A 56255-nucleotide genomic window follows, 5' to 3' on the forward strand; every position below is an offset into this window, starting at 1 on the left:
TCGGCTACTACAACACCGGTAGCAACGCCACGACCTACGGAACGCTCACGCCGCGGGGGAGGCTCGCCAAGGCGCTGGACCAGGGCGCGGCCATCCACGGCGACGTCTACAAGCAGGACCTGCGGTCGTCGTTCTCCGTCGACTGGGCGTCGACGAAGTACAGCGAGGGCGCGTGGGTGGGCTGGCCGTCACGGACCGACGGGAACTACGACAGGCTGCTCGAGCCCTCCGGCAACGTCTACTTCGCCGGCGACCACCTCTCGTACACGATCGCCTGGCAGCACGGCGCGATGGTGTCCGCGCGTGCGGCCGTGGAGTCCCTGCACACCCGGGTGGTGTCGGCATGAGCGCCCGTCGCCATACGGCGGTCGCCGTCGCCGCGACCGCGCTCGTGTGCCTCCCGGCCAGCGCGATCGCGCACGGCACCTTCGCCAAGCCGCCGAAGCCCGGCACCGCGGTGCCCGCGCTTCCTGTCGGCCAGGACAACCCGATGATCGCCGAGGGTGTCGCGATCGGCGCGAGCACGCCGGTCTACAAGTCCAGCGGGCTCGGCCCGTCGGCGTTGAACGCCGCGGCACCCGCGGGATCCGAGCAGCGCTATGTCGACACGGCAGTCTTCCCCGACGGCGTGCTCCCGCCGGGGGTGACGATCACGGAGGCGCAGGGCATCAACGTGCTGCGCCGCATCGGCGAGAACCTCGCTCGGCAGGGGCTCTCGTACGACGACGTCATCACGATGCGGGTGTTCCTCCAGAACCCGGCGGGGGCCGCCACGGCCGACTTCGCCGGGTGGAACCGGGCGTACCGGCAGTACTTCGCCAACACCAGTCTGTCGACGGGGAAGCCGATCGACGTGCCCCTCGGGACGGCGGCGCCCGCGCAGCCGTTCGTCGTCAACCCGGCACGGCCGTCGCGGTTCGCGCTGGAGATCGAGAACCTCCCGGTCGCCGGCTGGCTCGTCGAGGTCGAGGTGGACGCGGTCTATCCGTCCAAGGGACGAAAGCACTGAGAGGCGCCACATGGGCACGCCTCAGACCAGGCCAGAGCGCCGATCGTGACCGGCTGACCTGGTCGACCGACGCGTCTCCCGCTGCAGCGGGGCGGACCCGGCTCAGGCCGTGTCCGCCCCGCCGCCTCGGAGCGAGCGGACGGCGAGCGACGCGACGCCGAAACCGGCGATCGCAGCAGCGACGAAGATGATGATGCGGCGGCGCCGCGCGGGGCCTGAGAACACGTGGGGGCCTTTCGTTTCCCGAGAGAGCTGGCGCGAACGCCGTCGACGAGCCTAGCGCGCGCGAACGAGCCCCCTGAGCGCTCAGCTCCCGAGCCGCGAGACCAGCTCCGACTTCGACATGCCCGAGTAGCCCTTCACGCCCTTCTCCCGAGCAGCCTTGCGGAGCTCGGCGACGGTCATGGAGGCGTACGGCCCGCGGGCGCTCGAGCCGCCGGACGTGGTCTTCTTCGCGGTGGTCTTCTTTGCCGTGGTCTTCCTGGCGGCGGTCTTCTTCGCGGTGGTCGTGCTCGCGCTGCTCTTCTTCGCAGCGGTCTTGCCCGTCGTCCTCGTGGCACCGGTGCGTGACGCCGACGTGTTCGTGTCGTCACGCGGTGCGACCCGGCGCTGCGAGGTGTCGGGTGCCTTCGGCGGGCTCGAGATCTCAGACGGCGCCGCTGAGACGTTCGTCGATGCCTCTTCGGGTGAGCCGCCGAACGGTCCGGGGACGACGGTCTTGCCGAGCCGGGCGAGCTCGTCGCGTGCGGAGTCGACGGTCTCGGCGATCTTGCGCTGCGCCGACTTCGACGCCTTGCGGATCGCCTTCTCCGCGTCGGCGCGCGACCTGTCGGTGTCCTTGCGCGCTCGCTTGAGTCGGTTCGTCGCGTCGTCGAGCGCTCGCTCGAGGTCGGCAACGCGCTTGCGCAGCTCGTTCTCTGCCTTGCTGGGCTTGCTGTTCTTCGCCACGGGTCCTCCTTGCTCCACTGCTCGTGAACGTCACGGCACGGTCAGCGTAGGCGCGATCGCGCGCGTGCGCGCTCTCGCGCGGGACGCGCCGCCGAGGGTTCGCGTGGCGAGGCCGTAGCCACGAGAGGGGCCGCTCTCGCCGGGGGAGACATGAGCGGCGCCCTTCGTGGCGATCCACCGGATCGGGCAGGGGGTCGACATCCCGACCCTGTCACTCTGAATAACGCACGAGGGTGGCCGAGATATCGCACGACGGAGCGTGGTTTCGGTCACGTGTCCAAGAGGAGCGTCACCGACTGCTCGGCGGTCACTCGATGTACAGGTCGAGAACCTCTCCGAGGTGGTCGCGCTGCGCACTTCGGCGGCCGGCGCCCTTGGCGCTCGCCGCCGTCAGCGACGCGATGACGCTGATCACGAGGCTGAGGCTGGAGGGTGACTGGCCGAAGGAGACGCCGGGCGGTGGGACGAGGACGACGTCGGCGCCGAGCTGGGCCAGAGGTGCGTCGGGCGAGTCGGTGATCACCAGCAGGCGGCCGCCGGCGTCGCGGAACGCCGCCGCGATGTCGATCGTGTACTTGCGATAGCGCTGCACCGAGAACGCCACCATCGCGTCCGAGCTCCGCACGTCGCTCAGCACGTCGATCGGCCGGATGATGGTGCCGTCGACCAGGTGGACGTTGGCGAGGCTGGCGCTCAGGTCGAGCGCCAGCAGCGACGCGTACGAGAACGACTGGGTGGCGCCGATGACGAATCGTCGTCGGGCGCCGACGATCTGCGCGGCCATCTCTTCGAGCGTCGGGTCGGTGAGGATCCAGTCGAGCATCGCGTCGAGCTGCGTCCGCTGCTCGTCCACGAGCCGGCGTTTGAGCAGCGCGGCGGATCGTCGCTGCGGACGGGCAGGCGTGCCGTCGCTCATCCGTACTCCTGACGTGAGAGGTCAGTGGATCGTAGCCGTGTCGACGATCGTGAGCGATGGAATAGACGCATCCAGGACCGCACTCACCCCGAGCGGGACGCTCTCCGCCGCGGCGGCGTGGCCGAAGCCGAGCTCCCAGGCGACAGGGATCCCGAGCGGTGCGAGCAGCTCTGCACAGACGGCACGGACCTCCTCGGGCTGGCCGCAGTCGAGCCAGCTGCCGAGGACGACGCCCGTCACGCCGTCGAACCAGCCGGAACGGAGAAGTGACACGAGGAGCCCGTCGATGCGGTACGGCTTCTCGTCCACGTCCTCGAGAAGGGCGACGAACGGCCCCGGCGCGCGGGGCGGTGCGGACCGCGTTCCCGCCGTCATCGCCAACATCGTGAGGGTGCCTCCGATCAGCGTGCCGGAGGCGGTGCCGGGGATCAGCGTCTCCGCGCCCTCGGAGGAGTAGACGCGGGCGCGGAAGGGCTCGACCACCGCGCGTCGCAGGCTCGCCGTGGCCGCCGGGTCGTCGAGCAACGACAGCGTGCCGACCATGGGGGTGAACCAGGTGGGAACACCGACGACCTCGCGCCAGTACTCGTGGAGCGCGGTGACGTCGGAGCTGCCGTAGAGCGGCTTCGGCCGCGCCGACCGCAGCGCGGTGGCGTCGAGGTGGTCGAGGAGACGGACGGAGCCGTAGCCGCCGCGGACGCAGAAGATGCCCTCGATCGAGGGATCGCACCACGCCTCGACCAGATCGGCGGCACGGCCCTCGTCTGTCCCGGCCAGATAGGACGCTCGCGGATGCACGCCGCGCAGATGCCTGCCTTCGACGGGTTCGAGACCCCACGAGCGGAGCAGCGTCGAGGCACGGTCGACAAGTTCCGGCACGACAGGGCCGGCCGGAGCGACCAGGGCGACGCGAGCACCGGTCGGCAACGGACCGAGCGGACGGGCGCAGCTGGTCACGTCGAGCCTCCTACCTGGGGACGACCGTCACGCGAGGGCGCGGCTGTGGACGACCGGACTCCGGCGCTGCTCGCCACCCTAGGTTCGTGGTTCCGACCGACACCGGGAGACCTCCATGGAGACCGTACTCGTCCAGCACCGCCGCCGTGCCCGCCGCACCGACGTGCCCGACGGCCCCGACTCCGATCCCGGTGTCCGCGGCCGCGCCTATTGGAGCCTGTGGCGGCACCGTCACTTCCCGTGGGCCGCGCTCGACGACGGCGTCCGGGTGCTCCTCCTCGAGTCGTGGTCGAGTGGCGGACGCCTGACGTGGTTGGTGGAGGCCCGTGACGTCCTCCGGGCCACGGTCAGCTCTCAGGACGAGGTGGTCGACACGGTCGCGGCGTGGGCGGGGGAGTCGGCCGACGACGTGGCACGGTCCGACTACCTCGTGGCCAGCTCGGTCGAGTCGGGTCTCGTCCTGGGCTTCCGGTCGGAGCCTGTCACGTGGCTGGGTCTCGAGCGACCCGCCGACCTGCGTCTGGACCGCAACGGTTGGGCTCTCGCGCGGGTCGACGAGCTCGCGGAGTGGGGCGTCGAGCTCCCCGAGCGAGACGCGACGACCCTGGACACGTGACCGTGTCGGTGAGATAGAAACGGCGCATGGACTCTGCGCCCTCGTCGACTCCCCTCTCATCCGCCACGGGACGCGGGTACGCCCTGGGGTCGGTGGCGACGGGCACCTTCGCCACCGTCCCCGGTCTGCTCCTCCTGCCGTACCTCACCGACACGCTCGGTGTCGCCGCGGGCATCGCCGGGCTGATGGTGCTCCTCCCCAAGGCCTGGGACGTCGTTCTCAACCCGATCGCGGGCCGCATCAGCGACCGCTCGACGAGCTCCCGGGGACGTCGCCGTCCCTTCCTCCTGCGCGCCGGCGTCCTCCTCGCCGTGACGTTCGCGCTCATCTTCGCCGGCCCGGCCGAGCCGACCTGGCTCGCCGGCACCTGGGTCGTGGTGCTGTTCCTCGCGTGCGCGAGCGCGTACGCGTTCTTCCAGGTCCCCTACGTCGCGATGCCTGCCGAGATGACTCTCGACTACGACGAACGCACGCGGTTGATGACGTGGCGCGTCGTCGTGCTCGCGCTGGCCATCCTCCTCTCAGGGGCGACAGCGCCGTTGGTGGTCGATGTCGTGGGCGACGCGTCCTCGGAGACGACGGGCTACCGGGTGATGGGCGCCTACATCGGGGTGATCCTGCTCCTCGGTGCGCTGGGCGCCTACCGGGGCACACGTGATGCGCCGGACCACGGTGTCGCGACGGCCGGCGGCTCGATGCGTGACCAGCTGCGGCTCGTCGCGCAGTCGCCGGACTTCCGCCACCTCCTGACCACCTTCGTTCTCCAGGCGCTGGGCATCGGCGCGATGCTCGCAGGGGTGGCGTACGTCGCCGACCACCTTCTCGACAGCGGCAGCGCGACGACGCTCCTCTTCGTCGCGTTCGTCGGGCCGGCGCTGCTCGTCACGCCGCTGTGGGAGCGGGTCGCCGCGCGCCGGGGCAAACGCTACGGCTACACCGCCGCGACCGGCATCCTCGTCCTCGGGGCGCTGGGGCTGCTGGTGGCGTCGACCGGCCAGGCCCTGGCCGCGTACGCAGCGGCGGCGGTCGTAGGCATCGGCTACGCCGGCGCGCAGGTCTTCCCGATGGCGATGATCCCCGACGTGGCCGCGGACCACGCGGCGCGTACGGGCGCGAACCGCATCGGCGTCTTCACCGGCGTCTGGACGGCCGGCGAGACGTTGGGTCTGGCGCTCGGTCCGGGTCTCTTCGCGGCCGTGCTGTCGCTCGGCGGCTATGTCTCGTCCCGCGAGGGCGAGGACGTCACGCAGCCTGACTCGGCCCTCGACGCGATCGTGGTCGGCGTCTCTGTCGTCCCGGCGCTACTCATCATCGTCAGCCTCCTGTCGCTGCGCCGATACCGGCTCGACGAGCGACTCCACCGCAACGGCGCCCACGACGCGGACGCCGACCCCACCGCGACGCCGCAGGAGCCCACCCCATGACTGTCCCGCACCGCGATGCCGACGAGATCAGAGCGAGCCTCCTGACCCTGCGCGACGGCGACCTCCCGACGCACGGGGGGAGGACCCTGGCATACGTCTACGACTCGGGGATCGCGGAGGCCGACGACCTCGGCCGGGAGGCGCTCGCCGCCTACGGCTCGACCAACGGGCTCGACCCGACAGCCTTCCCCAGCCTCCTCACGATGGAGCGCGACCTCGTCGCGTTCGCCAAGCCGCTGTTCCACGCACCCCGCGAAGCCGTCGGGACGGTGACGTCGGGAGGTACGGAGTCTGTGCTGCTCGCCGTCCAGACCGCCCGGGACGCACGGCCTGACGTGGCTCGACCGGTGATGGTGGTGCCCAGCACGGCGCACGCCGCCTTCCACAAGGCGGCCCACTACTTCGGCGTCGAGCGGGTGACCGTGCCCGTCGACCCGTCGACGATGCGGGCCGACGTGCCGGCGACGGCGGCCGCGCTGGACGAGTACGGCGACCGCGTCGTGCTGGTCGTAGCGAGCACTCCCTCGTACGCGCACGGCGTGCTCGACCCCGTGCCCGAGCTCGCAGGGCTCGCGCTGCGCCACGGCACCCGTCTGCACGTCGACGCCTGCATCGGTGGGTGGGTGCTGCCGTGGCTCGAGCGCGATGGACGGGTCCGCCATGCCTGGGACTTCGCCGTCGAGGGCGTTACGAGCATCTCGGCCGATCTTCACAAATACGCGTACGCCCCGAAGGGCGTCTCGCTGCTGCTCCACCGCACGCCCGAGCTTCGCCGTCCCCAGTTCTTCGCCAGCGCTGACTGGCCCGGCTACACGATGCTCAATGCCACCCTCCAGTCCACGAAGTCAGGGGGCCCGCTGGCTGCCGCATGGGCGGTGGTCTCATACTTCGGCGACGACGGCTACCACGCACTGACGCGCGCAGCGTCCACCGCCACGACGGCTCTCGCGGCGGGCGTCGAGGCGACCGAGCACCTCTCGCTCGCCGCCGAGCCCGACACCACGCTGGTCGCCGTGACGACCGACGACGCGTGCGACGTCTTCACGATCAGCGACGCCATGCTCGCGCGCGGGTGGTTCGTCCAGCCGCAGATGGCGTATGGCGACCTTCCCGCGACGCTCCACCTCACCGTGTCGGCGGCGACAGCCCCTCTCGTGGACGAGCTCCTCGACGATCTCAGGGACTCCGTCGGCGAGGCGGTCGCCGCAGGTCCGATTGCCGTCGACCCTCAGCTCCGGGCGGCAGCGAGCGCGATCGACCCTGACACCTTGGACGACGCGGCGTTCGACGGGCTCCTGGCGCTGGCGGGTCTGGCGAGCGCGGAGGACGGCGGGGGAGTGGCGCCGCCTGCGCAGATGGCACCGGTCAACGCGCTGCTCGACGTCGCCCCGCCGGCGCTCCGGGAGGCGCTCCTCGTCGCGTTCCTCGACCGACTGACCCGCACCGACCAGCGCGCGTCCGATCGCTGACCCTCAGTAGGCGCGGTGCCGGCCGGCGGGCGTGCCACCGCCGCCGCTGCGGATCTCGGCTGCCAGGTCCTCGCGAGTCCGGACGACCACCGGCGCCGCCGATCCCGGCAGCAGCCGCGCGGCGTCGTCCGGCAGCACGACATCGGTCTTCACCGCCTCGCTGATCCGGTACGGCATCGCGCCGAGCACCCCTCCGAGGGTCCGGCGCAGACGGGACATCTCGGCCCGGACGGTCACCGTTCGTGACGGGTCCGCGAAGAGGTCGTCCGACAGCTCGGAGGCCGAACGGCCCTCGGGGTGACGCACGAGCGATAGCAGGATCTCGGAGTGGCGGGGCGACAGCGCATGGGTCCACGAGCCGCTCGAGCTGGTCACCTCGACGACGGTCGGCGTGGAGGTGAGGTCGAGACGCACGAGCGTCATGGGGTCTCGGTCGGAACCGTCCTCGGAGAGGCGGAGCAGCCAGCCGTCCGGCACCGGTTCGGCGACGACGTTCCCGAGCTGAGGGAGCCACAGCGCGCCAGGTGTCATGTCGGACGGCAGCAGCACCCGCGCGGGAGGCTCGGTGCCGACTGTGGCGGCGGAGATGCCGTCCCGCGTGACTGCGATGGCGGGGCCGCCGAGGCGTGCGAGCATCGGCCCTGCGTGCGTCCGGAGGCGGTCGGCGTTGTCGTGGTAGACCTGCCGCAGCTGAGCCTGGGCCAGCTGCGACGCCATCACCACGTGCGGGAGCGCGAGCGGGTTGACCGCGCGCTGGCGATAGCTCAGGTCGACGACGCCCACCTGCTCTCCGGTCAGCGGGTCACGGACCGGGGATGCGGCGCACGACCAGGGGAGGTGTTCCTCGGCGAAGTGCTCGGCGGCGTGGATGCCGACCGGCGCACCCTCGACGAGCGCCGTGCCGATCGCGTTGGTGCCGACGTTGCCCTCGGCCCACGTCGCTCCCGGGACCATGCCGAGCTCGTCGGCGTGGTGGCGCAGGGGGGCGTTGCCGGCTCGCCACAGGATCGTCGCGTCGGGCGAGGTGATCGCGAGGAGCATGCCCGCCGAGTCGAGCGCGTCGCGCAGCAGCTCAGCGAGCTGGTCGACCAGCGGGCGCATCGCGCTTGCGGAGCGCCCGGCCTCGACCTCTCCCGGTGCAGCCGGCGGTGTGGGGGGAACCCCGTCAGGGCTCAGCCCGTGAGTCCGGGAGCGGTCCCACGAGGCACGGACGACGGCCCGGGGCTGGACCGCGGAGGACCGCCCGGCGAGGACGTCGGAGCGCACGCGGTACAGGCTGCGCAGGTCCACCGACGTCGTCGACGGACGCCTTGTCGCCCCTGATCCCGCCATGCCCCCCGGCCTTCCGGTCCCCGTCGCCCGCGGCGGGATGTCGTTTCCTGCGCCCCACCGTAGACCCGGCGAACCGGTCAGCCCAGGTTTTCTCGCGGCTTTCTCGTCCCTTGTGCGCGCTCACGTGTGCGCTCTCACGGCCGACGATCGTGCCCGGGCGAGCGTTGCAACCCCGTGCAACCCTTGCGCCCGCTGACCCGGCAGGGCTGGGATGGGGATGCGTTCAGGTCGAGCGGGCTCCGCTGCGGGGGTACGGAGCGCGCTCGACCTGGACGGACGGACAAGACATCGTCCGCCAGACGTACGAAGGCCCCGACACCGGTTCCGGTGTCGGGGCCTTCGTCAGAAGTCTCGGGGACGAGACGCCTTCTCAGATAGCGCGAACGTTCTCCGCCTGGGGGCCCTTCTGGCCCTGGGTGACGTCGAACTCGACGCGCTGGTTCTCGGCCAGGGTGCGGAAGCCGTTCCCGGTGATCGCGGTGTAGTGGACGAACACGTCGTCACCGCCACCATCCTGCGCGATGAAGCCGAAGCCCTTCTCGTCGTTGAACCACTTCACGGTGCCTTGCGACATTTCTTGCTCTTTCGTCGAACTGTGGAGCCGACCGTTGTCGACCCCCGTGCAGCGTTGCTCCACCCACACGATGGTCGCGGGGGCGCTTCGGCCCAGATAAGACAAAGGCACCAACGTTGAAACCGTTGGCGCCGACGTACCCACCTGCGCTGAACCGAACAACTACTGCTGGAAGCCTAGCAGGTCCGGGGGCAGTCTCGAGGGTGCGCGGGGCCCGGCGCGTGGCGGCGCTCCGAGGGCCGTGAGGCTCGTCTCGTTCCGCGCCTTCGTCGCCCCGCAGACGGCCGCTGACCGCTCAACGGCGCTTGGCCGGACGGCTGCGAACCGTGACAGCTCGCGAGCGTGACCGGTCGTGGTACGCGTTGCGGACCGCCTTCACACGGACCTTGCGGGGCGCCGTCCACCGCCAGCGCACACGGAACGTCGCGGTGCCGTCCGCACGGGTGGTCCGCACCGGCCCGACGCGTCGCCACGCTCCCCGGTGCCGGACGTAGGCCTTCACCCGGACCCCAGCCTCGGGGAAGAACCCGTACGGCCGGGCGACCCGCACGCTCGTCCCCACCCGCAGCACGGAGCCGACGCGTGGCCTGCGAGGGCGCACCGACACCGACGTCGCTGTCCGCGGCCGCCGCAGGGTCAGCCGCGTCGAGGCGAGCACGAGGGGTGCTCGGCCGGTCGCCGACGACCAGGTGACGCGAGACCGGACCGTGAACGTGCCCGGCCTCACCGCGCCCGCGCAGATCCGGAAGGCACCTCGGCCGGCCGCTCCGGCGGTGCTGGGGACGGTCGTCCGGTCGACCACCCGGCCGCTCCCGGCGACGAGGTCGACGGTCAGAGTCCAACCCGGGGCGACACCGCTCAGGGCGTACGAGAAGGGGTGTCCGAAGCAGTTCCGGTAGAGGGTGGCGCTGGTGCTCGTGACCCGTCCCGAGGCGGCATGGGCAGGCGAGGTCAGCCCGGAGGTCACCAGGCACCCGCCGAGGACGGCGACGACGATGGCCAGCAGACGACGGAGGGTCACGGTCCGACCTTAGGCGACCTCGAGGTCTGCGCCACCGCACGCGTGGTTCGGAGGTTGGTACAACGCTGGTACGGTCACCGCCATGGCTCCTCAGCAAGGCCCCGACCGTGACCGTTCGACAGTGCCGCTGAGGGCGCACAACGCGATCCCGCGTGATCGCGTGCTCGACGCGGCGCGCGACATCGTCGAGGAGGTGGGCCTGCGCGGCTTCACCATGGCGGACCTCGCCCGCCGGGCCGACGTGTCACGGGCGACGCTCTACCGCACCTGGCCCAACGGCGCCGGTGTCGTGGCCGACCTCTTCACCCGCGAGTTCCGCAACGTCATGCAGCTCGCGATGGGGCAGGTCTCGGCACACGACGCCCGGTCGGTGCTCGTCCGCGGTTCGGTCGCGATCGTGCAGCACACCCGGCGACTGCCGTTCTTGCGGCGCGTGATCGAGCTCGACCCGGAGTTCATCGCGACCTACCTCCTCCACCGACGGGGGAGCAGCACCAACGAGCAGACCCAGCTCCTCGAGGACCTGATCCGCGACGGGCAGAGCGACGGGTCGATCCGAGCCGGAGACGCCTCGATCATGGCGGCGGCGGTCCTGCTCGACGCCTGGTCGTTCGTCATCACCGGGCCGGTCTTCGTCGGAGACGACCGTCTCGACCCGTTGGACGAAGAGCTCCTGCTGATGCTGGACCGCTATCTCAGCCCCTGACGAGTCGACGTGCTCAGAGGTGCTTGTCGATCTCGGACCAGAACGCCTCTCGCAGCTGCCAGCGGGTCTCGGTCTGGAGCACGCGGTAGCGGTCGTCGCTGTGCGCGACGAGGTCGTTCAGGAGGGTCGAGTCGACGTCTCCGGGGATCGTCGGGCGGGTGGCGACGAGGTCGCGGAGGTCGGCCTGGTTCGCCGAGTCCAGCCAGTTGCGGACGACGGTGCGGACGACCTCGGGGATCACCGCGCGCAGGTCCGCGTCAGGGTCGCCACGATTGGCGCCACCTTGTCCTGTGGTGCTGCTGTAGGCCAACGACACCGCGGGCTCCAGGCGCTCGGGCTGGCCCAACGGTGGGGCCGGGTGCAGCCGTGCGACGTCCGAGGGCGTCGGGATCCTCAACCGCGGCGTCACGGTCGCGGCCGCTTCACCCACCGCGGCGGCGGGGGCCGGCTCGTCAGCGGGGACCTCGCGCGGTCGCGGTGACGGCGTGATCGCGGTGCGCAGCAGCTCGACGGGGATGCGCTGTCGTCCGTCGACCACCCTGGCGAGGTTCATCGCGGTCGCGTGGATGCCGATGCGTGAGTCGTCGTTGGGCACGTTGAAGAGCGTCACGCGCACGCCGTAGTCCTGCGCCATGTCGACCGCCTCGGTCAGGTCGTCGTCGCCGGAGACGAGGAAGATCTCCGAGACCGCTCCCTGGAGCGCGAGGTTGACGAGATCGAGCGCGATCCTCGTGTCGACGCCCTTCTGGGCGCCTTCGTTGTTGACCCGCCCGAGCCGCAACTTGACGTCGGGCAGCAGCGAGATGAGGTTGTGCTCCTCCGACAGAGCCCGTGCCGCCTGCGCGTTGGCGGCGTCGTACCAGAACACCCGGAGCAGCCGGGTGTCGGTGTTCTCGGCGACCGACGTCTTGATGCCCGTCACCAGCCGTTCCCAGCTCACCGCCACCGCCCGGCGCAGCGAGGTGCCCACGAGTACCTGCGCCGACGAAGCGAGGAGGTATCCGGCGTCGACGAGGATGGCGTGCCGGTCTGATCGCGCGAGCCGACTCATCTGGCCAGGCTAGCCCGACCGTGGGCGAGCCCGCCGACCTCGACGCGCGCCGGGCTCACCCGAGATCAGCTGAGGTAGCCCTCGACCTCGTCGGGCGGACGGACCTTGGCCGTCGAGGGGTCGTCGCCGAACTCCTTCTTGGCCCGTCGCTGCCTCAGGAGGTCCCAGCACTGGTCGAGCTGTGTCTCGAGCTCGCGCAGCCGGGCGAGCTCGGTCTCGGGGTCGGTGTCGCCGCGCTCGCGGCGCTCGCGCAAGTCCTTCTCCTCAGCCACCAGCGAAGAGATCGAGCTGAGGATGTCCTGGTCGGTCGTCATGGAGCCTCCCGTGTCGTCGTGCCCACGGTAGTCCGCCGGGACCTCGGCCGGCGACCGCTAAGGTGTGGGCAGCCAAGGACGAAGGAGCGCACCAGACGTGACCGAGGGACCCACCTCCGGGAATCCGGACGACCCGACGCCGGAGCACACGACGCCGGACCACGAGATCCCGGAGGCGACGCCGCAGCAGAGCCCTGAGGACGAGCACGACACCCCGACGGCCGAGCAGCCGTCGGTGCCCGCGCAGGGTGACGAGCCTCCGCCGCCGTACGACCCGCCGGCTCCCGGCGACAGCCCGACGGCCGAGCAGCCGTCGGTGCCCGCGCAGGGTGACGAGCCTCCGCCGCCGCCGTACGATCCGCCGGCTCCCGGCGACAGCCCGACGGCCGAGCAGCCGTCGGTGCCCGCGCAGGGTGACGAGCCTCCGCCGCCGCCGTACGATCCGCCGGCTCCCGGCCCGGGGGAGGCGCCGTACGCCCCGCCGGCCGGCCCCGGTCAGCCGCCGTACGGACCGCCGCCCGGCTACGGACCGCCGTACGGACCGCCGCAGGGAGCGCCGCAGCAGCAACCGCCCTACGGCGCTCCGTACGGCTACGCGCCGGAGGCCAAGAGCAAGCTGGTGGCCGGTCTGCTCGGCATCCTGCTCGGTGGCTTCGGTATCCACCGCTTCTATCTCGGCTTCACGACCATCGGCGTGGTCCAGATCGTGGTCACCATCATCACGTGTGGCCTCGGCGCGATCTGGGGCTTCGTCGAAGGCATCTTGTACCTCGTCGGTGCCAACGGCTGGACGACGGACGCCTCCGGGCGCCCGCTCAAGGAGTGAGGGTGAGAGGCCGATCCATCGGGCGTCGGGCGACGGGCGCATTCGGCGCGCTCGTCCTCGGTGCCGTCCTCGTCGCGTGCGGCGGCGAGGACGACGGTGACCCGAGCGGGTGCCTCGGTTCCGCCAACGGCGGCACGGTCGTCGTGCAGGGGACCAACACGCCCTTGGTCGACGGCGTGAGTGCGGGCGTGGGCTCGATCGACGTCGACCCGGACGAGGCGACGGCGATCCTTACGGTGTCGGAGAGCCAGGAGCCGGCTGGTGTGCGGTCGGTTCCGGTGACCGTCGGCACCACGTTCACGGCCGCCGGCAAGCAGCTCGCCGTCGTGCAGATCTGTCGCGGCTCGGTCACGGTGGACATCACCGCCTGACCCGTGCCGCACCGCTGACAGCGACGTGCGCCCCGACCTCGTGAGAGGGCGGGGCGCACGTGCGTGTGGTCTCGGGCGACGTCAGGCCTTGTCGCCGAACATGATCTCGTCCCACGACGGGACGCGACGTCGTTCGCGTCGCCGGGGTGCGCGCTTGCGCGGCTGCTCACCTGCCGGGTCGTCGTCCGGCGCGCCGGCCTCGGGGACCTCTCCGTCGGGTACGGCCGTCTGCCCGGCCGCGCGCTCGACCTCGGGCTCGCTCTCCCTCGGCGCCGCGTCGGGGGCGTCGCGCTCTCGGGTCGCGTCCTGGCGCGCGGCCACCGCGGCGGCGTCGCGCTCCTCGGCGGCGTCGAGCTCGAGCGTGGGCTCTCCGTCGTCGACGCCCGGGATGTCGCTGAGACTCAGCTGCTCGTCGGCCCGCTCGCTCGCCGCTGCGGCGCGCCGTGCGCGAGCCTGCCGCAACGACGTGACGCGCGGGTCCGACTCGAGCTCCACCACGTCGACCTGACGCGTGACGGCGTCGGCGATCGCGGTGTCGCTGGCGTCGGGGACGTCCCCGACCAGCTCGCGCCCGCCCGCATCCTCCGCGAACGTGTAGCGCCCCGCGGGGTCGAAGACGTAGTCGGCGGTGATCCCGCCCGCTCGTACGGTGACCGTCCAGCGGGCGTCGTCGCGCCGGTAGGAGTCCCACGCCGCCGACTCGGGGTCGAGCCCGCGTCCGCGCAGCGTCGTGTCCACCGACTCGCCGAGGGTCAGTGCGTTCGACTGGGCGTGCTTTCGACGGACCGTCGCCTTGCGGGCGCGCTCGGCCATGTGCTCTCGCTCCGCGAGCACGGGGTGGGCATAACCCATGATCCGGTCGACGGGGAGCTCTGCTGCTGCTGCCACCTCCTCCGGCGACTCGCCCCGGCGGATCCGGGCCTGGATGTCTCGCGGACGCAGTGCACTGTCCATCGCTATCTCCAACTGGCCGAGTCGTGCCCGGTCGTTCCTGAGGGTGGCGCGCAACCGGTCGTCGGCAGGGATGCGGAACAGCTCACCGACCGGGCCGCGAAGAACCACGTACCTCTGGTCCTCGCTCAGCCCCACCACGGTGAGGTCTCGCATGTCGTTGCCTCCGCCCTTCGCGCCTCGTACCAGCCCCAGTGTCGACTGCTTGCCCGGTCAATCCAAGCAAGCGCGCCGAGCGCGCGGTCGACCGCACCCCGCTAACGTCGTCTCGTGGCCACCAACTACGTCGTCGTCGATCTCGTCGGGATCGCCGCATTCGCCCTCTCGGGAGCGCTGGTGGCGGTCCGCAAGCCGCTGGACATCTTCGGGGTCCTCGTCCTGGCGGGGGCGACGGGACTCGGCGGCGGCTTCCTCCGTGACGTCCTCATCGGGGCCACCCCACCGGCCTCCCTCATGGACTGGCGCTACCTCATGGTCCCGGTCGTGGCGGGACTCATTGCGTTCCGGTTCCATCCCGTGCTCGGTCGGCTCGAGAGCAAGATCGCCGTCTTCGACGCCGCCGGCATGGGGCTGTTCTGCGTCACCGGTGCGGTGAAGTCGCTCGACTACGGTCTCGAGCCGGTGGCGGCGTGCCTGATGGGCATGGTCACCGCGATCGGGGGCGGTGTGATCCGTGACCTGCTCGCGGGACGCGTCCCCGTCGTCCTCCGCGAGGAGCTGTACGCGTTCCCGGCCTTGCTGGGCGCGGCGATCGCGGTCACCGCGGTCCAGCTCGACCTGCCGTACGCCTGGGTCGTCCTCCCGGGCGCGCTCTTCGCCTTCGGCTACCGGATGATCGCCCTGCGTCGCGGGTGGCAGGCGCCGCTCCCGTCCGGGATGGACGGCTACTGAGCCGAGCAGAACGGTGCGGTGGCGTCAGCGCGCCGTTCCTGCGGCATCCGCGGGAGCGCCTGCAGCAGGGGCAGGGGGGCGGACGCGTACGCTCCAGGCCCCGCCCACGGCGAGGAAGCCGGCGAGCAGGCACACCAGGTAGCCCCATGAGGGCGCCGTGCTGTCCACCACCCAGCCGGACAGCGCCGCGCCCGGCGCGACACCGGTCGCGAGACCGGTGGTGAACCATGCGATCCCCTCGGTGAGCCGCTCGCGAGGGACGCCCTGCTCGACGAGACGGGTGCAGGCGACCATGCTGGGCGCGATCGCGAACCCCGAGACGAACAGGGCGACGGCGACCAGCGGGAGCGCCGAGGTCAGCAGCAGCGGGACGAAGCTCACGGTCAGGACCACCGTGGCGATGCGCAGCTGCGCCAGGGAGGACATCCGCGGGGGACGCGCACCGACCAGCAGACCCGCGATCAGGCTTCCCGCGGCCCAGATCGCGAGCAGGACGCCGGACAGCTCCTTGTGGCCCTGGTCCTCGGCCACCGCGACGGTCACCAGCTCGGCGCCTCCGAAGAGCACGCCGAACCCGACGCCGGCGAGCATCAGGGGTGCGAGCAGCCCGAACGGCAGACGTTCGCGCCCGCCCGAAGGATCGTCCCGACGCCGTCGGGACGGAGGCTCGGTACGGCGCTGCACCGCGAGGAGCAGTGACCCTGCCACTCCTGCCACGCCGGCGACCGCCAACCCGACGTAGGGGTTGATGAGGGTGGCGAGGAACGTGACGACGACCGGACCGACGATGAAGACCACCTCGTCGAGCACCGCCTCCAGGGCGAACGCGGTCGGGATCATCGACGGCTCGGCGTTGTGGGTCCACCGCGCCCGGACCATCGAGCCGGCCTGGGGGAGGGCGAAGCCGGCGAGGGCGGCGCACAGGTGGGGGAGCGGCGTGGGCGCCTGGGCGTGGACGGCGAGGAGCCCGAGGGCGAGCCCGAGACCGAAGAGCGCGCTGGTCGCCGGGAGCACACGGTGCTGGCCGAACCGATCGGTGAGCCGTCCTTGCACCGGGGCGCCGATCGCGTTGGCGATGACGGAGGCGGCCGAGATGGCGCCCGCCTTCGCGTACGACCCGGTCTGCTCCTGCACGAGGAGGACGAGTCCGAGCCCGAGCATGGAGATCGGCAGGCGTGCGAGGAGGGCGGCTGTGCTGAAGGCCGGGGCGCCAGGGACCGCGAGGATCCGGCGGTACGAGTCGAGCACGGTCTTCCTTGGGAGACGTCGTCGAGGTGACGGTGTGGCGGAGGAGATGCCCTCGGGCGCCCCGACCGGGGTCGCACCTGCAGCCTAACCGTCGACTTGGAAGGATGGCGGCATGGATGGACCCGCGCCCGACACCCGCCCGTACGATGCGTTCCTGCTCGTCTCGTTCGGAGGGCCCGAGAAGCCCGACGACGTCGTCCCGTTCCTCGAGAACGTCACTCGCGGGCGGGGGATCCCGCGCGAGCGGCTGGTCGAGGTCGGTGAGCACTACTTCTCGTTCGGTGGCCGATCGCCGATCAACGACCAGAATCGAGACCTGGTCGCGGTTCTGCAGCTCGAGCTGCGCTCGCACGGCATCGAGCTCCCCGTCTACTGGGGCAACCGCAACTGGGACCCGTACCTCACCGACACGCTCACCCAGATGCGTGACGACGGTGTCGAACGCGCGGTGTGCCTGTTCACCAGCGCCTACACCTCGTACTCCGGCTGCCGTCAGTACCGCGAGAACCTGTACGACGCGACCGTCGCGGTCGGTGACGGCGCCCCCCGGCTCGACCGGGTCCGGCACTACTTCAACCACCCGGGCTTCGTGGCTCCGTTCGTCGGCGGCGCGGTGGGCGCGATCGATCAGCTCGGTCGTGAGGGGTTCGACACCGCGGCGACCCGGCTGGTCTTCGTCACTCACTCGATCCCGGACGCCATGAACGCGGCGAGCGGTCGCTTCGTCTGCGACGGGGAGACACGTGGGGGAGAGGCGTACGTGCGCGAGCACCGGGACGTCGCCGCCCAGGTGGCAGCCGGCGTGGCGGAGAGCACTGGCGTCGAGCGGGCGTACGACCTCGTCTACTGCTCGCGGTCGGGCTCCCCCGAGGTGCCGTGGCTGGAGCCGGACGTCAACGACCACCTCCGGGCTCTGGCGGCCGACGGGGTGGCGTCGGTCGTCCTGGTGCCCATCGGCTTCGTCTCCGACCACATGGAGGTCGTCTACGACCTCGACACCGAGGCCAGGGAGACCGCCGAGGAGCTCGGTCTGGGCTTCGCGCGGGTTCCGACGCCGGGCGTCGACGCCCGGTTCGTCACCGCGATCCGCGAGCTGATCGTCGAGCGGGCGGCCCTGGCGCGCGACGAGGAGCCCGAGCAGAGCGTGGTGGGTGAGCTGCCGCCGAGCTGGACGGTCTGCCCCGCCGGCTGCTGTGCGAACCTCCGCGACCCGCAGCGTCCGGCCCTGCTCGGCACGGACTCGTGACGCGCCCGTCCGGAGAGGTCCTTGCCACGCTGGCCCTGACCGCCTCGCGCGCCGCGGCGGCGTACGCCCGCACCGCCCGTCCGGCGGGACGGGTCGAGGTCGCCGCGACCAAGTCGAGCCCGACCGATCCCGTCACGGAGATCGATCGCGCGACCGAGCGACTCATCCGTGACCACATCGCGGCCGACCGGCCTGGCGACACCATCCTGGGCGAGGAGGGCGGGGAGGCCCTCGCTGGCGAGACGGGCCCGGCAGGAGACACCGGAGTGCGGTGGATCGTCGACCCGATCGACGGCACGGTCAACTTCGTCTACGGCCTGCCCCAGTCCGCCGTCGCGGTCGCAGCGGAGATCGACGGGGTCGTCGAGGCGGCCTGCGTGATCGACATCACCACCGGGCACGAGTACACCGCCGTGCGGGGCGAGGGTGCCTACCTCCGGGAGAGCCCGGCGCGGCCTTCGGTCCGACTGAGGTCGGTGGCCCCTCCTTCGGCGTCCCAGGCGCTCGTGGCGACCGGGTTCAACTACGTCCCGGAGGTCCGGGCCCGTCAGGCGAGCGCGGTGGCGCGGATGCTGCTGGAGATCCGTGACATCCGTCGCATGGGATCGGCCGCGCTCGACCTGTGCGCGCTCGCTGCCGGACGGTTCGACGCCTACGTCGAGCAGGGTCTGGCTCCCTGGGACATCGCCGCGGGTGGCCTGATCGCCCGGGAATCCGGGGTTGTCGTCTCCGGGCTCGACGGGCCGCCGGACGCGCGGCTCGTCGTGGCCGCACCGGAAGCCTTCGCTGAGGAATTTATGCGGCTCGTCCGCGCTTGTGGCTTTTGAGTTGGGTCGCGCTGATCCGTGTGGCACAATCTGCGCGGCCTGCACGTTATCGAAATGGGATGAATCCGGCCGCTCGGAGGCCCGGATGTGAGAGTCGAAGAGGAGGGTTCATGGCGACTGATTACGACGCTCCTCGGAAGACCGAAGAAGAGCAGTCGGAAGACAGCATCGAAGAGCTCAAGGCCCGCCGCCACGAGAAGAACTCGGGCAAGGTGGACGAGGACGAGGTCGAGGCCGCGGAGTCGTTCGAGCTCCCCGGTGCAGATCTGTCCCACGAGGAGCTCTCGGTCCAGGTTCTTCCGAAGCAGTCGGACGAGTTCACCTGCAGCTCGTGCTTCCTGGTGCACCACCGCAGCCAGCTCGCCCGCGAGAAGGGCAAGCAGCTGATCTGCGTCGACTGCGCCTGAGGCAGTCGCTCGCCGGCATCACGACAGGCTGCCGGCAGCGTCGATGCATGCGAACGACAACGCCCCCGCACCGCACCAGCGGTCGGGGGCGTCGCCGTGCCCAGGGGACTGTGCTGCCTCAGGACCTCAGGCCTTGGGGCGCTTCACACCGGGCGGGAGATCTCCGGTCGAGCGCACCCAGTAGTTGACCGCCTGGCGGTTGAGGACCACCTTGATGAGGCCGGCACTCGCCCCTGCCAGGACCGCCCAGGCCACGGCCTCGCGGGTCGCCATCGCCGGATCACGCGACATGTCGTCGGTGGGAGGCTTGCGACCGGTCGCGGCACGCCAGACGAGGGCGGCCGCCTGGGTGGCGATGACACCGGCGGCCACGGTCGCCGTGCGGTCCAGCAGCTTCCAGGCCGCCTTGCCCGACCCCTTCTTGGACTTCTTGCCCTTGGCGGTCGGGGCCTTCTTCGTGCTGCGCGCCACGGTCTTCCTTCCCTTCGTCACGGTCGTACGGAGCCGTCTGGCCCACACGTTATCCGTTCGTCACGGGTCGCAGGTCCGGGCGTGGCGGGTCCGCGCGTCAGCCGCGGGCGCGACGTGCGCTGAGCGCGTCGGCGAGCTCGTGAGGGTGGCGGGTGCCGATCAACCAGTACGGAGTGGGGTCGCGCGAGTCGGTCACCTGGACCTGGACTGCGGTGGCGATGTAGGGCCGGAGGAGGAAGAACGCGCGGGCGTCGGCCTGAGGGCCGTGCAGCGCGCGGGTCTGGGCGGCGTCGAGGGCGGTGACCTCGCCGCAGTAGACCAGCGGCAGGCGAGCCGCCCCGGCGCGCAGGTGGACGTTGGAGACCTCGACGACGGCCCGGCCGTACTGGACGAGACCCGCCGCGACGGCGGCCCCGGCGACCGCGCCCGCGCCGAGCGCCACCCACATCGGCGTGGCGAGCACGAAGATCCACCAGACGATCACGGTGAGGCCGGCACCGGCCAGCCACCACGAGACCGGGACGCTGAGATGCTCGCGGTACGACGGCGCGTCGGCCTCACGGGTCATGCCCCCAGGTTGCCATGCCCGCACGCACGGTCCGCCCGGTAGGGTCCTCGTTCATGCTCGAGGTGATGCTGACCCGTCTGGACCCGTCGATCCCGCTGCCGTCCTACGCCCATCCCGGGGACGCGGGGGCAGACCTCTGCACGACCGTCGACCTGACGCTCCAGCCGGGAGAACGCGCGCTCGTCCCGACGGGGATCGCGGTCGCTGTCCCGGTCGGGTACGTGGCGCTCGTGCATCCTCGCTCGGGACTCGCCGCCCGGGCAGGACTGTCCATCGTGAACGCTCCGGGGACCGTCGACGCGGGGTACCGTGGCGAGATCAAGGTGTGCCTGGTCAACCTCGACCAGAGCGAGGCCATCGTGCTCGCGCGGGGCGACCGGATCGCCCAGCTGGTGCTCCAGAAGGTCGAGCAGGCGGAGTTCCGTGTCGTCGACGCCCTCCCCGAGTCGGCACGGGGTGACGGGGGGTACGGTTCGACGGGCGGGTTCGCCGTGGCCTCGGGGTCGTGACGACGACCGGGCACGTGAGGACCCGACCAAGAAGACAGACGAGAGGAGCGCGGTGATGTTCGGTCGTCGCAAGAAGGCGCACAGCGACGCCGCCGCGGAGTCCGCCGAGGTTTCCGAGGCGACCGCGCAGCCGCAGGAGCCCACGTCCGAGACGCCGGAGGAACCGGAGACGGCCGTTCCGGCCTACGACCGGTCGTCCGGACCATGGGACGCCTCCGAGCGGGAGGTCCTCGAGGACGACCCCACCTACGTCGATGTCGGCGCGATGATCGTGCACGGCCGCGTGGGGCTCGACATCCAGATTCCGACCGACCCCGAGTCCGGTGTCGCCACGTCCGTCGTGGCGATGGGGGAGGGCAGCGCGGTCGAGCTGCGGGCCTTCGCCGCGCCCCGCCACGCGGGACTCTGGGACGAGATCCGCCCCGAGATCGTCGCCGAGGTCGAGCGTGTCGGCGGCAAGGTCGAGGAGGTCGACTCGTCGTTCGGTCGCGAGCTGCGGGTCGAGGTGCCGGTGCAGGCGCCCGACGGCCGCCAAGGCGTCCAGGCCAGCCGCATCATCGGTGTGGACGGTCCGCGATGGCTGCTGCGCGCCACCTTCATGGGCACGTTGGGCGAGACGTCCGATCCGGACAGCCTCCTCGAGCAGACCGTCCGTGACCTGATCATCGTCCGGGGTGACGTCCCGATGCCCCCTCGTGAGCAGATCCCCGTGGTCGTCCCCGCGGGTGCCGTCCGTGCCGAGTCGCCGACCCGCGAGGCCTGAGGCGAGGCGGCGCGACCGCGCGCGGCCTACGCTGGGACCATGACGAGCACCACCGGCACACTGTGGAGCCGCGCGCGTGAGCGCATGAGCGGCTTCGCCGAGCGCGCGGACGACGCCGAGCTGCGCGTGGAGGCCGTCGAGGCGGGGTGCCTGCCCCTGTGCGACCAGCGCGCGGGCGATGTCGTCACCGCCCACGGCGAGCTGCGTACGGTCACCTTCCGTCCCCAGTCGGAGTCCCGGGCGCTCGAGGCGGTGCTCTACGACGGCTCCGGCTCCCTGACCCTCGTCTGGCTCGGCCGCAAGCGGGTGCCCGGCATCGAGGTCGGGCGCGTGCTGACGGCGACCGGACGGTTAGGTCTGCGCGAGGGTGGCCGTGTCATCTACAACCCCCGATACGAGCTGAGTCGATGACCGGTCAGACCGCGGGACCCGCCGAGCGTCCCGATGCCCACGTCACCGTCGAGCAGGTCGTGCGGGCGCAGCTCGCCAAGGCGCTCGGTGGCGTCCGAGGCATGCTCGAGGCCGCGGTGCCGACCATCGGCTTCACGGCGAGCTGGCTCATCACCCGCGACCTCAAGCTGGCGCTCGGGATCAGTGTCGGCCTCGCGGTCGTGCTGCTGGTCGCCCGCGTGGTCCAGCGCAGCACCACGCAGTTCGTCCTCAACTCGCTGTTCGGGATCGGCATCGCCGCGATCTTCGCGCTCCGCTCCGGCGAGGCGCGAGACGCCTTCCTGCCGGGCGTCATCTACAACGGCGCGTACGGCGCGGTGCTCCTGCTCACCGTCGTCGTCGGGTGGCCGCTGGTCGGCTTCCTCGTCGGCAGCGTCACGGGCGATCCCACCGCCTGGCACCGCGACCGTGCGCTGACGCGGCTCTGCTCGCGTCTCACGCTGATCCTCGCGATCCCGTGCCTCTTGCGCGTCGCGGTGCAGTACCCGCTGTGGGTCGGCGACCACGTGGCGCTGCTCGGCACCGCCAAGATCGTGATGGGGTGGCCGCTCCAGCTCGCTGCGCTCGGCGCGATGGCGTACCTGCTCGGCCGCAACCACACGCCCACCGCCGATCCCGAGGCGGCCGGCAAGCTCTTGTCGCGCGAGGCGCTCGAGATCCAGCCGAAGCTCCAGCCGCGCGACTGACCGTCACCCCTCGCCCGGGTCGCCCTGGTGCTCGCTGGGCGCGAGCAGGTGCTCGAGCGCGCGCTCGGAGTCGATCGCCGCGACGAACAGCAGCTCGTCGCCGGTCTCGAGGCTGCGGTCGGGCTCGGGCACCTGCACGCTCTTGCTCCGAAGGATCGCCACCAGCACCGCGTCGCGCGGCCACGGGACGTCGCCGACCCGGACCCCGACGTACGGGGAGTCCTCGGGCATGGTCAGCTCGACGAGGCTGGCGTTGGACCCGCGCAGGGAGAACAGACGCACGAGGTCGCCGACGGTCACCGCCTCTTCGACCAGGGCGGACATCATCCGCGGCGTCGAGACCGCGATGTCGACTCCCCACGACCCGCTGAAGAGCCACTCGTTGTCGGGGTGGTTCACGCGGGCGACCGTGCGGTCCACGCCGAACTCCGTCTTGGCGAGCAGGGACACGACGAGGTTGGCCTTGTCGTCGCCCGTCGCGGCGATGACCACGTCGAACTGCTCGAGCTGCGCGGTCTCCAGCGCCGAGAGCTCGCACGCGTCGGCGAGGATCCACTCGGCCTCGGGGACCGCGTGCGAGCGGATCGCTCGCGGGTTGCGGTCGATGAGGAGGATCTCGTGCCCGTTCTCCAGGAGCTCGGTGGCGACCGAGCGTCCGACGGCACCGGCACCGGCGATGGCGACCTTCATGACTCGTCCTCTCGGGGGCCCAGCTCGAGGGCGCTGAAGACGTCCGCAGAGTCGGGGATGGCAGAGAACAGCTGGACGACGTCACCGTCCTGGAGGACCGTGGCGCCGGTCGGGATCAGCCCTTTGCCGAAGCGCGCGAGACTCGCGACCCGCCCTCCGGTGGCCTTCTCGAGGGCGTCGACGGTCCGGCCGACCCACTTCGCCTGCACGGGGACCTGGTCGGCGCGCACCTCGCCGCTGGGGTCGCGGTAGACGGGGTCGTGGCCCGCAGGCAGCAGGCGACGGAGCACCTGGTCGGCGGCCCAGGTGACGGTTGCGACCGTGGGGACGCCGAGGCGCTCGTAGACCTCGGCGCGTCCGGGGTCGTAGATGCGGGCGACGATGGTGTCGACGCCGAACTGCTCGCGGGCGACGCGTGCCGAGATGATGTTGGAGTTGTCGCCGGACGACACGGCGGCGAAGGCGTGCGCCCGCTCGATCCCGGCTCGTTGCAGGACGTCGCGGTCGAAGCCGAGGCCCGTCACGGTCAGACCCGAGAACGAGGGCCCGAGGCGGCGGAACGCGTCGGCGTCGCTGTCGATGACGGCCAGCGAGTGACCGCGCTCTTCGAGGCGCTGCGCGAGGGTCGAGCCGACGCGGCCGCACCCCATGATGACGATGTGCACGCGACGACGCTACACCGCGCGGGCGGGGCCGAGCGCAGGCCGGGAGGGACAGGTCTACGATCCTCAGAGTGGGGATGGCCGAGCTGGGCAAGCGCATGTTCCTCGGGCGCAAGCTGCGCAGTACGCAGCTCGACGAGACGTTGCTTCCAAAGCGCATCGCGCTGCCCGTCTTCGCGAGCGACGCGCTGTCCTCGGTGGCGTACGCGCCGGACGAGATCTTCCTCGTCCTGTCGATGGGCGGGCTGTCTGCGTACGCGTTCAACTGGAAGATCGGCCTCGCCGTCGCGGTGGTGATGCTGACGGTGGTCGCGTCCTATCGGCAGAACGTCCGTGCCTACCCCAGCGGGGGCGGCGACTACGAGGTGGCGACGGTCAACCTGGGGCCGCGCGCGGGCGTGACGGTGGCCTCGGCGCTGATGGTGGACTACGTCCTCACCGTGGCGGTCTCGATCTCCTCGGGCGTCCAGAACGCCACCGCGGCGCTGCCCTGGCTCAACGGGCACGAGGCGCTGGCGGCGTCGGTGCTGGTGCTCCTCCTCATCGCGGTCAACCTGCGCGGACTGCGCGAGTCGGGGGCCGCCTTCGCGATCCCGTCCTACCTCTTCATGGCCTCGATCATCGGCATGGCGCTGTGGGGCTTCGCCCGCTACGCCCTCGGTGACCTCCCCAAGGTCGCGAGCGCAGACCTCGAGCTCGCCGCGGAGGAGCCGTACCTCGGGGCGGTCTCGGCGGTCGCGATGACGTTCCTGGTCGCCCGTGCGTTCTCGTCGGGCTGCGCGGCGCTGACCGGTGTCGAGGCGATCAGCAACGGCGTCCCCGCGTTCCGCCGACCGAAGAGCAAGAACGCCGCCACCACCCTCGCGCTGCTCGGCGTCATCTCGGTCACGATGCTGATGAGCATCGTCGTGCTCGCCGACCTGACCCATCTGCGATTCGCCGAGGACCCCGCGACGCAGCTGACCCGCGACGGCGTGCCGGTCGGCGACTCCTACGTCCAGGACACGGTGATCGGTCAGCTGGCGGCGGCGGTGTACGACAACGCGCAGCCGCTCTTCTACCTCACGGTCGCCACGACCGGCATCATCCTGGTCCTCGCCGCGAACACGGCGTTCAACGGGTTCCCCGTGCTCGGCTCGGTGCTCGCGCGCGACGGACACCTCCCGCGGCAGCTCGACACCCGTGGCGACCGGCTCTCGTTCAGCAACGGCATCGTGCTCCTGGGGCTCGCCGCGATCGTCCTGATCCTGGCCTTCGACGCCCAGGTGACCCGCCTGATCCAGCTCTACATCGTCGGCGTCTTCGTCTCGTTCACCCTCAGCCAGCTGGGCATGCTCCGGCACTGGGGCCGGCATCTCCGGACCGAGACCGATCCCGCCGAGCGGCGCCGGATGAAGCGGTCGCGCTCGGTCAACATGTTCGGGCTGGCGATGACGGCCACCGTGCTCGTGATCGTCCTCGTCACCAAGTTCTTCGCTGGAGCGTGGATCGCGATCTCGGCGATGGTGGTGCTCTACGTCCTCATGCGCGGCATCCGGCGCCACTACGACGAGGTGGCCGACGAGCTCGCGATCGAGGAGTCCGACGTGACCCTGCCGTCGCGCGTGCACGCGATCGTGCTCGTGGGTCGCCTCCACAAGCCGGTCATGCGTGCGCTCGCCTACGCGCGGGTCTCACGGCCCGACGCGCTGGAGGCGATCACCGTCGACCTGGACCCTGCTGCGACCACGCGGCTCACCGAGCAGTGGGACGCCCTTGACATCCCCGTGCCGCTGGTCGTCATCGGGTCGCCGTACCGCGAGCTGGTCCGGCCGGTGATCAAGTACGTCAAGGAGCTGCGCCGGGCGAGCCCGCGCGACATCGTCATGGTCTACGTCCCCGAGTACGTGGTCGGCCGGTGGTACGAGCAGATCCTCCACAACCAGACCGCGCTCCGGCTCAAGAGCCGCCTGCTGTTCACCCCCGGCGTGGTCGTGACGAGCGTGCCCTACCTCCTGCAGTCGGCCAAGCAGCGCGGTCCGGAGCGCGTACGCCCCGTGCCGGGCGAGGTGCGCCAGGGACGGACCTTCAACGAGCGCCGGAAGCCGTGACCTGGGCGGCATGCGTCACCCTGGAGGCATGAGCACCCAGGCAGACGCGACCGACGACCTGACCGGGACCCGGGTGGAGCTCGACATCGGGGCGATCGCTCACGGCGGGCACTGCGTCGCCCGGTGGGACGGCCGCGTGGTGTTCGTCCGGCACACCCTGCCCGGCGAGAGGGTGGTCGCAGAGATCACCGAGGGCGCCGCGGGCGCGAGATTCCTCCGCGCGGACGCGGTGGAGGTCCTCGAGGCGGCGCCGGGGCGGGTCGAGCCCAGGTGCCCGGTGTCCGGGCCGGGCCTGTGCGGTGGGTGCGACTTCCAGCACGTGGACCTCGGTGTCCAGCGCGATTTGCTGGGCGCCGTCGTGAGCGAGCAGCTGAGCCGGCTGGCCGGCATCCAGCGGGAGGTCGTGGTCCGTCCGCCGTTGTCCGACACCGCCGCCGACGGACTCGGGTGGCGGACTCGCGTGACGTTCGCCGCCGATCCTCACGGGCACCTCGGACTGCGCAAGCACCGCTCGCACGAGGTGATCCCGCTCGATGACTGCCCGATCGCGTCTCCTGCCCTGCCGCGGGTGCTCGACACCCCGTGGCCGGCGTCGCGGGTGACAGCGGTGGCCGGGTCCACTGGCGACAGGTTCGTGGCGGCGTACGACGTCACGGGGGAGCTGCCTGACGTCGACGCCGTCGGCCTGATGGCCGACGGCCACCGGGTCCGTGGACGGGGATGGGTCCGCGAGGAGGTCGACGGCCACGAGTTCCGGGTCGGCGGTGCCGGTTTCTGGCAGGTGCACCCGCAGGCGGCCGCCACACTGGTCGACGCCGTCCGGCGAGCGGTGGAGGCCAGGCCGGGGGAGACGATGGCCGATCTGTACGCGGGCGTCGGCCTCTTCACCGCGTTCCTCGCCGAGGAGGTGGGGTCGTCGGGCACTGTGATCAGCGTCGAGGGAGACCCGCGGGCGTCACGCGACGCACGCCGCAACCTGCACGGGCTACCGCAGGCCAGGGTCGTCAACGGCGACGTCGAGCAGGCGCTTCGGCGTGGCGAGGTGGGGGCGCGGGCGGACGTGGTGGTGCTCGACCCGCCGCGGACCGGTGCCCGTGCCCGCGTCGTCCGTCGGATCGCGGCACTCGGCCCGAGGCGGGTCGTCTACGTCGCCTGCGACCCGGCGGCGTTGGCCCGTGACGTCAAGACGTTCGGCGAGGAGGGCTACGTGCTCGGGTCGCTCGAGGCGTACGCGTTGTTCCCGATGACTCACCATGTGGAGTGTGTCGCGGTCCTCGACCGCGCGTCGTGAGGAGTGTCCTGAGGAGGGTGCCCCCCGCGCACGAGAGACTTCGCGGGTGACCTACGCCGACCCCAGTCGTTGCCCGAGCTGCGGCACCGTTGCGAGCGGCTCGCCGCGATGCCCCCGTTGCTCTCTCCAGCTCCGCGGCGAGCGCCCGCTCGCCCTCCTCCGCCTGCTGAGCGAGGCCGACACGGTGCTCCGAGAGCTGCAGGACGAGGCGGCCGTCTGGCGAGCTCAGCAGGCTGCCGCCCGACCGCCGGTGGAGCCACCGAGGCCTGCCCCCGCCGGGGGACCGCCGGTAGCGACGCCCGGCCGTCCGCCAGCGGGCGCGTCCCGACGCTGGACGGTGGGCGGCACCCTTCTCGCCCTGGGCGCGCTGTGCCTTGTCGTGGCGGCGTTCGTGTTCATCGCCGTGACGTGGGGACGGGTCGGCCTCACCGGTCGCACCCTGATCCTGCTGGCGTTCACCGCGGCCGCCTGCGGGTCGGCGGTGTGGCTGACGACTCGCCGGCTCCGCGCCTCGGCCGAGACGATGTGGACGGTCACGGGAGTCCTCGCGGCCGTCGACGCCGGTGCAGCGATGTCGGCCGGCCTGCTCGGTCTCGACGAGCTGGACGGCGCCGCGGTGGTCGTCGGGTTCGGGGCCGTCCTGGCCGGTGTCGGTGCCGTGGTGGCCGTCTGGTCGCGCCGATGGATGCCGACCCTCGTCTCGGCCCAGCTGGGTGTGGCGATCGGTGCCGTCTCGGCGGCAGTCGCGCTGGTGCTGCTGATGGAGGTGGACCTGCGCTGGACGCTGACCCCGGTGGCCGCCCTCGTGATCCTGCTCGCGGTGGTGTGCTGGCGCGGCGCACTCCTGGTGGCGGCCTGGGTGACCGCGCTCGGGGGAGCGTCGATGCTGGGGCTCGCCGCGCTGTGGATCGTGACAGGCGTCGCCCTCTCCCCGACCTTCTCCACCCGCTGGTCCGAGGGAGATGCTCCTGCCGCGCTGCTGCACGGCGTCCTCGTGGTGGCCCTCTCGGTCGTGGTCTCGCACGCGTTCTCCGGGCACGTCGCTCGGCTGGCCGTCTCCTTGGTCCGCGGCGTCGCAGGGTTCGACCTCGCGGTGTGCGTCGCCGCTGTCTTCCTCCTCGTCGGCGAGCAGGTGCCGCCCGAGGTGGCGTCCACGACCTGGATCGCGGTGCCCCTGGTGCTGGCCGGCGCGGGCCTCCTGCACGCGCGCTGGTCGCGAGGATGGGAGACCGGCGTCCGCGCCGCACTGGCGGTCGGCGTGCTTCCCCTGCTCATCGGGGTCGTCGTCGCAGGAGTGGGTGCGCTGTCCGCGGTGAGCGACTCGTGGTTGCCGGGGTGGTCCACCGACGTTGGTCTTCGCCTGACGGCCGACTCCGGGCTGTCGCCCGGGCGGGCGTTCGCGCTGTGGCTCGGAGCCGCGGGCGTCGCCTGTGTCGTGGCGTGGTGGCCGCAGCCGTCGTCGACGCGGCCCCAGCGCGTCGCGCTGCGGGCGACCGCCGCACTGCTGGCGGTGGCAGGAGCCGCGGTGCTGGTCGTCCTGCTGGACGCGCCGGTCGTCGTTCTGGCTCTCGGGCAGCTCGTCGTCGCCGGGGGAGCGGCGGTCTTGTGGATGCTCCTCCGGGAGGACTCGGGCGCATCGGTCGTGGCTGCCGCGACGGGCCTGCTCTGGACTGCCGCGGCCGCGCTGGCGCCGATCGGATCGGCTCCGGCCGCGACGCTCACGTGGACGGTCGGTGCCGCGGCCGCGATCGTCGTCGCCGCGACGGCGTTGGCTCTGCGACCGCGCAGTGCTCAACGGGACGCAGGTGTGGCGGCGGCCGTTGGTGTCGCCGGAGTGCTCGGTGTCGCGGCCGCCGTCGGCTGGGCGGACGTCGCCGGCGCCGATGCGAGGGTGCTGGCGCTGGTCGCCGCGGGCCTCGCGGCGGTGCTTCTCCTCGGCAGCGCCGTACCCCGCCTCCCTGCGCCGGTACGCCTGGCGGTCGAGGTGGTGGCGCCGATGGCCGGGCTGGTCTCCGTGGGTTTCGCCGCGTGGGTCGGGACGGCGTGGTCCAGCCTCGTCCTCACCATCGTGGGGGTGGCCATGACGACGGTCGGCCTGCTGCGTGCGGACCGGCGGGTCTACGCACCGACGGGTGCCGCTCTGCTCGGCCTGGCCTACGTCCTTCGGCTGGTCGCCTCCGACATCGGGGTCGTCGAGGCCTACACGCTGCCGTTCGGGATCGTCCTGCTCGCGGTCGGTGCCGTTCTCGTCGTACGCGACGCCGCGCGCTCGAGCGACGTCCTCTGGCCGGGGCTGACGCTCGCCCTGCTGCCGAGCCTTCCCCAGGCACTGGGCGATCCCGCCTCGCTGCGAGGGCTGCTTCTGGCCCTGGCCGCGGTGGGGGTCCTCGCCGCCGGAGCGTCGCTGCGGTGGCGTGCACCGTTCGTGATCGGCGGCGCGCTGACGACGGTGCTTGTGGTCCGTTGGGCCGGGCCGTTCGTCGGTGACCTCCCGCGGTGGCTTCCGCCCGGTGTGGTGGGAGTCGGCCTGGTCCTCGCCGGGGCGACGTGGGAGGCCCGGGTCCGCGACGCGCGGGCCGTGGTGGCATACGTCCAGCGACTTCGGTGACGGGAGGCATTGCCCGTGAGCGTCGTCACATGCTTGGATACGGGCACCTGCACCGAGCACGGAGCAGGCTGGCGGCGTCGGGTGACCCGGCGACGAGCGGGGGGCGGACGGATGCAGATCGTCGAGCTGACACGTGAGCACGCCGACGACGTCGCGACCTGGAGCTACCTCGAGCCACAGGGTTGCTACGACCTGACCGGCATGCACCCTCGACGCTTCGCCGATCTCTCGCAGGGGTTCTGGGCCCTCCTGCACGAGGGACGGTTCATCGGCTACCGGTGCTACGGCGCCCAGGCGCGGGTCCCGGGTTACGACTACGACGACGACGCCCTCGACACCGCCGGTGGGCTGCGCCCCGAGCTGACGGGCCAGGGGCTCGGACAGGCGGCGATGGCGGTCGGCCTGGAGTTCGCCCGAGAGCGCTTCGCGCCCGCCGCCTTCCGGGTGACGGTGACCGAGTTCAACGTCCGAGCGCTCAAGGTGGTCGACGCTCTCGGGTTCGTGCCGATCGACAAGTTCGAGTCTCCTGACGACGGGCACACCTACGTCGTTCTCGTCTGTCGAGACTGACGCGCCGGCCCGGGCGCTGAGGGCACGCTCGTCTCGTTCGCCCTGCGTGGCCGACGTTTGATACCGTGTATCTTGACATCGAGATAAATGACGAGCGGCGACCAGGCTGTCCTCATTGCGCGCCGCGTTGCTGCGCGCGCGACGATGGACGGCGACGCCGCTCGAGGGCCCGCTTCGCGACCGCGGGTTCCGGCAGGACGGAAGAGGAGAGGCGATGGCCAGCGTCAACAGCTTCAACGCGAAGGAAACCCTGAACGTCGGGGAGACCGCGTACGAGATCTATCGGCTGGGAGCGGTGACGGGCGAGGGCCTGGACGTCGACTCGCTGCCGTTCAGCCTGAAGGTGCTCCTGGAGAACCTCCTCCGCACCGAGGACGGCGCCGACATCACGGCGGACGACATCAAGGCACTCGCCGGATGGGACGCCGACGCGGACCCGAGCAAAGAGATCCAGTTCACGCCTGCGCGCGTGATCATGCAGGACTTCACGGGCGTCCCGTGCGTCGTCGACCTTGCCACCATGCGTGAGGCGATGGCTGATCTCGGCGGCGACCCCAGCAAGATCAACCCGCTCGCGCCCGCCGAGATGGTCATCGACCACTCGGTGATCGCCGACGTCTTCGGCACGCCGGACGCGTTCGAGCGCAACGTCGAGATCGAGTACGAGCGCAACCGCGAGCGCTACCAGTTTCTCCGCTGGGGCCAGACCGCGTTCGACGACTTCAAGGTCGTCCCGCCCGGCACCGGCATCGTGCACCAGGTCAACATCGAGCACCTCGCCCGTACGGTCTTCACCCGCACCGTCGACGGCGTCCTCCAGGCCTACCCCGACACCTGCGTCGGCACCGACTCGCACACGACCATGGTCAACGGCCTCGGCGTCGTCGGCTGGGGCGTCGGTGGCATCGAGGCCGAGGCTGCGATGCTCGGCCAGCCGGTCTCGATGCTCATCCCGCGCGTCGTCGGCTTCAAGCTCTCGGGCGAGCTCCCGGAGGGCTCCACCGCCACCGACCTCGTGCTCACGATCACGGAGATGCTGCGTGAGCACGGCGTCGTCGGCAAGTTCGTCGAGTTCTACGGCTCCGGTGTCGGTGCCGTGCCGCTGGCCAACCGCGCCACCATCGGCAACATGAGCCCGGAGTACGGCTCGACCATCGCGGTCTTCCCGATCGACGACGAGACGACGAAGTACCTCCGCCTGACCGGGCGGTCCGAGGAGCAGATCGCCCTCGTCGAGGCTTACGCCAAGGCCCAGGGCCTGTGGCACGACGCCGACCGGGAGCCGCGCTACTCCGAGTACCTCGAGCTCGACCTCTCGACGATCGTCCCGTCCATCGCCGGCCCGAAGCGTCCTCAGGACCGTATCGTCGTCTCCGACGCCAAGGAGGCGTTCCGCACCGTCCTCGTTAACTACGTCGAGGACGACCAGACCGGCGGCGACGACCGCAAGCCCGGTGTCCCGCAGCAGGAGAAGCCGTACGGCGTCACCGTCGGCGCCGACGAGGCGTCGGCCGAGTCGTTCCCCGCGAGCGATGCGCCGGCGACGAACGGGAACGGCAACGGTCACGACGACGCCGCCGCGCCGGCCGACTGGCACTCCGCGGCTCCCAAGGACGGGGGTCGCCCGAGCAACCCGCAGCGCGTGACCACCGCGGACGGCACGACGTACGAGCTGGACCACGGCGCGGTCACGATCGCCGCCATCACGTCCTGCACCAACACGTCCAACCCGTCGGTCATGATCGGCGCGGCGCTGCTGGCCAAGAACGCCGTCGAGAAGGGCCTGGAGCGCAAGCCGTGGGTCAAGACCACCCTGGCCCCCGGGTCGAAGGTCGTCTCCGACTACTACGCGCGCGCAGGCCTCACCCCGTACCTCGACAAGCTCGGCTTCAACCTCGTCGGCTACGGCTGCACCACGTGCATCGGCAACTCCGGCCCGCTGATCCCCGAGGTGTCGCAGGCGGTCAACGACGGTGATCTCGCCGTCACGTCCGTGCTGTCGGGCAACCGCAACTTCGAGGGTCGCATCAACCCCGACGTCAAGATGAACTACCTGGCGTCCCCGCCGCTGGTCGTCGCGTACGCGCTGGCCGGCACGATGGACACCGACCTGTTCAACGAGCCGCTCGGCCAGGACCAGGAAGGCAACGACGTCTTCCTGCGCGACATCTGGCCGGCGCCCTCGGAGGTCGAGGAGGTCGTCGCCGGTGCCATGTCGGCCGACACCTTCAAGAGCGAGTACGCCGACGTGTTCGCCGGTGACGAGCGCTGGCAGTCGCTGCCGACACCGGAGGGCGACGTCTTCGAGTGGGACGCCGACTCGACGTACGTCCGCAAGGCGCCGTACTTCGACGGGATGGAGCACGAGCCCTCGCCGGTCACCGACATCGAGGGCGCCCGCGTGCTCCTCAAGCTCGGCGACTCCGTCACGACGGACCACATCTCGCCTGCGGGTGCGATCAAGAAGGACAGCCCGGCCGGCAAGTACCTCGCCGAGCACGGTGTGGAGCCGCGCAACTTCAACTCGTACGGCTCGCGTCGCGGCAACCACGAGGTCATGATCCGCGGAACGTTCGCCAACATCCGGCTCCGCAACCAGATGGCGCCGGGGACCGAGGGCGGCTTCACCCGTCAGCTGAACGAGAACGGTGAGGTCACGACCGTCTTCGAGGCGTCGGAGAAGTACCAGGCGGCGGGCATCCCGCTCGTGGTGCTGGCCGGCAAGGAGTACGGGTCCGGCAGCTCCCGCGACTGGGCAGCCAAGGGCACGGCCCTGCTGGGCGTCAAGGCCGTCATCGCCGAGTCGTACGAGCGGATCCACCGCTCCAACCTGATCGGCATGGGCGTCCTGCCGCTGCAGTTCCCCGCGGGTCAGAACGCGGAGTCGCTCGGCCTCACCGGTGAGGAGACGTTCTCGTTCACCGGCGTCACCGGGCTCAACGAGGGTCGTACGCCCAAGACGGTCAAGGTCACCGCGGCCCGCGCCGACGGTGAGAGCGTCGAGTTCGACGCGATCGTCCGCATCGACACGCCGGGTGAGGCGAACTACTACCGCAACGGCGGCATCATGCCGTACGTGCTCCGGTCGCTCCTCGCCTGAGTGCTCCGATCCTGCGCTAGCCACGCCCGGGCCGATTTTGTTGCAGCGACGACAAAATTGGACCCGGGCGTGCTAGTTTCGCCTCGCTCGGACACCACAGGGAGAGGTACGACGCGGTGCCACTGCAGCAGCAGCGACCGACCGGCAAGGGTGCCAACCAGGAGGCGGTACGCCGCCACAACCTGGGCACCCTGCTCGGCCACGTCCACCGTGACGGGGATGTGTCCCGGGCCGATCTCACCACCCGGATGGGGCTCAACAGGTCGACGATCGCCGCACTTGTCGGCGAGCTGGAGCGCCTCGGCGTCGTCGCCCAGGCGACGCCTGGGGGCGACCGCCAGGGCGCGGGGCGGCCGTCGCTGCACGTACGCCCGGGGGAGCGGCAGGTCTGCGTGGTCGCCGTCGAGCTGCGGGTGGAGAGCATCGAGCTCGCCCGGGTCGGCCTCGGCGGGGCCGTACTCGATCGCGCGTCGTCACCCCTCGCGCCGCAGGTGACGCCGGAGGCGGTGGCCGAGCAGGTCGCGCGCACGACGGCCGAGCTGCTCGTGGACGTCCCGGACGACGCCCTCCTGGTCGGTGTGGGCGTCGGGATCCCCGGCATCGTCTCGACCGAGGACGGACGCATCCACTATGCGCCCAACCTGCAGTGGAGAGATGTGCCCTTCGGAGACCTGCTCCAGCAGCGGATCGGCGGCCGGGTCCCGGTGGTGATCGGCAACGACGCCAACCTCGGTGTGCTCGCCGAGCACACCCGCGGCGTGGCGCGAGGCATGTCGGACGTGGTCTACCTCGCTGGAGACGTCGGCGTCGGTGCCGGCCTGATCACGCGGGGCCGAGGGCTCTTCGGCACGGTGGGGTACGCCGGCGAGGTGGGTCACATGCGGATCTCCTCGGACGGCCGACGCTGCCGGTGCGGCAACCGTGGGTGCTGGGAGACCGAGATCGGGGCGGTGGCGGTCGCCGACGCGCTCGGGACGCCCTCGCACGACATCGCGCACCTCGTCTCGCTGCTCGAGGAGGTGCGTACGCCGTCGCTGCCGCTGCGCGAGGTCGGCTACAAGCTCGGGGTAGGGATCACCAACCTCGTCAACGTCTTCGACCCGCAGGCCGTCATCCTCGGCGGCCTGCTGAGCGCGCTGTATCCCGCGGTCCGCGCGGATGTCGACGCCGAGCTCCGTCATGGCACGCTGGATGCCACCGACCGGCGTACGGAGATCCTGCTGCCCGGCCTGGGGCGCGACTCGGTGCTGGTGGGGGCCGGCGAGCTGGCCTTCGGAGCGATGATGGCCGATCCGCTGCTGGTCTCCGCCGAGGCGGAGTCGGTGGTCGGGCGCGTGCGGTCGACGATCTCGGTCTAGCCCGCGAGGTGCCTCACGCCCGGAGCTCGCGCTCGAGCGGCGTCGGGAAGGAGGCCGTGACGGTCGCGCCGTCGAGTCGCGCGTGGATCTGCGCGGCAGCCTGGTCGACGGCCGCGGTGGCGTCGGCACCGACGTCCTCGAGGAGCCGGTAAACGACCTCGCCGTCGGGCCGGACCGCCCAGCCTCCGACGATCCTGCCGTCCCACCACACCGTGGGCCCGATGTTGCCCATCCGGTCGAACAGACGCTCGCGGTGCTCGCCGAGATACCACCCGCGATGCTTCCAACCCATCGGCGTCGGGTCGAGCGCGGGGAGCAGGGTCGCGCCGGGCTCGGGGGCGTCGGGCATCTCGGTGCCGGACAGGGCGACCCCATGCCCCTCGGACAGCTCGACGTCGACGAGGTCAAGCCCGGCGAGTGCGGCGCGGGTCTGGGTCTTGTTCCAGCCGGTCCACCACTGGAGGTCGTCGCCGGTCGCCGGACCGAAGGCCTCCAGCCAGCGCTCGGCGAGCCGGACGCGGGCGTCGGCCTCTGGGAGGTCGGGGAGACCGCTGGGGAACCACGCCTCCATCGGCGCCCAGGTGTGGTGACGCGACGTCCAGGACCCGCGGGGCTCCGTGCGCACCATGCGACCCTCCGCGGAGAGCAGCGCGAGCGTCGGCGAGGTCACCGTCCGGCGGACGTCCCACGCCTTGTCGGTGGTGGGCAGGATCGCGGTGCGAAGCTCGGGGACGGCTTCGCTGAGCTGTGCGCCGGTCGCCGTCCCTGCCTCTCGCAGGGCGGCGCCGACGGCCTCCTCGACGTGCGCGAGCCATGCGGCCGGGTCGGGGACGGGCGGGTCGGTCGGCAGGGTCGCGAGCTGCTTGAGCAGTCGGGTCCGCAGCATCCGGGCGACGCCGAGGCTGGCTCCCGCGTGGATGACCGGCAGGTCCTCGCGGTCGGCGACGAAGAGGGTGCGGCGCATCGCGAGGACGCGCACCAGCGTCCGTCGCTCGTACATCGCCTCTCGCACGTCGGCGATGGTCAGGGACCCTGCGCGCGCGAGCACGGAGAGGTAGACCGTCGCGGGGTCGGTCGCGTGGAGCACGAGCACGCCGCGCACGATCTCCTCGACCGTCGGTGTGGATCTCGACGGGCTCACACCCACCCGGTGGCCGACCATGAGGCGGTGACGTCGTTGCTCGTCGGTGATGCGCACCGGACCATCCTGGCGTGCCGCTCGGACGTTTCGGTTCGGGCTCGCGCCGCGGCGCTCGTACGCTGACGGCGTGACCATCCACTCCGAGCACCCGTTCCTGCCGCCCGAGGGCGAGCGGGATCCCGTCCGGCGGTTCCGCGGCCGGCTTCCGCAGGCGGTCACGGTGTGCACCGCGGGCGCCGGCCGGTCGCGTGCCGGGTTGACCGTCTCGTCCCTCGTCGTCGCCGAGGGGGACCCGGCTCACGTCCTCCTCCTGGTCGACGAGGACAGCGACCTCGCCGATGCGCTCGTGGTGGGTGCGCCGTTCGTGGTCAACGTCGTGGGGGCGCGCGACCGGGCGCTCGCCGACCCCTTCGCCGGTACGGCGCCGGCCCCGGGCGGCCCCTTCAGGCTGGGAACGTGGACGGAGACGCCGTACGGTCCCGTGCTGGCGTCGGCGACCGCGTGGCTCGGCGCGAGAGTGGCGCGCGAGCCGCGTCAGGTGGGCTGGCCGCTGCTGGTCGAGGGAGTGGTGGAGACGGTCGAGATCGCCGACGACGCACCGGCGCTCGCCCATCTCCGGGGGCGGTACGTGGACCTCGGCGGGTGACCTGACAGTGCTTGTATAAGCGCTGTTAGACTTCCGGGATGACCACGAGCGGCTCCCCGGACGATCCCACCGACGTCGACTTCTGGCGGCCGCTGCGAACGCTCCGCGACGCGATGGAGGCCGAGCTCGCCGCGCTCTACCGCGACCGTGGCCTGACGGTCCGTCCGCGTCTGACCAAGCCGGTGATCACGCTCGCCCGCACCGGCCCGATGACGATCCGCGAGCTCGCGAACGCGCTCGAGGTGACGCACTCGGCCGCCAGCCAGACGGTCGGCGTCCTTCGCGGCGACGGTCTCGTCGAGACGACGCCCGGCCGCGATGCGCGGACGAGAGTCGTCACGCTGACCGCGCACGGTCGGGCGCTCGTCCCTCTCCTCGAAGCGGAGTGGCGGGCGACCGAGCAGGCGCTGCTCGACCTCGACAGCGAGATCCGGTACCCGTTCCTTGCTGTGGTGGCCGACCTGGCCGCAGCGTTGGAGCGACGCCCGTTCCGGGAGCGGGTGGAGGAGCACCTGTCGGTGACGGTCCCGGCGTGACGGCGGGGTCCCGGCTGCTCGACGTCCGGCCGCTGCGGACGAGCCGGCCGTTCGTGCGCCTCTGGTCCGGGAGCATGCTCGCCGCGCTCGGGGGACAGATGAGCCTGGTCGCGCTCCTCCAGCAGGTCTGGGACCTCACGGGCAGCGCAGTGCTGATGGGCACTCTCGGCCTGGCCCACGCCGTGCCGATGATCGTCCTGGGCCTGTACGGCGGTGCGCTCGCCGACGCGACCGACCGGCGACGCGTGGTGCTGACGACGACCGGTGGCAGTGCGGTGGTCGCGGTGCTGCTGGCCGTCCAGGCGGCGTCGTACGACCGGTCCCTGGCCCTCGTCCTCGGTCTGGTCGTGCTGCAGGCGGGGTTCAGCGCCCTGGGTGCCCCCGCCCGCCGGGCGATGGTGGCCAGGCTGCTCCCGCTCGACGAGGTGGGGGCCGGTGTCGCCCTCACCCACGTCGGCTTCCAGGTCTCGATGCTGGTGGGCCCCGCCCTCGGAGGGCTGCTGGTCGCGCTCGGTGGACCGGCGGGGTGCTTCCTCGTCCAGGCGGCTGTGCTCCTGGTGGCGTGGGGCGTCACCCGCGCGCTGCCTCCGGTGCCGCTGGGAGCTGGCGAGACCGGGGGAGCGGAGCGGCGGGCCGTACGCCGCGGTCTGCGGTACGTCGTGAGGTCGTCGGTCCTGCGCGGCGCGATGCTCACCGACGTGCTGGCCACGGTGCTGGTCATGCCGGTGTCGCTCTTCCCGGTCGTCGTCGACGCGCGGTTCGGGGGTGATCCCGCGGTGACGGGCCTGCTTCTCTCCGCCGTCGGTGCCGGTGGCATCCTCGGAGGTCTCGCGTCGGGGGTGGCGACCAGGTCAGCCCGTCCCGCGCGGGTGGCGATCGGCGCCGCGACGCTCTGGTGCGTGGCCGTCGCAGCGTTCGGAGCCTCGCCGTGGCTGCTGCCGGCGCTCGCGGCGCTCGCGGTCGCCGGCGCCGCCGACACGCTCGCGGTGATCGCCAGGGGTGTGGTGACGCAGCTGGCGACCACCGACCGCTATCGCGGCAGGGTGTCCTCGGTCGAGCACGTCGTGGGGGTCGCGGGCCCCGACCTCGGCAACGTGCGCGGGGGAGCGGTGGCCGGTCTGACGTCACCGGAGGCCGCTCTGGTCTCCGGCGGGATCCTCGGCGCCGCCGGGGTCCTCGTCGTGGCGGCGACGCACCCCGACCTGCGTGCGTTCACCCGCGTGAGGCCCGACCAGCACGCGTAGCGAAGGCGTCGAGCGCCGCGACGACCTCGGGGCAGTGCCAGACCCGGTGACGGACCCCCGAGCCGACCTGGACGAGGATGCCGGCGTCCACGAGCCGGTCGATGGCCGACTGGGCGGCGACGTCGCTGATGCCCAGCTCGCGCGCGACCAACGGGTTGTCGACGGCGGGGTGCCGCACGAGCAGCGGCGGCATCCGGTGGACCGCGGCGTCGCGGCGGGCCACGACACGGCGAGACCACTGGTCGCGCAGCTCGATCAGGTCGGCCACGAGGAGGTTGCCGTTGGCGATGGCGCGCATCGTCGCGCCCGCCATCTCGGCGACGATCGGGGCGGGATCGCCGTCACGGTAGGCGCCGAGCGCCGTGAAGTAGCGGGACGTGTCGGTGAGCAGGCCGGCCGAGATCGGCACGGTGACCCGTTGGGAGATGCCCTTGCTGCGCAGGACGGCGTGGACCAGCGCCCGGCCGGTGCGGCCGTTCCCGTCGGTGAACGGGTGGATCGTCTCAAGCTGCGCGTGTGCGAGCGCCGCCTGAACGAGCACGGGCAGGTCGTCGCGGCGCACGAAGGCGATGAGGTCGGCCATCGCCTCCGGGACGCGGCTGTGGTGCGGGGGCACGAATTCGGCCGCGTGCGGGCTGTACGGGGTGCCTCCGACCCACACCTGCTCGTCCCTCCACCGCCCGGCGCGGCTCGGGTCGCTGTCGGCGAGCAGCGTGCGGTGCAGGGCCAGCACGGAGGCGAGGTCGAGACGGTCGGCGAGCGCGAGCGCCGCGCGCATGGTCGCGACGTTGCGTGCGACCAGTCGGGCCTCGGGCCCGGTGGCCGCTCCGATCTCGGCCAGGGCCAGCTGGTGCGCCCCCGCGGTGAGGTTCTCGATCTGAGACGACGAGGCGGACTCGCTGCGCAGGAGGATCGTGCTCATCGGTCCGAGCTCGGTCAGCTCCGTCGCCTCCGGCTCCGGGTGGTCGCTGAAGGCTCGCGAGACCCAGGTGTCGAACCGGGCGACCTCGACCGCCGCCTCCTCCGCCTCGGCGATCAGCGCCGTGTCGAGGTCGACCTGCGCCGCGGTGATGGCCGGGACGACGGCCGCCTCGTACGGCTCAGGGTGCCGGCGGCGCCGGTGACGGGCGAGCCCGGCGGGCCGGTCGGGCCAGGGCCGCTCCTCCCACCGCACCGCCGGCCACGGAACCTTGTCCATGACCGCACGTTACCGAAGGTTCTCGCCGTTTCCTTCGCTCGCGAGCGCGCCCAGACGCGCCCGGATCCGTGCCGCGTACTCGTCGGCCTCGCCGTCGCCGTACCTGGTCCGCGGCCAGAAGAAGCCGCGCAGACCGTCCCCCTTGGTGCGGGGGACCACATGGACGTGCAGGTGTGGCACGGACTGGGAGACGACGTTGTTGGCAGCGACCCACGTCCCCTGGGCGCCGAGGGCCTCCGGCAGCGCTCTCGCGATCTGCTGCACGACGGCGAAGTAGGGGCCGAGCCGCTCCACGGGCAGGTCAGGCAACGTCACCACGTGCTCGCGAGGGACGACGAGGACGTGGCCCTTGAAGACGGGACGATGGTCCAAGAAGCCGATCGTGTCGGCGTCCTCGTGCACGATGGGGGCTGCCAGCTCCCCGGCGACCACGCGACAGAACGTGCACGACGCGTCGTACGACTCAGACATGGAGGCATCGAACCATGGGCACAGCGCTGTCACAGGACGACCTCGCACTGAGGACCCTCGCCCGCCAGTTCCCCAGGTCCACGGGCACGGCGGTCGACGACCTGGTCTCGTTGTACTCCGCGCTCGGACCGGTCCAGACCCAGGTGCCGCGCGCGGCGTTCGTCTTCGCATCGTCGCGACTGCCCGGCATCACCCACGAGACGGTCGTCGAGGCGTTCGAGTCCTACGCGCTGGTCAAGGGCACGACGCTGCGCGGGACGGTCCACACCTCGACGCCGCTGCACCACGCCTGGTCGGCCGCGGTCACGCGGGGCTGGCTCGACAGGTCGCTGACCAAGGCGTTGTCGCTGCAGACCGTGTCCTCCGACGACGTGCGCGCCGAGACCGCCGCGTACGCCGACCGCTGGCGCGAGCGCGACGACCTCGTCGACCACGTGCTCCAGTGGCTGGCCGAGCACGAGCCGGACGGCCGCGGTGTCGCGGCCGACACCTACACCCGCAACCAGCTGCGCTCGGCGCCCGGGCTCGTCCGTCGTCCGCCCGACCGCCGCTGGCACACCCGCACCGACACCCTCTACCGGACCTCGGGCGCCGTGACCGACGTCGACGACGACGCCCACGACCCCGAGGTCGCCCGCCGTGGGTTGGTGCGGACCCACCTCGCGTCGTACGGGCCTGCGACCCGCCGTGACGTCGCGTGGTGGCTGGGCGAGCGGCTCCGCCCCGTCGACGCGGCCGTCGAGGCCCTGGGGGATGAGGTGGTGCGACGGGAGGGTCCCGGTGGCGCGACCTACCTCGACCTTGTCGACGCACCCGACGGCAGCACGTACGAGGGTGGGGTCAGGATGCTGCCCGAGTTCGACGGCGTCCTGCTCGGGTTCGAGGGGACGGGGCCGGAGCGCGGACGCTTCACCGCGATCGACAACCTGCCCACGATCTTCAACAAGGTCAACGGCATGTGCAGCCCGATCGTGCTCGACGGGACTCGCATCGTCGCTCGATGGAGGATCGTCCCGAGGGGTGCCCGGATCGACGTCGAGGTGCTCCCGCTCCCGGGCGAGCGCCCGCCCGACGAGGCGGCCGTCGCCGACGCGCTGACCGCCGTCGAGTCGGTGCTCGACACCGAGGTCGCCGAGCTCCGCACGGTCGTGGAGTGACCTGGCGCGGGCGACGGTTCCGTGGGTAGTTGGAGGCGATGGCCTAAGATCGAATGACGCCCACCCAGACCCGCGGAGGACCATGAGCACGCTCGATCGCATCAGCCAGCCGAGCGATCTGCGGGATCTCACCGACCCCGAGCTCGACGCGCTCGCCGAGGAGATCCGCGAGCGGCTGATCGTCGCCGTCGCCACGCACGGGGGGCACCTCGGCCCGAACCTCGGGGTCGTCGAGCTGACGATGGCGATCCATCGGGTGTTCGACTCTCCGCGCGACCGGGTGATCTTCGACACCGGTCACCAGGCGTACGTGCACAAGATGCTGACCGGCCGGGCTGCTGAGTTCGAGAACCTCCGTACCGAGGGCGGCCTCTCCGGCTACCCGAGCCAGGCCGAGTCGGCCCACGACGTCGTGGAGAACTCCCACGCGTCGACCAGCCTCTCCTATGCCGACGGGCTGGCGAAGGCGAACATGGTCACCGGCCGGCCCGACCACGTGATCGCGGTGATCGGCGACGGCGCCCTGACCGGCGGCATGGCCTGGGAGGCGCTCAACAACATCGCCGCCAACGTCGACCGGCGCCTGGTGGTCGTCGTCAACGACAACGGCCGGTCCTACCGTCCGACCGTCGGCGGTCTCGCCAACCACCTGGCGCGGCTGCGCACCAACCCGCGCTACGAGCCGACGCTCAAGGCGGTGCGCGAGCGCCTCACTCAGACCAACGCGGTGGGACAGGTGACCTACGAGGCGCTCCACGCGATCAAGAAGGGTCTCAAGGACGCGCTCTACCCGCAGGGCATGTTCGAGGACCTCGGTCTCAAATACATCGGACCTATCGACGGCCACGACCGGCCGATGGTGGAGGAGGCGCTGGCACGGGCGCGGACCTACGGAGGGCCGGCGATCGTCCACGTCATCACGACGAAGGGTCAGGGCTACGAGATCGCGGTGGCCAACGAAGAGGACCAGATGCACCAGGCCAAGGCGTTCGACCGCCTGACCGGTGAGGCGCTGGCCGTGGAGCCGACCTCGTGGACGTCGGTCTTCCGCGACGAGCTGGTCCGGATCGGTGACGAGCGCCGCGACGTCGTCGCGATCACGGCGGCCATGCTGTCGCCGACCGGCCTCGACGCGTTCGCCGACAAGTTCCCCGAGCGCACCTACGACGTGGGCATCGCCGAGCAGCACGCGGTGACCAGCGCGGCGGGCCTGGCGATGGGCGGGCTCCACCCGGTCGTCGCGGTCTACGCGACGTTCCTCAACCGGGCGTTCGACCAGGTCCTGCTCGACGTCGCCCTGCACCGGTGCGGCGTGACGTTCGTGCTCGACCGCGCCGGCGTCACCGGTGACGACGGTCCCAGCCACAACGGCATGTGGGACATGTCGATCCTTCAGGTGGTCCCCACGCTGCAGCTGGCGGCGCCGCGCGACGGCACTCGTCTCCGTGAGCTGCTCCGCGAGGCGGTGGCGGTCGACGATGCGCCCACCGTGGTGCGCTTCCCCAAGGGAGGCGTGTCCGACGACGTCGAGGCCGTCGACGTCGTGGGCCGCAGCGACGTGCTGCTGCGCGAAGGCGCGGAGGACGTGCTCGTGGTCGCCGCCGGCCCGATGGTCCACCAGGCGCTCGACGCCGCAGCGCTGCTGCGGGCGGAGGGTGTCGGTGTCACGGTCGTCGACCCCCGGTGGGTCAAGCCCCTCGACCCTGCTCTCGTCGAGCTTGCCGCGCGACACCGTCTTCTCGTCACGATCGAGGACAGCGGCCGTGTGGGCGGGATGGGGTCGGTCCTCACCCAGATGCTCGCCGACGCCGACGTCCGAACCCCGGTGCGCGTCCACGGCGTCACGCAGGAGTTCTTCGACCACGCCAAGCGTGCCGTCCTCCTCGAGCGGATGGGCCTGACCGGAGAGGCCATCGCGGCCGACACGCTGGCACGTCTCTGACCTGCCGGAGCCGCGCGCACGCGGCATAGTGTCCCCGAGGGAGAGGGGACCCCCATGGCCAGGAGCGCGCTGTTCCGTACGAAGTCGGTCGAGCAGTCCATGAAGGACACCGACGATCCCGAGACACGACTCAACCGCAACCTCGGGGCCCTCGACCTGATCGTGTTCGGCGTCGGCGTGATCGTCGGCGCCGGCATCTTCGTCCTCACCGGTCAGGCGGCCGCGACGACGGCCGGGCCCGCGATCGCCATCTCGTTCCTCGTCGCGGCTCTCGCCTGCGGCCTCGCCGCCCTCTGCTACGCCGAGTTCGCGTCCACCGTGCCGGTCGCGGGCAGCGCCTACACCTTCTCCTACGCCACCTTCGGCGAGCTGATCGCCTGGACGATCGGCTGGGACCTGGTGCTCGAGTTCACCGTCGGCTCGGCGGCCCTTGCGTCCGGCTTCTCCTCGTACTGGAACAACCTCGTCGAAGGCACGTTCCTCGAGCTCCCCGCGCAGCTCAGCACCGCGGCGGGCACGGGTGTCGTCGACATCCCTGCCATCGTGATCTCGCTGCTCGTGATGTGGGTGCTGATCGTCGGCATCAAGTTCTCCAGCCGGATCAACCAAGTCGTCGTGGCCATCAAGGTCGCCGTCGTGCTGCTCGTCATCATCGCGGGCATCCGCTACATCGACGCGCAGAACTGGTCGCCGTTCGTCCCGCCGTCGGAGCCACCGGCGCCTGGGGAGGGGGGCTGGCTCAAGACCCCGCTCGTCCAGTCCCTCCTCGGGCTCGATCCCGCGGTGTACGGCGTCGCCGGGATCTTCACCGGCGCAGCGATCGTCTTCTTCGCCTTCATCGGCTTCGACGTGGTCGCCACCACCGCGGAGGAGACGCACAACCCGCAGCGCAACGTCCCGATCGGGATCTTCGGGTCGCTCGCGATCGTCACCGTGCTCTACATGGCGGTCAGCCTGGTGATCACGGGCATGCAGAACTTCCACGACATCGACCCGGAGGACGGCGCTCCGCTCGCGACCGCGTTCGACGCCGTCGGGGTGGGCTGGATGGGCGACGTGATCTCGGTCGGCGCCTGCATCGGGCTCGTCGTCGTGGTGATGATCCTCATGCTCGGGCAGACCCGCGTGGCCTTCGCGATGGCGCGTGACGGGCTTCTCCCGCGGTGGCTCGCCCAGACCCACGGCAAGCACCACACGCCCCACCGGATCACCTTCGTCACCGGGATCGCGGTGGCGGCGATCTCCGGGTTCGTCGACCTCTCCACGCTCGCCGACCTCGTCAACATCGGCACGCTCTTCGCGTTCGTCCTGGTCAGCGTCGGCGTGGTCATCCTGCGCCGTACCCGTCCGGACCTCGATCGAGGGTTCCGCGTGCCGGGAGCCACCGCGGTCGCCGTGGTCGCGGTCATCGCCTGCGTGTACCTGATGCTGAACCTGGTCGGCGAGACCTGGGTGCGCTTCCTCATCTGGATGGCGCTCGGGTTCGTCGTCTACTTCGCCTACGGGCGCAGGCACAGCCGGGTCGGCCGGGCAGCGACGGAGGCGGCCGCCGAAGGGGTCGAGAGCCGCTCCACGTAGGCTTGATGGTGTGCCCCCGGCCCGCCGCGACGCGTCGGACCGCCCGCCCCCGGGGAATGCGGCATGCCCGGTCGACGTTGGGAGGTGTCGTGATGCGAAGGCTTTTCAGCAGGCTGCGGAGGACTCGTCCCGGCTCGGAAGCGCTCGACGGGCTGCCTGAGGGCGTCCGTCCCGCGATGCTCTACGCGTTCGACGGCTTCCTCAACGCCGGCTCGGCCCCGAGGATCGCCGTCGAGCACCTGGAGTCCCGCGACGAGGGTGAGGTGCTCCACGAGTTCGACCTCGACGACTACTTCGACTACCGCGCGCGGCGACCTCCGATGGTCTTCGACCGCGACCGCTACACCGACTACGACCGTCCGTCCCTGGAGCTGAGGCTCCACCACGACGACCACGGCGCGCCGTTCCTCGTCCTGACCGGTCCCGAGCCTGATTTCCGGTGGGAGCAGTTCGCCGAGGAGGTCCACGAGCTCATCGAGGAGTACGGCGTCGAGCTCGTCGTCGGTCTCGGGGCGATCCCGATGGGCGTTCCGCACACCCGTCCGTCGGTCATCACCAACCACGCCAGCCGGCGTGAGCTGCTCGACAGGCCTAACCTGTTCCGAGCGCAGGTCGTCGTCCCGGCGAGCATCCAGTCGGTGCTCGAGCTGCGGCTCGGCGAGTGGGGCCACGATGCGATCGGCTACGTCGCCCACGTCCCGCAGTACGTCGCCCAGGTGGAATACCCGAGCGCGTCGGTCGCGCTGCTGGAGGCCGTCATCAGCGGCACGGGTCTGACGTTCGACCTCGAGGAGCTCAGGCTGCAGCAGGCCGAGGCCGTCGCCGACATCCACAAGCAGGTGGAGGAGCAGGACGGCGGCGACGTGCTTGCCGGGCTGGAGCGCCAGTACGACCAGATGAACCGATCCGCGGTGGAGCCGCTCGTGGCCGACGAGTCCGAGCTGCCGACGGGCGACGAGATCGGTGAGCAGTTCGAGGAGTTCCTCGCGCAGCTCGACCGGCCCGAGTCGAGCTCCGGAGAGTAGTCGGTCACACCCGAGGCGTCCCCGCCTACACCGGCCTCCGACGGCCGGTGCGCCGTGAGACGATGACGTCCGTGCCAGCAACCATCGAACAGCTCGTGGACCTCCTCGACCTCGAGAGGCTCGAGGAAGACCTGTACCGCGGCACCCACCCCGCAGACAGCACGCTGACCCGGGTGTTTGGCGGACAGGTCGCTGCGCAGGCGCTGATGGCCGCGTCGCACAGCGTCCCCGAGGACCGCCCGGTCCACTCCCTCCACGTCTACTTCCTCCTCGGCGGCGACCCGAGCGTGCCGATCATCTACGACGTCGAGCGCATCCGTGACGGGGGATCGTTCTCCACCCGGCGGGTCTCCGCGCGCCAGCACGGCAAGGTCATCTTCTACATGACCGCGTCGTTCCACCGGCGCGAGGACGGCTACGAGCACCAGAACGCGATCCCGGAGGTCCCACCCGTCGAGTCGACGCCGGTGCTCTCGGAGGTGCTCGAGTTCGTCGACCCGCGGGCAGCCGAGCACTGGCGCGCCGAGTGGTCGGCGCTCGAGGTCCGCTACGTCGGCGACAACCGTGCGGCCGACGACCCGGCTCGTGGGCTCGCGCCCTCGATCCAACGGCTGTGGCTGCGTGCCGCCGGAGACCTTCCGGACGACCCGGTCCTCAACGCGTGCGTGCTGACTTACATCAGCGACCTCACGCTCCTGGGCAGCTCGTTGGTGGTCCACGGGCTGACGGTCGGGTCGCCGCGGATCCAGCCCGCCTCGCTCGACCACGCCGTGTGGTTCCACCGCCCGGTCCGTGCCGACCAGTGGATGCTGTACGACCAGGTGTCGCCGTCGGCGATCGGCGCACGAGGGTTCGCGACCGCCAACATCTTCGCCGAGGACGGCGCGCTCGTGGCGTCGGTGGCCCAGGAGGGCTTGATCCGTCCGATCGAGCCGCGTCCGCAGGCCTGACCGCCCCGGGACGGTGACTCCGCCGTCACCGTCCCTGGGACACGGTCAGCGCGGATCGATCCGGGCGACGAGATGTGTGGGAGCGGGCTTGTCCTCCCGCGCGTGCCCGGTGATGCCGAGCAGCAGGCGGTCGCCGTCGGAGGCCGAGCCGAACTGAACCGTGGCCGGGAGCAGGATCGGGCGTCGCAGCTCCGCGACCACCGTGCAGGCGTCGGGCAGCCGGTTGTCGACCGCTGCGAGGGCGCGTGCCTGGCTCCACATGCCGTGCGCGATCTGCCGGGGGAAGCCGAACGCCCGTGCGCTCAGCCGCGACAGGTGGATCGGGTTGCGGTCGCCCGACACCGCGGCGTACCGCCGTCCGAGTCCGGCGTCGAGCCTCCAGGTGGCTGAGCCGCGGGGAGCCTCCACACCCTCGAGCGGCGGGATCTCTGCCTCCGCAGCCCCGCCACCTCCACGGCGCAGGAGCGTCATCGTCTCCTCCCACACGACCTCGTCCCCGACCCGGGCGGTGCTGACGACGTCGATCAGCCGTCCCTTGGGGTGGTCGCGCAGGCCCGTCGCCCGCACGCTCACGTCGTACCGCTCCGTGACCGTGATGGGACGGTGCTGCGTGATGCTGCTGCGGAGGTGCACGAGGCCCATCGGGGCGAACGGGAAGGCGGTGTCGACCATGAGGGCCATCTGCAGCCCGAACGCTGCGAGGTGGGGGTAGGTCACCGGCAACCGGTCCCGGAGCGCGAACCCGCAGACGTCGGCGTACGCGGCCAGGTGGTCGAGGTCTGTGGTGACACCGGAGCGTTCGAGCGTCACCTCAGGGACCGAGCCCGCCGTGTGGCGTACTCCGGGGAGCCCGCCGACGAACGGGATCGCCGGCAGCGCGGCGCGGGCGTACAGCGGGAGGATCGCCGGGGCCGCCTCGAAGTGCCGGACGGTCACCTCAGGCGCCCAGCAGGCTCTGGCCGCAGACGCGGACGACGTTGCCGGAGACGGCGGCGGAGCCCGGGTTGGCGAACCACGCGATGGTCTCCGCCACGTCGACCGGCTGGCCGCCCTGCGACATCGAGTTCATCCGGCGGCCGGCCTCGCGGATCGTGAGCGGGATCGTCTTGACCATGTCGGTCTCGATGAAGCCCGGCGCGACCGCGTTGACCGAGATGCCGTCCTCGGCGACCCGGGGGGCGAGCTCGTTCACCCACCCGATCACGCCCGCCTTCGACGCGGCGTAGTTGGTCTGACCGTTGTTGCCGGCGATCCCGGCGATGGACGAGACACCGAGGACGGTGCCGCCCGAGCGGATGAGCTTCTGGTCGAGCAGCTCGGCGGTGATGCGCTGGGGGGCGTCGACGTTGATCTCGACCACCTTGTGCCAGTTCTCCGTCTTCATGTTGCGCAGCCGCTTGTCGCGAGTGATGCCGGCGTTGTGGACGACGACGTCGACGCCACCGTGGTGCTGCATGACGTAGGCGGCGATCCGCTGGGGCGCGTCCGGGGCGGTGATGTCGAGGACGATCGACTCACCTCCCAGCGCCGCCATCTCACGCTGGAGGTCGTCGGCCAGCGGCGCGACGTCGAGCCCGATCACGGTGGCTCCGTCGCGGTGCAGGGTCTGGGCCATCGCGAGGCCGAGCCCGCGGGACGCGCCGGTCACCAGGGCGACCTTGCCCGTCAGCGGCGCGAGGGGATCGAACGACGGCGCGTCGGTGACGCCCGCGGTGCCGATGCGGACGACCTGACCGCTCACGTAGGCGGACTTGGGGGAGAGGAGGAAGCCGAGCGTGGAGGCGATCGCCCCCTCCGCGCCGCGTGCGACGTACACGGTCTGGGCGGTCGACCCCTTGCCCAGCTCCTTGCCGAGCGACCGCGACACACCCTCGAGCGCGCGCTGGGCGATCGCGCGTCCGGCGGAGTCGGCGTGCTCAGGAGGCGTGCCGATCAGGACGACGCGGCCGCTGGCGCCGAGGTTGCGCAGCACCGGCGTGAGGAACTCCTGCAGGAGGTCGAGGTCGGCCGCGGACTCGAGACCCGTGGCGTCGAACACGATGCCCTTCAGCCGCTCGCCGTCGGCCACGCTGCGGGTGACCGTGACTGCGAGGGTGCCCAGCGCGTCGTCGAGCGCGGTGCCCAGGGTGCTGCCGGGAGCAGAGCCGACGAGGACGGTGCCCGACACGAGCGGATCGCCGGCGCGGTAGCGCTCGAGCCGGGGCGGGTCGGGCAGCCCCAGGTTCTTCACCAAGAACTTCCCGACCGGGGTGTGGACGAGGTCTTGGTAGCGGTCACTCATGTCGTGTGTCCTACCTCTCGAATACTCTTGGTATCTGGATCTGGTGCTCTACTGTAACCTAGAGTTACAGTCCCGACCAGGCTCGTCCAGGTTCGGTCGTACGACTGTGGCCAACGCAACGACGTCCTCCCAAGGAGATCCCATGGCACCCACCACTCAGCGCTCCGCCAGCGGTCCGCGGCGGGTCGCCGTCGTCGGCGGCAACCGGATCCCGTTCGCCCGGTCCAACTCCGTCTACGCGCACGCGTCCAACCAGGACATGCTCACCGCCGCCCTCGACGGGCTGGTGGAGCGCTACGACCTGGCGGGGGAGCGGGTGGGCGAGTTCGCCGCGGGTGCCGTGCTCAAGCACAGCCGTGACTTCAACCTCGCTCGCGAGACGGTCCTCGGCTCACGGCTCGACCCCACGACGCCGGCCTACGACGTGCAGCAGGCCTGCGACACCGGCATCCAGGCAGCGATCCAGGTGGCCAACAAGATCGCCCTCGGCAAGATCGACGTCGGCATCGCCGGCGGCTCCGACACGACCTCCGACGCGCCGATCGCGGTGGGTGAGGGCCTTCGCAAGGCGCTGCTCGAGGCCAACCGCGCCAAGGACCTCAAGGGACGCCTCGCCGCCCTGGCCAAGATCAGGCCGTCCGACATCGTGCCTGCCATCCCTCAGAACTCCGAGCCCCGCACCGGCCTCTCGATGGGCGAGAGCCAGGCGTTGACGACGCTCGAGTGGGGGATCAGCCGCGAGGAGCAGGACGCGCTCGCCGTGGAGTCGCACCACAAGCTCGCTGCGGCGTACGACCGTGGCTTCCTCGACGACCTGATGACGCCCTACCTCGGCCTCGAGCGCGACCAGAACCTCCGCCCGGACTCGTCCCTGGAGCGGCTCGCCAAGCTCAGGCCGGTGTTCGGCAAGGGTGAGTCCGCCACCATGACCGCCGCCAACTCGACCCCGCTGACCGACGGCGCCTCGACGGTGCTGCTCGCGTCGGAGGAGTACGCAGCGACGAAGGGGTGGGAGCCGTTGGCCTACCTCACCGAGTACGAGACCGCTGCCGTCGACTACGTCGACGGCAGCGAGGGGCTGCTGATGGCGCCGGCGTACGCGATGCCTCGGATGCTGGCGCGTGCCGGGCTGTCGCTGCAGGACTTCGACTACTACGAGATCCACGAGGCGTTCGCGTCGCAGGTGCTCACCACGCTCAAGGCGTGGGAGGACCCGATCTTCTGCAAGGAGCGCCTCGGGCTCGACGCTCCGCTCGGCTCGATCGACCGGAGCAAGCTCAACGTCGTGGGGTCGTCGCTCGCCGCGGGACACCCGTTCGCGGCCACCGGTGGCCGCATCGTCGCGACGCTGGCCAAGCTGCTCGCCGAGAAGGGCTCCGGGCGGGGAGTGATCTCCATCTGCGCCGCAGGCGGGCAGGGCGTGACGGCGATCCTGGAGCGCTGACCGGGCCGCGGTCGAGGCCCGTCGGCGCTCTCAGCCGACGGGCTCGTCCGCGATCGCCATCGCGTGCGCCGCACGGATGGTGTGGCGCTTGACGGCCTCCCAGCTCACACGGCGCACGGTCGGGACGCCGGGCGCTCCCTCGCTCACCAGAAGCTGGTTGCGGGCGAACTGCAGCGCGCCCAGCGACTGCGTGTAGAGCATGTTGGCGAGCATGTAGGGGTCGTCGACATGGAAGTCGCCGGACTTGTTGCCGGCCTCGAGCACCTCGGCGAGCACGCCGAGGGGGCCGAGCATGCCGCGGCCCAGCCGGATCATCGCTCCCTCCGAGACGCTCTCGAAGAGCTCCTCGCCGGACTTGCTCAGGAGGTCCAGGGCGCAGTCGACGAAGGCGGGATGCTCGTGACCACGGTCGAGGAAGGCGCTGGCGACCCGCTCGAGGCGTTCGGCGGGGATGCGGCTCTCGTCGTCGGCATCGCGCATCACCTCGGCGAGCTCGTCGAGATAGCCGACCAGGGTCAGCGCGAAGAGCTCCTCCTTGCCGGAGAAGTGTCGATAGATGATGGCGCGGTTGATCCCGACGGACTGGGCGATGTCCTCGATCTGCGCGTCGCGCAGCCCGACCGTGTCGAACAGGTGGCGCGTCGCCCGGATGATGTCGTCCTCGCGAGCGCGTCTCCGTGCGGCCGTCGCTCGCGCGCCGCGCGGCGTTCTCGGCCCAGGTGCCCCGGCGTTCTCATCTCCCACACCCGGAGTCTAGAGGGCGGCCGTGCCTTCTGGTGCGAACGGCTCCGGCGAGGCTCCGATCACGCGGTAGCGTGGTCCGCACGGCACGGATCCGTCATCCGACGTACGACGACAGCGTGAGGGAGCAGGATGCGGCGAGGTGCGGCAGTGGTCGTGGGCGCGGGTCTCGTGCTCGGGTCGTTCCTGGTGTCCGGGCCGGCGGGTGCGAGCAGCTGTGCGCCGACCCCGGTGGCCGAGCAGCTCGATCGTGCCGATGCGGTGTTCGTGGGCACGGTCACTCCGAGCGGCGCCGGCGACGATACCGTCGTCGTGGCAGTGAGTGACGTCTACAAGGGCGAGGTCCCGCGGACGACGCCCGTCGTCGTTCCCGAGGTCGGCCCGCCGCCGTCGTTCGAGGACGACCGGCAGTACGTCTTCTTCGTCGAGGCAGAGTCCGGTGCCCTCGTGTCGAGGGTCTGCGGCGGGACCCGCCCGGTCGCCGACGCCGTCCTCGACGACCTGGAGGCAGCGACGTCGGACCGGTCGGCGTACCGCCCCGCACCGGTCGCCCCGAGCCCGTCCGAGGCCGGACCGTCGGCGGTGGAGGACGGTGGGACCGCAGACGGAGCCGGTGGGGGAGCGAGCGCGACCCCGGAGGACACCTCGGAGGCCGACTCGCCGCCCCCGGTGCTCATCGGGATCGTCGTCGCGGCCGTCGTCCTGGTGGTCGTCGGAGGACCGTTCGTCGTGCGCCGTCGTGCACGCAGGGAGACTGTCGGTCCCACGACGTAGGCTCGAAGCATGCGTTCCGTGAAGGACCTCCAGCGCCAGGTCGCGCCCCTGCGCGTGGTCGCCGACTTCGAGCCCAGCGGCGACCAGCCGGAGGCGATCAAGAAGCTCGCCGAGCGCGTCGAGCGCGGGGAGACCGACACCGTGCTGCTCGGCGCCACGGGCACGGGCAAGACGGCGACGGTCGCCTGGTTGGCCGAGAAGCTGCAGCGCCCGATGCTCGTGATGCAGCCCAACAAGACCCTCGCCGCCCAGTTCGCCAACGAGCTCCGGCACTTCTTCCCCGACAACGCCATCGAATACTTCGTCTCGTACTACGACTACTACCAGCCAGAGGCGTACGTCCCGCAGACCGACACCTACATCGAGAAGGACTCCTCGATCAACGAGGAGGTCGAGCGGCTCCGGCACTCCGCCACCTGGAACCTCCTCACCCGCCGCGACGTGATCGTGGTCGCGACGGTGTCGTGCATCTACGGCCTCGGGTCCGCCGAGGAATACATGAACCGCATGATCCACCTCCAGGTCGGCTCTGAGATGGACCGCGACAAGCTCCTTCGCACCCTCGTCGTGGCTCAGTACGCCCGCAACGACCTGGCGGCGACGCGCGGCACCTTCCGCGTGCGCGGCGACACCCTCGAGATCTTCCCGGTCTACCAGGAGCTCGCCGTGCGGGTGGAGTTCTTCGGTGACGAGATCGAGCGGCTGATGACGTTGCACCCGTTGACCGGCGAGGTGCTCAGCGAGGAGCGCGAGCTCTACGTCGGTGCCGCGACGCACTACACGGTCGGGCCGGAGCGGCTCGAGACCGCCGTGCGAGGCATCGAGAACGAGCTCGAGCACCGGCTTGACGAGCTCGAGAGCCAGGGCAAGCTCCTCGAGGCGCAGCGGCTCCGGATGCGCACCACCTACGACATGGAGATGATCCGTCAGGTCGGCAGCTGCTCGGGCATCGAGAACTACTCCCTCCACATGGACGGGCGCCTGCCAGGCACGGCACCCAACTGCCTCCTCGACTACTTCCCCGAGGACTTCGTGCTCGTCGTCGACGAGTCGCACGTCACGATCCCGCAGATCGGCGGGATGTACGAGGGCGACATGTCTCGCAAGCGGACGCTGGTCGAGCACGGGTTCCGACTTCCGAGCGCGATGGACAACCGGCCGCTCAAGTGGGAGGAGTTCCTCCAGCGGATCGGCCAGACCGTCTACCTCTCGGCGACGCCGGGCCCCTACGAGATGTCCAAGGTCAAGGACCCGGACGAGATCGTGGAGCAGATCATCCGTCCGACCGGTCTGGTGGACCCGGAGGTCATCGTCAAGCCGACCAAGGGGCAGATCGACGACCTCATCGAGCTCATCCGCGGCAGGGTCGAGCGCAACGAGCGGGTGCTCGTCACGACCCTGACCAAGAAGATGGCCGAGGACCTGACCGACTACCTGCTCGAGGCCGGCATCCGCACCCGCTACCTCCACAGCGAGGTCGACACGCTGCGGCGGGTGGAGCTGCTGAGCGAGCTGCGGATGGGCGAGTACGACGTGCTCGTCGGCATCAACCTCCTGCGTGAGGGCCTCGACCTGCCCGAGGTGAGCCTGGTGGCGATCCTCGACGCCGACAAGGAGGGCTTCCTGCGCTCCGGCCGGTCGCTGATCCAGACGATCGGGCGTGCTGCCCGCAACGTCTCGGGGCAGGTCGTGATGTACGCCGACTCAGTGACGCCCTCGATGGAGCAGGCGATCGACGAGACCAACCGCCGACGTGCGATCCAGGTCGCCTACAACACCGAGCACGGCATCAACCCGACCCCGTTGCGCAAGAAGATCGGTGACATCACCGACATGCTCGCTCGCGAGGACGCGGACATCGAGCAGCTCGTCGGGTCGGGTCGGGCACAGTCGCGCGGCAAGTCACCGGTCCCGCTCGTCGGAGCGTCCGGTGACGGCACGCGCGTCGACACGTCGTCGATGGCGGCCTCCGAGCTGGCCGAGCTGATCCAAGGACTCAACTCCCAGATGCACGCAGCCGCGGAGGACCTTCAGTTCGAGGTGGCGGCACGACTGCGTGACGAGATCGGCGAGCTCAAAAAGGAGCTCCGCCAGATGCAGGCCGCCGGCGCCGGCTGATCGGAGAGGCCGGACGGCCCGCGCCACCCCGCGGGCCTACGGTCCCTCCCACGCATCCGCATCGACGGCGTACACCCACCGCATCCCGGGCCACTCGGTCACCGACCACAGCCTCCGCTGCTGCGGCCACGCGGCGATGTCCTCGCACCCCGTCGGGAGCACCTTCTTGTGCCGTCGGAACGCGCCCGGTCTGCCGACGAGCAGGTCGCCGTTGTTGCCCCGGCCCTGGCTCGTGGTCACGTACCACGTGCCGTCGATGGCGGTCGCTCCCTGCATCCTGGCGGCCTGCTCCGGATGGAGCTCGTCGGGTGTCAGTCGTCCGGTGTCAGGATCTCGAACGGGCAGGTGCGTGCGCGGGTCCAGCCGGAACCGCCAGAGCCGCTGGGTCTTTCCGACCCCGCCGTACTCACCGACGACGAGGGACGCTGGGCTGCCGTCCTCCGGGCTGCCGTGCTGGATCGACAAGAAGGAGTAGCGCAGCCGGCTGCCGTCGTCGCGGCTCCACGCCGACAGCTTCGCGAACACCGGCAGGACCAGCTCGTAACCCAGCCGCCTCGAGGGCCCGCCGCGAGCGCCGTCGGGCAGGCGGAGCAGGTCGTCGATCCGCACGACGTAGATGCCCGCGCGGGTCGCGGCCACGTACAGGTACGGGCCGTACCAGGCGATGCCGCCGGCATGGGTCGGGACGGGCCGCGCACGGACGCCCCAGGGGGTTCGTCGCGCCCTGACCAGGAGCACGTGCTGGTAGCGCAGCGTCGCGAGGTCGACGAAGGTCAGCCGGGCGCCGTTGCGTCGTGCGTGGTGGTGGGCGTACCAGCTGACGGCGACGACGTCGCGCCCTCCGGTGCCGCCGGGTGCGTCCCCGGCGGTCGCGTCCGCGGAGGTGGTGACGCCTTGGGGGTACCAGTCCTCGGTGTCGGCATCGGGGCGCTCCCAGGTGAATCCGTACGCCGCGGCCTGTCCCGGCACCTCGACCTCGCGAGCCTGGAGAGGGGCGGTGTCGAGCACCTCGGGGATGGTCGACCTCGTGCCTCGGCGCAGCAGAGCCCGCCTCGCGCCGGGGCTCGTCAGCGTGCCCACCAGGCCTACGTGTCTCACTGCCACGGCGCGAGCCTAGCGAGGTCTGCGACACGAGCACCCGGGGCGGCCTCTGGCACAATGGCGCAGGGAGGGGAGTATTCCTTTCGTCGACCCGTCGTCATCACGGCCAGCGCGCTGGCCCGGCGGGTCGAGCCGTGTCAGGTGCTCCTCGCGCCGGCCCGGCGGAAGAGACCTCCGGCCAGACAACCCATCCGACCGGAGGAACCGAACCGTATGAACGTCACACCCCTCGAGTGGTGGATCACGATCGGCGTCACCGTCGCCGTGCTCCTGTTCGACGTCGTCGTGATCGCGCGCAGGCCCCACGAGCCGTCGATGAAGGAAGCCGGGGTCGCGCTCACCATCTATGTCGGACTCGCGGTCGCGTTCGGCATCTGGGTGACGGGCTTCCACGGCGGTCAGTACGGCCTGGAGTTCTTCACCGGATGGCTCACCGAGTACAGCCTCTCGGTGGACAACCTGTTCATCTTCATCATCATCATGGCGAGCTTCAAGGTGCCCAGGGTCTATCAGCAAGAGGCGCTGATGATCGGGATCATCCTCGCCCTGATCTTCCGTGGGATCTTCATCGGTCTCGGTGCCGCGGCGATCAACAACTTCAGCTGGGTCTTCTACATCTTCGGTCTCTTCCTCGTCTACACGGCGTACGGACTGGTCAAGAGCTATCGCAACCACGACGACGAGGAGGCCGGTGACAACGCCGTCGTGCGGTTCGCCGAGCGGCACTTCAGCGTCGCCGACGAGTTCCACGGCATGAAGATGACCGTGCACATCGACGGCAAGCGGTTCCTGACGCCGATGTTCCTCGTGATCCTGGCCCTGGGCACCACCGACCTGCTGTTCGCTCTGGACTCGATCCCGGCGATCTACGGCATCACCAAGGAGCCGTACCTCGTCCTGACGGCGAACATCTTCGCGCTCATGGGTCTGCGCCAGCTCTACTTCCTGCTGGGCGGGCTGCTCCAGCGTCTGGTGTACCTGTCGCTCG

The 56255-nt window shown here is 71.2% G+C and carries 56 protein-coding genes (2 of these 56 cut by a window edge); 34 read left to right on the forward strand and 22 right to left on the reverse strand.

From position 1 onward, the window contains the following. Together KV102_RS00510 and KV102_RS00515 are read left to right on the forward strand one after the other, a co-directional pair. Positions 1 to 347, forward strand: partial view of a flavin monoamine oxidase family protein gene (locus KV102_RS00510; RefSeq protein WP_220341498.1) — the final stretch only. The gene continues 1249 nt to the left of window position 1, outside the view; 347 of the gene's 1596 nt are visible here — the last part of the coding sequence; its start codon lies beyond the left edge, outside the window; it ends in the stop codon at positions 345 to 347. Continuing rightward, positions 344 to 1009 (forward strand): Rid family hydrolase, encoded by a 666-nt coding sequence (locus tag KV102_RS00515; protein ID WP_220344994.1) that lies wholly within the window; start codon positions 344 to 346, stop codon positions 1007 to 1009. The genes KV102_RS00510 and KV102_RS00515 overlap by 4 nt, the downstream gene beginning before the upstream one ends. A gap of 102 nt (positions 1010 to 1111) precedes the next feature. Here KV102_RS00515 and KV102_RS18850 read toward each other — a convergent pair whose 3' ends face one another. The 4 genes from KV102_RS18850 to KV102_RS00530 form a co-directional block, all read right to left on the reverse strand. Next, positions 1112 to 1234 carry a hypothetical protein gene (locus KV102_RS18850; protein ID WP_255559181.1) on the reverse strand — a complete coding sequence of 41 codons (123 nt, stop codon included), beginning with the start codon at positions 1232 to 1234 and terminating at the stop codon, positions 1112 to 1114. Between the two features lie 81 nt (positions 1235 to 1315). After that, positions 1316 to 1957: a Rho termination factor N-terminal domain-containing protein gene (locus KV102_RS19420; RefSeq protein WP_220344995.1), complete on the reverse strand. Its 642-nt coding sequence runs from the start codon at positions 1955 to 1957 to the stop codon at positions 1316 to 1318. 307 nt (positions 1958 to 2264) lie between these two features. Further along, positions 2265 to 2873 (reverse strand): MurR/RpiR family transcriptional regulator, encoded by a 609-nt coding sequence (locus KV102_RS00525; protein WP_220341501.1) that lies wholly within the window; start codon positions 2871 to 2873, stop codon positions 2265 to 2267. A 21-nt stretch (positions 2874 to 2894) separates the two neighbouring features. After that, positions 2895 to 3830 carry an LD-carboxypeptidase gene (locus KV102_RS00530; protein ID WP_220341502.1) on the reverse strand — a complete coding sequence of 312 codons (936 nt, stop codon included), beginning with the start codon at positions 3828 to 3830 and terminating at the stop codon, positions 2895 to 2897. A 115-nt stretch (positions 3831 to 3945) separates the two neighbouring features. Here KV102_RS00530 and KV102_RS00535 point away from each other — a divergent pair, with 115 nt between their 5' ends. The 3 genes from KV102_RS00535 to KV102_RS00545 are packed head-to-tail and all read left to right on the forward strand — an operon-like array spanning position 3946 to position 7339. Continuing rightward, on the forward strand, positions 3946 to 4446 hold the full coding sequence (locus tag KV102_RS00535) for a hypothetical protein (protein ID WP_220341503.1): 501 nt from the start codon (positions 3946 to 3948) through the stop codon (positions 4444 to 4446). Positions 4447 to 4472: 26 nt separating this feature from the next. Further along, on the forward strand, positions 4473 to 5870 hold the full coding sequence (locus KV102_RS00540) for an MFS transporter (RefSeq protein ID WP_220341504.1): 1398 nt from the start codon (positions 4473 to 4475) through the stop codon (positions 5868 to 5870). Beyond that, on the forward strand, positions 5867 to 7339 hold the full coding sequence (locus tag KV102_RS00545) for an aminotransferase class V-fold PLP-dependent enzyme (protein ID WP_220344996.1): 1473 nt from the start codon (positions 5867 to 5869) through the stop codon (positions 7337 to 7339). The genes KV102_RS00540 and KV102_RS00545 overlap by 4 nt, the downstream gene beginning before the upstream one ends. A gap of 3 nt (positions 7340 to 7342) precedes the next feature. On the opposite strand, the gene KV102_RS00550 is transcribed toward KV102_RS00545, so the two are convergent. From KV102_RS00550 to KV102_RS00560, 3 genes are all read right to left on the reverse strand, one after another. Then, complete coding sequence (locus tag KV102_RS00550; protein ID WP_220341506.1) at positions 7343 to 8605, reverse strand: helix-turn-helix domain-containing protein; 1263 nt, start codon at positions 8603 to 8605, stop codon at positions 7343 to 7345. Between the two features lie 436 nt (positions 8606 to 9041). Next, positions 9042 to 9245 carry a cold-shock protein gene (locus tag KV102_RS00555; protein WP_139105401.1) on the reverse strand — a complete coding sequence of 68 codons (204 nt, stop codon included), beginning with the start codon at positions 9243 to 9245 and terminating at the stop codon, positions 9042 to 9044. A 295-nt stretch (positions 9246 to 9540) separates the two neighbouring features. Further along, complete coding sequence (locus tag KV102_RS00560) at positions 9541 to 10266, reverse strand: hypothetical protein (RefSeq protein WP_220344997.1); 726 nt, start codon at positions 10264 to 10266, stop codon at positions 9541 to 9543. 82 nt (positions 10267 to 10348) lie between these two features. On the opposite strand from KV102_RS00560, the gene KV102_RS00565 reads away from it, so the two are divergent. Beyond that, positions 10349 to 10972, forward strand: coding sequence for a TetR/AcrR family transcriptional regulator (locus KV102_RS00565; RefSeq protein ID WP_220344998.1), 624 nt, complete (start codon positions 10349 to 10351; stop codon positions 10970 to 10972). 13 nt (positions 10973 to 10985) lie between these two features. Here KV102_RS00565 and KV102_RS00570 read toward each other — a convergent pair whose 3' ends face one another. Next, positions 10986 to 12023, reverse strand: a complete 1038-nt coding sequence (locus tag KV102_RS00570; RefSeq protein ID WP_220341509.1) for an NYN domain-containing protein — start codon at positions 12021 to 12023, stop codon at positions 10986 to 10988. A 65-nt stretch (positions 12024 to 12088) separates the two neighbouring features. Continuing rightward, positions 12089 to 12337 (reverse strand): DUF2630 family protein, encoded by a 249-nt coding sequence (locus KV102_RS00575; RefSeq protein WP_220341510.1) that lies wholly within the window; start codon positions 12335 to 12337, stop codon positions 12089 to 12091. 97 nt (positions 12338 to 12434) lie between these two features. Here KV102_RS00575 and KV102_RS19425 point away from each other — a divergent pair, with 97 nt between their 5' ends. Together KV102_RS19425 and KV102_RS00585 are read left to right on the forward strand one after the other, a co-directional pair. After that, positions 12435 to 13163 (forward strand): TM2 domain-containing protein, encoded by a 729-nt coding sequence (locus KV102_RS19425; protein ID WP_308290189.1) that lies wholly within the window; start codon positions 12435 to 12437, stop codon positions 13161 to 13163. Between the two features lie 2 nt (positions 13164 to 13165). Beyond that, the gene (locus KV102_RS00585; RefSeq protein ID WP_220344999.1) at positions 13166 to 13534 is read left to right on the forward strand and encodes a hypothetical protein; all 369 of its coding nucleotides are present in this window, start codon (positions 13166 to 13168) and stop codon (positions 13532 to 13534) included. A gap of 81 nt (positions 13535 to 13615) precedes the next feature. Here the strand turns inward: KV102_RS00585 and sepH are convergent, their stop codons facing one another. Further along, complete coding sequence (gene sepH, locus KV102_RS00590) at positions 13616 to 14641, reverse strand: septation protein SepH (RefSeq protein WP_220345000.1); 1026 nt, start codon at positions 14639 to 14641, stop codon at positions 13616 to 13618. A 114-nt stretch (positions 14642 to 14755) separates the two neighbouring features. Here sepH and KV102_RS00595 point away from each other — a divergent pair, with 114 nt between their 5' ends. Then, entirely contained in the window at positions 14756 to 15376 is a 621-nt protein-coding gene (locus KV102_RS00595) for a trimeric intracellular cation channel family protein (RefSeq protein ID WP_220341513.1), read from the forward strand. Between the two features lie 24 nt (positions 15377 to 15400). Here the strand turns inward: KV102_RS00595 and KV102_RS00600 are convergent, their stop codons facing one another. Next, complete coding sequence (locus KV102_RS00600; protein ID WP_220341514.1) at positions 15401 to 16624, reverse strand: MFS transporter; 1224 nt, start codon at positions 16622 to 16624, stop codon at positions 15401 to 15403. Between the two features lie 112 nt (positions 16625 to 16736). On the opposite strand from KV102_RS00600, the gene KV102_RS00605 reads away from it, so the two are divergent. The 3 genes from KV102_RS00605 (at position 16737) to KV102_RS00615 (ending at position 19104) form a co-directional block, all read left to right on the forward strand. Beyond that, positions 16737 to 17870: a ferrochelatase gene (locus KV102_RS00605; protein WP_220345001.1), complete on the forward strand. Its 1134-nt coding sequence runs from the start codon at positions 16737 to 16739 to the stop codon at positions 17868 to 17870. Then, positions 17867 to 18697 carry an inositol monophosphatase family protein gene (locus KV102_RS00610; RefSeq protein ID WP_220341516.1) on the forward strand — a complete coding sequence of 277 codons (831 nt, stop codon included), beginning with the start codon at positions 17867 to 17869 and terminating at the stop codon, positions 18695 to 18697. Before KV102_RS00605 ends, KV102_RS00610 begins: the two co-directional genes overlap by 4 nt. 110 nt (positions 18698 to 18807) lie before the next feature. After that, positions 18808 to 19104 (forward strand): DUF4193 domain-containing protein, encoded by a 297-nt coding sequence (locus KV102_RS00615; protein WP_220341517.1) that lies wholly within the window; start codon positions 18808 to 18810, stop codon positions 19102 to 19104. Positions 19105 to 19230: 126 nt separating this feature from the next. On the opposite strand, the gene KV102_RS00620 is transcribed toward KV102_RS00615, so the two are convergent. Continuing rightward, entirely contained in the window at positions 19231 to 19575 is a 345-nt protein-coding gene (locus tag KV102_RS00620) for a DUF4235 domain-containing protein (protein WP_220341518.1), read from the reverse strand. Between the two features lie 97 nt (positions 19576 to 19672). Beyond that, a complete protein-coding gene (locus tag KV102_RS00625; protein ID WP_220345002.1) occupies positions 19673 to 20143 on the reverse strand; it encodes a DUF3093 domain-containing protein in 471 nt (156 codons plus the stop codon). 53 nt (positions 20144 to 20196) lie between these two features. Here KV102_RS00625 and dut point away from each other — a divergent pair, with 53 nt between their 5' ends. From dut to KV102_RS00645, 4 genes are read left to right on the forward strand one after another with little or no spacing between them, the layout of a single operon-like run. Further along, on the forward strand, positions 20197 to 20652 hold the full coding sequence (gene dut, locus KV102_RS00630) for a dUTP diphosphatase (protein WP_220345003.1): 456 nt from the start codon (positions 20197 to 20199) through the stop codon (positions 20650 to 20652). 55 nt (positions 20653 to 20707) lie between these two features. Then, positions 20708 to 21415, forward strand: a complete 708-nt coding sequence (locus KV102_RS00635; RefSeq protein WP_220345004.1) for a DUF3710 domain-containing protein — start codon at positions 20708 to 20710, stop codon at positions 21413 to 21415. 39 nt (positions 21416 to 21454) lie between these two features. After that, positions 21455 to 21826: an OB-fold nucleic acid binding domain-containing protein gene (locus KV102_RS00640; protein WP_220345005.1), complete on the forward strand. Its 372-nt coding sequence runs from the start codon at positions 21455 to 21457 to the stop codon at positions 21824 to 21826. After that, positions 21823 to 22551 (forward strand): DUF3159 domain-containing protein, encoded by a 729-nt coding sequence (locus KV102_RS00645; protein WP_220341523.1) that lies wholly within the window; start codon positions 21823 to 21825, stop codon positions 22549 to 22551. Before KV102_RS00640 ends, KV102_RS00645 begins: the two co-directional genes overlap by 4 nt. Positions 22552 to 22554: 3 nt before the next feature. On the opposite strand, the gene KV102_RS00650 is transcribed toward KV102_RS00645, so the two are convergent. Both KV102_RS00650 and KV102_RS00655 read right to left on the reverse strand, forming a co-directional pair. After that, the gene (locus tag KV102_RS00650) at positions 22555 to 23241 is read right to left on the reverse strand and encodes a TrkA family potassium uptake protein (protein ID WP_220341524.1); all 687 of its coding nucleotides are present in this window, start codon (positions 23239 to 23241) and stop codon (positions 22555 to 22557) included. Continuing rightward, positions 23238 to 23891 (reverse strand): TrkA family potassium uptake protein, encoded by a 654-nt coding sequence (locus KV102_RS00655; RefSeq protein ID WP_220346217.1) that lies wholly within the window; start codon positions 23889 to 23891, stop codon positions 23238 to 23240. Before KV102_RS00655 ends, KV102_RS00650 begins: the two co-directional genes overlap by 4 nt. An 89-nt stretch (positions 23892 to 23980) precedes the next feature. On the opposite strand from KV102_RS00655, the gene KV102_RS00660 reads away from it, so the two are divergent. The 6 genes from KV102_RS00660 (at position 23981) to KV102_RS00685 (ending at position 34920) form a co-directional block, all read left to right on the forward strand. After that, the gene (locus tag KV102_RS00660) at positions 23981 to 25993 is read left to right on the forward strand and encodes an APC family permease (RefSeq protein ID WP_220342485.1); all 2013 of its coding nucleotides are present in this window, start codon (positions 23981 to 23983) and stop codon (positions 25991 to 25993) included. A 28-nt stretch (positions 25994 to 26021) separates the two neighbouring features. Further along, positions 26022 to 27284 carry a class I SAM-dependent RNA methyltransferase gene (locus KV102_RS00665; RefSeq protein ID WP_220345006.1) on the forward strand — a complete coding sequence of 421 codons (1263 nt, stop codon included), beginning with the start codon at positions 26022 to 26024 and terminating at the stop codon, positions 27282 to 27284. A 337-nt stretch (positions 27285 to 27621) separates the two neighbouring features. Continuing rightward, entirely contained in the window at positions 27622 to 29892 is a 2271-nt protein-coding gene (locus KV102_RS00670; protein WP_220345007.1) for an SCO7613 C-terminal domain-containing membrane protein, read from the forward strand. Between the two features lie 15 nt (positions 29893 to 29907). Next, positions 29908 to 30462, forward strand: a complete 555-nt coding sequence (locus tag KV102_RS00675; protein WP_220341527.1) for a GNAT family N-acetyltransferase — start codon at positions 29908 to 29910, stop codon at positions 30460 to 30462. A gap of 214 nt (positions 30463 to 30676) precedes the next feature. Next, entirely contained in the window at positions 30677 to 33562 is a 2886-nt protein-coding gene (locus tag KV102_RS00680; RefSeq protein WP_220345008.1) for an aconitate hydratase, read from the forward strand. A 116-nt stretch (positions 33563 to 33678) separates the two neighbouring features. Next, positions 33679 to 34920 (forward strand): ROK family transcriptional regulator, encoded by a 1242-nt coding sequence (locus KV102_RS00685; protein ID WP_220341529.1) that lies wholly within the window; start codon positions 33679 to 33681, stop codon positions 34918 to 34920. Positions 34921 to 34933: 13 nt separating this feature from the next. Here KV102_RS00685 and KV102_RS00690 read toward each other — a convergent pair whose 3' ends face one another. Continuing rightward, positions 34934 to 36118 (reverse strand): winged helix DNA-binding domain-containing protein, encoded by a 1185-nt coding sequence (locus KV102_RS00690; RefSeq protein WP_220341530.1) that lies wholly within the window; start codon positions 36116 to 36118, stop codon positions 34934 to 34936. A 70-nt stretch (positions 36119 to 36188) separates the two neighbouring features. Between KV102_RS00690 and KV102_RS00695 the strand changes: the two genes are divergently transcribed. The 3 genes from KV102_RS00695 to KV102_RS00705 are packed head-to-tail and all read left to right on the forward strand — an operon-like array spanning position 36189 to position 38487. Next, entirely contained in the window at positions 36189 to 36707 is a 519-nt protein-coding gene (locus tag KV102_RS00695) for a flavin reductase family protein (RefSeq protein WP_308289345.1), read from the forward strand. Between the two features lie 38 nt (positions 36708 to 36745). Further along, entirely contained in the window at positions 36746 to 37243 is a 498-nt protein-coding gene (locus KV102_RS00700; protein WP_220345010.1) for a MarR family winged helix-turn-helix transcriptional regulator, read from the forward strand. Further along, entirely contained in the window at positions 37240 to 38487 is a 1248-nt protein-coding gene (locus KV102_RS00705; protein WP_220341533.1) for an MFS transporter, read from the forward strand. Before KV102_RS00700 ends, KV102_RS00705 begins: the two co-directional genes overlap by 4 nt. Here the strand turns inward: KV102_RS00705 and KV102_RS00710 are convergent. Both KV102_RS00710 and KV102_RS00715 read right to left on the reverse strand, forming a co-directional pair. Then, entirely contained in the window at positions 38456 to 39685 is a 1230-nt protein-coding gene (locus KV102_RS00710; protein ID WP_220341534.1) for a Fic family protein, read from the reverse strand. The two genes, KV102_RS00705 and KV102_RS00710, sit on opposite strands and share 32 nt — an antisense overlap. Before the next feature lie 9 nt (positions 39686 to 39694). Beyond that, a complete protein-coding gene (locus KV102_RS00715) occupies positions 39695 to 40156 on the reverse strand; it encodes an HIT family protein (RefSeq protein WP_220341535.1) in 462 nt (153 codons plus the stop codon). A gap of 14 nt (positions 40157 to 40170) precedes the next feature. Here KV102_RS00715 and KV102_RS00720 point away from each other — a divergent pair, with 14 nt between their 5' ends. The 5 genes from KV102_RS00720 to KV102_RS00740 all read left to right on the forward strand — a co-directional run bounded on the left by KV102_RS00720 (position 40171) and on the right by KV102_RS00740 (position 46808). After that, positions 40171 to 41313, forward strand: a complete 1143-nt coding sequence (locus KV102_RS00720; protein WP_220341536.1) for a DNA glycosylase AlkZ-like family protein — start codon at positions 40171 to 40173, stop codon at positions 41311 to 41313. Positions 41314 to 41395: 82 nt separating this feature from the next. Further along, complete coding sequence (gene dxs / locus KV102_RS00725) at positions 41396 to 43255, forward strand: 1-deoxy-D-xylulose-5-phosphate synthase (protein ID WP_220345011.1); 1860 nt, start codon at positions 41396 to 41398, stop codon at positions 43253 to 43255. Between the two features lie 54 nt (positions 43256 to 43309). Next, positions 43310 to 44833 carry an amino acid permease gene (locus KV102_RS00730; protein WP_220345012.1) on the forward strand — a complete coding sequence of 508 codons (1524 nt, stop codon included), beginning with the start codon at positions 43310 to 43312 and terminating at the stop codon, positions 44831 to 44833. Positions 44834 to 44925: 92 nt separating this feature from the next. Continuing rightward, the gene (locus tag KV102_RS00735) at positions 44926 to 45858 is read left to right on the forward strand and encodes a PAC2 family protein (RefSeq protein ID WP_220341539.1); all 933 of its coding nucleotides are present in this window, start codon (positions 44926 to 44928) and stop codon (positions 45856 to 45858) included. Positions 45859 to 45929: 71 nt separating this feature from the next. Continuing rightward, on the forward strand, positions 45930 to 46808 hold the full coding sequence (locus KV102_RS00740; RefSeq protein WP_220341540.1) for an acyl-CoA thioesterase II: 879 nt from the start codon (positions 45930 to 45932) through the stop codon (positions 46806 to 46808). A 45-nt stretch (positions 46809 to 46853) separates the two neighbouring features. Here KV102_RS00740 and KV102_RS19430 read toward each other — a convergent pair whose 3' ends face one another. Both KV102_RS19430 and KV102_RS00750 read right to left on the reverse strand, forming a co-directional pair. Continuing rightward, positions 46854 to 47744, reverse strand: a complete 891-nt coding sequence (locus KV102_RS19430; RefSeq protein WP_220341541.1) for a MaoC family dehydratase — start codon at positions 47742 to 47744, stop codon at positions 46854 to 46856. Between the two features lies 1 nt (position 47745). Continuing rightward, positions 47746 to 49089, reverse strand: a complete 1344-nt coding sequence (locus KV102_RS00750) for a 3-oxoacyl-ACP reductase (protein WP_220341542.1) — start codon at positions 49087 to 49089, stop codon at positions 47746 to 47748. A gap of 142 nt (positions 49090 to 49231) precedes the next feature. Between KV102_RS00750 and KV102_RS00755 the strand changes: the two genes are divergently transcribed. Continuing rightward, positions 49232 to 50533, forward strand: a complete 1302-nt coding sequence (locus tag KV102_RS00755; protein WP_220341543.1) for an acetyl-CoA C-acetyltransferase — start codon at positions 49232 to 49234, stop codon at positions 50531 to 50533. 30 nt (positions 50534 to 50563) lie between these two features. Here KV102_RS00755 and KV102_RS00760 read toward each other — a convergent pair whose 3' ends face one another. Next, positions 50564 to 51277 (reverse strand): TetR/AcrR family transcriptional regulator, encoded by a 714-nt coding sequence (locus tag KV102_RS00760; protein ID WP_220341544.1) that lies wholly within the window; start codon positions 51275 to 51277, stop codon positions 50564 to 50566. Positions 51278 to 51406: 129 nt separating this feature from the next. Here KV102_RS00760 and KV102_RS00765 point away from each other — a divergent pair, with 129 nt between their 5' ends. Together KV102_RS00765 and uvrB are read left to right on the forward strand one after the other, a co-directional pair. Then, on the forward strand, positions 51407 to 52048 hold the full coding sequence (locus KV102_RS00765; protein WP_220341545.1) for a hypothetical protein: 642 nt from the start codon (positions 51407 to 51409) through the stop codon (positions 52046 to 52048). 9 nt (positions 52049 to 52057) lie between these two features. Then, positions 52058 to 54166, forward strand: a complete 2109-nt coding sequence (gene uvrB / locus KV102_RS00770) for an excinuclease ABC subunit UvrB (protein WP_220341546.1) — start codon at positions 52058 to 52060, stop codon at positions 54164 to 54166. 36 nt (positions 54167 to 54202) lie between these two features. Here uvrB and KV102_RS00775 read toward each other — a convergent pair whose 3' ends face one another. Continuing rightward, positions 54203 to 55270, reverse strand: coding sequence for a hypothetical protein (locus KV102_RS00775; RefSeq protein ID WP_220341547.1), 1068 nt, complete (start codon positions 55268 to 55270; stop codon positions 54203 to 54205). A 210-nt stretch (positions 55271 to 55480) separates the two neighbouring features. Between KV102_RS00775 and KV102_RS00780 the strand changes: the two genes are divergently transcribed. Beyond that, positions 55481 to 56255: the 5' portion of a TerC family protein gene (locus KV102_RS00780; protein WP_220345013.1), read on the forward strand. Its footprint extends 239 nt past the window's final position; only the first 775 of its 1014 coding nucleotides appear in the window; it begins with the start codon at positions 55481 to 55483; the stop codon falls past the right edge of the window.

Origin of the sequence: Mumia sp. zg.B53, from assembly GCF_019550935.1 — a bacterium.
Taxonomy (GTDB): Bacteria; Actinomycetota; Actinomycetes; order Propionibacteriales; family Nocardioidaceae; genus Mumia.

Coding starts and splice junctions, on each gene's coding strand:
- KV102_RS00515 (WP_220344994.1), top strand. CDS start 344: ATGAGCGCCCGTCGCCATACGGCGGTCGCCGTCGCCGCGACCGCGCTC.
- KV102_RS00525 (WP_220341501.1), bottom strand. CDS start 2,873: ATGAGCGACGGCACGCCTGCCCGTCCGCAGCGACGATCCGCCGCGCTG.
- KV102_RS00535 (WP_220341503.1), top strand. CDS start 3,946: ATGGAGACCGTACTCGTCCAGCACCGCCGCCGTGCCCGCCGCACCGAC.
- KV102_RS00540 (WP_220341504.1), top strand. CDS start 4,473: ATGGACTCTGCGCCCTCGTCGACTCCCCTCTCATCCGCCACGGGACGC.
- KV102_RS00545 (WP_220344996.1), top strand. CDS start 5,867: ATGACTGTCCCGCACCGCGATGCCGACGAGATCAGAGCGAGCCTCCTG.
- KV102_RS00555 (WP_139105401.1), bottom strand. CDS start 9,245: ATGTCGCAAGGCACCGTGAAGTGGTTCAACGACGAGAAGGGCTTCGGC.
- KV102_RS00565 (WP_220344998.1), top strand. CDS start 10,349: ATGGCTCCTCAGCAAGGCCCCGACCGTGACCGTTCGACAGTGCCGCTG.
- KV102_RS00570 (WP_220341509.1), bottom strand. CDS start 12,023: ATGAGTCGGCTCGCGCGATCAGACCGGCACGCCATCCTCGTCGACGCC.
- KV102_RS00575 (WP_220341510.1), bottom strand. CDS start 12,337: ATGACGACCGACCAGGACATCCTCAGCTCGATCTCTTCGCTGGTGGCT.
- sepH (WP_220345000.1), bottom strand. CDS start 14,641: ATGCGAGACCTCACCGTGGTGGGGCTGAGCGAGGACCAGAGGTACGTG.
- KV102_RS00605 (WP_220345001.1), top strand. CDS start 16,737: ATGGATGGACCCGCGCCCGACACCCGCCCGTACGATGCGTTCCTGCTC.
- KV102_RS00615 (WP_220341517.1), top strand. CDS start 18,808: ATGGCGACTGATTACGACGCTCCTCGGAAGACCGAAGAAGAGCAGTCG.
- KV102_RS00625 (WP_220345002.1), bottom strand. CDS start 20,143: ATGACCCGTGAGGCCGACGCGCCGTCGTACCGCGAGCATCTCAGCGTC.
- dut (WP_220345003.1), top strand. CDS start 20,197: ATGCTCGAGGTGATGCTGACCCGTCTGGACCCGTCGATCCCGCTGCCG.
- KV102_RS00635 (WP_220345004.1), top strand. CDS start 20,708: ATGTTCGGTCGTCGCAAGAAGGCGCACAGCGACGCCGCCGCGGAGTCC.
- KV102_RS00640 (WP_220345005.1), top strand. CDS start 21,455: ATGACGAGCACCACCGGCACACTGTGGAGCCGCGCGCGTGAGCGCATG.
- KV102_RS00645 (WP_220341523.1), top strand. CDS start 21,823: ATGACCGGTCAGACCGCGGGACCCGCCGAGCGTCCCGATGCCCACGTC.
- KV102_RS00650 (WP_220341524.1), bottom strand. CDS start 23,241: ATGAAGGTCGCCATCGCCGGTGCCGGTGCCGTCGGACGCTCGGTCGCC.
- KV102_RS00655 (WP_220346217.1), bottom strand. CDS start 23,891: ATGGGGTGCGGCCGCGTCGGCTCGACCCTCGCGCAGCGCCTCGAAGAG.
- KV102_RS00660 (WP_220342485.1), top strand. CDS start 23,981: ATGGCCGAGCTGGGCAAGCGCATGTTCCTCGGGCGCAAGCTGCGCAGT.
- KV102_RS00665 (WP_220345006.1), top strand. CDS start 26,022: ATGAGCACCCAGGCAGACGCGACCGACGACCTGACCGGGACCCGGGTG.
- KV102_RS00680 (WP_220345008.1), top strand. CDS start 30,677: ATGGCCAGCGTCAACAGCTTCAACGCGAAGGAAACCCTGAACGTCGGG.
- KV102_RS00700 (WP_220345010.1), top strand. CDS start 36,746: ATGACCACGAGCGGCTCCCCGGACGATCCCACCGACGTCGACTTCTGG.
- KV102_RS00710 (WP_220341534.1), bottom strand. CDS start 39,685: ATGGACAAGGTTCCGTGGCCGGCGGTGCGGTGGGAGGAGCGGCCCTGG.
- KV102_RS00715 (WP_220341535.1), bottom strand. CDS start 40,156: ATGTCTGAGTCGTACGACGCGTCGTGCACGTTCTGTCGCGTGGTCGCC.
- KV102_RS00720 (WP_220341536.1), top strand. CDS start 40,171: ATGGGCACAGCGCTGTCACAGGACGACCTCGCACTGAGGACCCTCGCC.
- dxs (WP_220345011.1), top strand. CDS start 41,396: ATGAGCACGCTCGATCGCATCAGCCAGCCGAGCGATCTGCGGGATCTC.
- KV102_RS00730 (WP_220345012.1), top strand. CDS start 43,310: ATGGCCAGGAGCGCGCTGTTCCGTACGAAGTCGGTCGAGCAGTCCATG.
- KV102_RS00735 (WP_220341539.1), top strand. CDS start 44,926: ATGCGAAGGCTTTTCAGCAGGCTGCGGAGGACTCGTCCCGGCTCGGAA.
- KV102_RS00750 (WP_220341542.1), bottom strand. CDS start 49,089: ATGAGTGACCGCTACCAAGACCTCGTCCACACCCCGGTCGGGAAGTTC.
- KV102_RS00755 (WP_220341543.1), top strand. CDS start 49,232: ATGGCACCCACCACTCAGCGCTCCGCCAGCGGTCCGCGGCGGGTCGCC.
- KV102_RS00765 (WP_220341545.1), top strand. CDS start 51,407: ATGCGGCGAGGTGCGGCAGTGGTCGTGGGCGCGGGTCTCGTGCTCGGG.
- uvrB (WP_220341546.1), top strand. CDS start 52,058: ATGCGTTCCGTGAAGGACCTCCAGCGCCAGGTCGCGCCCCTGCGCGTG.